The organism is Duganella sp. Dugasp56 (assembly GCF_047304105.1).
Taxonomy (GTDB): domain Bacteria; phylum Pseudomonadota; class Gammaproteobacteria; order Burkholderiales; family Burkholderiaceae_D; genus Rugamonas; species Rugamonas hordei.
Map to the genome: position 1 here is coordinate 1 of NZ_JBGLYQ010000030.1, position 56,363 is coordinate 56,363.

General features: G+C 64.8%; 52 protein-coding genes (1 of these 52 running past the window's edge). 31 read left to right on the forward strand and 21 right to left on the reverse strand.

Annotated features, from left to right (window positions below):
• The 5 genes from ACCD07_RS20595 to ACCD07_RS20615 form a co-directional block, all read right to left on the reverse strand.
• Positions 1-879, reverse strand: an 879-nt coding sequence (locus ACCD07_RS20595) for a chromate transporter (RefSeq protein ID WP_413448418.1), incomplete at its 3' end; no start/stop codon positions are given.
• Positions 869-1,900 (reverse strand): hypothetical protein, encoded by a 1,032-nt coding sequence (locus tag ACCD07_RS20600; protein ID WP_176652786.1) that lies wholly within the window; start codon positions 1,898-1,900, stop codon positions 869-871. The genes ACCD07_RS20600 and ACCD07_RS20595, both read right to left, overlap by 11 nt.
• A 4-nt stretch (positions 1,901-1,904) precedes the next feature.
• Positions 1,905-2,534 carry an adenylyl-sulfate kinase gene (gene cysC / locus ACCD07_RS20605; protein WP_176652787.1) on the reverse strand — a complete coding sequence of 210 codons (630 nt, stop codon included), beginning with the start codon at positions 2,532-2,534 and terminating at the stop codon, positions 1,905-1,907.
• Positions 2,535-2,555: 21 nt separating this feature from the next.
• The gene (locus ACCD07_RS20610; RefSeq protein WP_176652788.1) at positions 2,556-4,262 is read right to left on the reverse strand and encodes a methyl-accepting chemotaxis protein; all 1,707 of its coding nucleotides are present in this window, start codon (positions 4,260-4,262) and stop codon (positions 2,556-2,558) included.
• Positions 4,263-4,550: 288 nt separating this feature from the next.
• The gene (locus tag ACCD07_RS20615; protein ID WP_176652789.1) at positions 4,551-4,775 is read right to left on the reverse strand and encodes a TIGR04438 family Trp-rich protein; all 225 of its coding nucleotides are present in this window, start codon (positions 4,773-4,775) and stop codon (positions 4,551-4,553) included.
• Between the two features lie 163 nt (positions 4,776-4,938).
• Between ACCD07_RS20615 and ACCD07_RS20620 the strand changes: the two genes are divergently transcribed.
• A complete protein-coding gene (locus ACCD07_RS20620) occupies positions 4,939-5,259 on the forward strand; it encodes a c-type cytochrome (RefSeq protein WP_116990534.1) in 321 nt (106 codons plus the stop codon).
• A gap of 73 nt (positions 5,260-5,332) precedes the next feature.
• On the opposite strand, the gene ACCD07_RS20625 is transcribed toward ACCD07_RS20620, so the two are convergent.
• The 6 genes from ACCD07_RS20625 to folD all read right to left on the reverse strand — a co-directional run bounded on the left by ACCD07_RS20625 (position 5,333) and on the right by folD (position 11,153).
• Entirely contained in the window at positions 5,333-6,472 is a 1,140-nt protein-coding gene (locus ACCD07_RS20625) for a branched-chain amino acid ABC transporter substrate-binding protein (protein ID WP_176652790.1), read from the reverse strand.
• A gap of 167 nt (positions 6,473-6,639) precedes the next feature.
• A complete protein-coding gene (locus ACCD07_RS20630) occupies positions 6,640-7,053 on the reverse strand; it encodes a hypothetical protein (protein ID WP_176652791.1) in 414 nt (137 codons plus the stop codon).
• A complete protein-coding gene (locus ACCD07_RS20635) occupies positions 7,050-7,475 on the reverse strand; it encodes a DNA polymerase III subunit chi (protein WP_176652792.1) in 426 nt (141 codons plus the stop codon). The genes ACCD07_RS20630 and ACCD07_RS20635 overlap by 4 nt, the downstream gene beginning before the upstream one ends.
• A gap of 115 nt (positions 7,476-7,590) precedes the next feature.
• Positions 7,591-8,202 (reverse strand): glutaredoxin family protein, encoded by a 612-nt coding sequence (locus ACCD07_RS20640; RefSeq protein WP_413448419.1) that lies wholly within the window; start codon positions 8,200-8,202, stop codon positions 7,591-7,593.
• Between the two features lie 2 nt (positions 8,203-8,204).
• Complete coding sequence (locus ACCD07_RS20645) at positions 8,205-10,277, reverse strand: M3 family metallopeptidase (RefSeq protein WP_413448420.1); 2,073 nt, start codon at positions 10,275-10,277, stop codon at positions 8,205-8,207.
• 30 nt (positions 10,278-10,307) lie between these two features.
• Positions 10,308-11,153 (reverse strand): bifunctional methylenetetrahydrofolate dehydrogenase/methenyltetrahydrofolate cyclohydrolase FolD, encoded by an 846-nt coding sequence (gene folD / locus ACCD07_RS20650; RefSeq protein ID WP_413448421.1) that lies wholly within the window; start codon positions 11,151-11,153, stop codon positions 10,308-10,310.
• Positions 11,154-11,390: 237 nt separating this feature from the next.
• Here folD and aceE point away from each other — a divergent pair, with 237 nt between their 5' ends.
• The 9 genes from aceE (at position 11,391) to ACCD07_RS20695 (ending at position 23,570) form a co-directional block, all read left to right on the forward strand.
• Positions 11,391-14,081, forward strand: coding sequence for a pyruvate dehydrogenase (acetyl-transferring), homodimeric type (gene aceE, locus ACCD07_RS20655; RefSeq protein ID WP_353403305.1), 2,691 nt, complete (start codon positions 11,391-11,393; stop codon positions 14,079-14,081).
• A 32-nt stretch (positions 14,082-14,113) separates the two neighbouring features.
• Positions 14,114-15,775 (forward strand): dihydrolipoyllysine-residue acetyltransferase, encoded by a 1,662-nt coding sequence (aceF, locus tag ACCD07_RS20660; RefSeq protein WP_413448422.1) that lies wholly within the window; start codon positions 14,114-14,116, stop codon positions 15,773-15,775.
• Between the two features lie 9 nt (positions 15,776-15,784).
• Positions 15,785-17,569, forward strand: a complete 1,785-nt coding sequence (lpdA, locus tag ACCD07_RS20665; RefSeq protein WP_413448423.1) for a dihydrolipoyl dehydrogenase — start codon at positions 15,785-15,787, stop codon at positions 17,567-17,569.
• 60 nt (positions 17,570-17,629) lie between these two features.
• A complete protein-coding gene (locus tag ACCD07_RS20670; protein WP_413448424.1) occupies positions 17,630-18,016 on the forward strand; it encodes a hypothetical protein in 387 nt (128 codons plus the stop codon).
• Between the two features lie 224 nt (positions 18,017-18,240).
• A complete protein-coding gene (locus ACCD07_RS20675) occupies positions 18,241-18,702 on the forward strand; it encodes a cache domain-containing protein (protein ID WP_176652800.1) in 462 nt (153 codons plus the stop codon).
• A 113-nt stretch (positions 18,703-18,815) separates the two neighbouring features.
• Positions 18,816-19,691: a branched-chain amino acid ABC transporter permease gene (locus tag ACCD07_RS20680; protein WP_176652801.1), complete on the forward strand. Its 876-nt coding sequence runs from the start codon at positions 18,816-18,818 to the stop codon at positions 19,689-19,691.
• 3 nt (positions 19,692-19,694) lie between these two features.
• A complete protein-coding gene (locus tag ACCD07_RS20685; RefSeq protein ID WP_413448425.1) occupies positions 19,695-21,554 on the forward strand; it encodes an ABC transporter permease subunit in 1,860 nt (619 codons plus the stop codon).
• A 121-nt stretch (positions 21,555-21,675) separates the two neighbouring features.
• Entirely contained in the window at positions 21,676-22,377 is a 702-nt protein-coding gene (locus ACCD07_RS20690) for an ABC transporter ATP-binding protein (protein WP_176652906.1), read from the forward strand.
• Between the two features lie 44 nt (positions 22,378-22,421).
• Entirely contained in the window at positions 22,422-23,570 is a 1,149-nt protein-coding gene (locus ACCD07_RS20695; protein ID WP_413448426.1) for an ABC transporter substrate-binding protein, read from the forward strand.
• A 6-nt stretch (positions 23,571-23,576) separates the two neighbouring features.
• On the opposite strand, the gene ACCD07_RS20700 is transcribed toward ACCD07_RS20695, so the two are convergent.
• Both ACCD07_RS20700 and ACCD07_RS20705 read right to left on the reverse strand, forming a co-directional pair.
• Positions 23,577-24,875 carry a M20/M25/M40 family metallo-hydrolase gene (locus ACCD07_RS20700; RefSeq protein ID WP_413448427.1) on the reverse strand — a complete coding sequence of 433 codons (1,299 nt, stop codon included), beginning with the start codon at positions 24,873-24,875 and terminating at the stop codon, positions 23,577-23,579.
• Between the two features lie 21 nt (positions 24,876-24,896).
• Entirely contained in the window at positions 24,897-25,319 is a 423-nt protein-coding gene (locus tag ACCD07_RS20705; protein ID WP_353403299.1) for a PACE efflux transporter, read from the reverse strand.
• 92 nt (positions 25,320-25,411) lie between these two features.
• Here ACCD07_RS20705 and ACCD07_RS20710 point away from each other — a divergent pair, with 92 nt between their 5' ends.
• From ACCD07_RS20710 to ACCD07_RS20740, 7 genes are all read left to right on the forward strand, one after another.
• Positions 25,412-26,323, forward strand: coding sequence for a LysR family transcriptional regulator (locus ACCD07_RS20710; RefSeq protein WP_176652806.1), 912 nt, complete (start codon positions 25,412-25,414; stop codon positions 26,321-26,323).
• Positions 26,324-26,368: 45 nt separating this feature from the next.
• The gene (locus ACCD07_RS20715) at positions 26,369-27,025 is read left to right on the forward strand and encodes a thiol:disulfide interchange protein DsbA/DsbL (RefSeq protein ID WP_413448428.1); all 657 of its coding nucleotides are present in this window, start codon (positions 26,369-26,371) and stop codon (positions 27,023-27,025) included.
• Positions 27,026-27,056: 31 nt separating this feature from the next.
• Positions 27,057-27,353, forward strand: coding sequence for a TfoX/Sxy family protein (locus tag ACCD07_RS20720; RefSeq protein ID WP_176652808.1), 297 nt, complete (start codon positions 27,057-27,059; stop codon positions 27,351-27,353).
• A gap of 146 nt (positions 27,354-27,499) precedes the next feature.
• Positions 27,500-28,057 carry a transcriptional regulator gene (locus ACCD07_RS20725; protein ID WP_176652809.1) on the forward strand — a complete coding sequence of 186 codons (558 nt, stop codon included), beginning with the start codon at positions 27,500-27,502 and terminating at the stop codon, positions 28,055-28,057.
• A gap of 13 nt (positions 28,058-28,070) precedes the next feature.
• Positions 28,071-28,640 (forward strand): transcriptional regulator, encoded by a 570-nt coding sequence (locus ACCD07_RS20730; protein WP_176652810.1) that lies wholly within the window; start codon positions 28,071-28,073, stop codon positions 28,638-28,640.
• Positions 28,637-29,701, forward strand: coding sequence for a sensor histidine kinase (locus ACCD07_RS20735; protein ID WP_413448429.1), 1,065 nt, complete (start codon positions 28,637-28,639; stop codon positions 29,699-29,701). Before ACCD07_RS20730 ends, ACCD07_RS20735 begins: the two co-directional genes overlap by 4 nt.
• Before the next feature lie 4 nt (positions 29,702-29,705).
• Complete coding sequence (locus ACCD07_RS20740) at positions 29,706-30,449, forward strand: LytR/AlgR family response regulator transcription factor (RefSeq protein WP_176652812.1); 744 nt, start codon at positions 29,706-29,708, stop codon at positions 30,447-30,449.
• Between the two features lie 10 nt (positions 30,450-30,459).
• Here the strand turns inward: ACCD07_RS20740 and ACCD07_RS20745 are convergent, their stop codons facing one another.
• From ACCD07_RS20745 to ACCD07_RS20755, 3 genes are all read right to left on the reverse strand, one after another.
• Positions 30,460-31,398 (reverse strand): alpha/beta fold hydrolase, encoded by a 939-nt coding sequence (locus ACCD07_RS20745; RefSeq protein ID WP_176652813.1) that lies wholly within the window; start codon positions 31,396-31,398, stop codon positions 30,460-30,462.
• 93 nt (positions 31,399-31,491) lie between these two features.
• A complete protein-coding gene (locus ACCD07_RS20750; protein WP_176652162.1) occupies positions 31,492-31,674 on the reverse strand; it encodes a hypothetical protein in 183 nt (60 codons plus the stop codon).
• Positions 31,675-31,730: 56 nt separating this feature from the next.
• Entirely contained in the window at positions 31,731-32,447 is a 717-nt protein-coding gene (locus tag ACCD07_RS20755) for a TetR/AcrR family transcriptional regulator (protein WP_176652814.1), read from the reverse strand.
• 133 nt (positions 32,448-32,580) lie between these two features.
• Here ACCD07_RS20755 and ACCD07_RS20760 point away from each other — a divergent pair, with 133 nt between their 5' ends.
• From ACCD07_RS20760 to ACCD07_RS20770, 3 genes are read left to right on the forward strand one after another with little or no spacing between them, the layout of a single operon-like run.
• A complete protein-coding gene (locus ACCD07_RS20760; RefSeq protein WP_413448430.1) occupies positions 32,581-33,711 on the forward strand; it encodes an HlyD family secretion protein in 1,131 nt (376 codons plus the stop codon).
• 9 nt (positions 33,712-33,720) lie between these two features.
• Positions 33,721-35,334 (forward strand): DHA2 family efflux MFS transporter permease subunit, encoded by a 1,614-nt coding sequence (locus ACCD07_RS20765; protein WP_353403291.1) that lies wholly within the window; start codon positions 33,721-33,723, stop codon positions 35,332-35,334.
• Between the two features lie 40 nt (positions 35,335-35,374).
• Positions 35,375-36,856 (forward strand): efflux transporter outer membrane subunit, encoded by a 1,482-nt coding sequence (locus ACCD07_RS20770; RefSeq protein ID WP_176652817.1) that lies wholly within the window; start codon positions 35,375-35,377, stop codon positions 36,854-36,856.
• A 9-nt stretch (positions 36,857-36,865) separates the two neighbouring features.
• Here ACCD07_RS20770 and ACCD07_RS20775 read toward each other — a convergent pair whose 3' ends face one another.
• Positions 36,866-37,786: a LysR family transcriptional regulator gene (locus ACCD07_RS20775; protein WP_176652818.1), complete on the reverse strand. Its 921-nt coding sequence runs from the start codon at positions 37,784-37,786 to the stop codon at positions 36,866-36,868.
• A gap of 106 nt (positions 37,787-37,892) precedes the next feature.
• Here ACCD07_RS20775 and ACCD07_RS20780 point away from each other — a divergent pair, with 106 nt between their 5' ends.
• The 7 genes from ACCD07_RS20780 to ACCD07_RS20810 all read left to right on the forward strand — a co-directional run bounded on the left by ACCD07_RS20780 (position 37,893) and on the right by ACCD07_RS20810 (position 46,238).
• Entirely contained in the window at positions 37,893-38,504 is a 612-nt protein-coding gene (locus ACCD07_RS20780) for a short chain dehydrogenase (RefSeq protein ID WP_176652819.1), read from the forward strand.
• The gene (locus ACCD07_RS20785; RefSeq protein WP_176652820.1) at positions 38,501-39,100 is read left to right on the forward strand and encodes a short chain dehydrogenase; all 600 of its coding nucleotides are present in this window, start codon (positions 38,501-38,503) and stop codon (positions 39,098-39,100) included. The genes ACCD07_RS20780 and ACCD07_RS20785 overlap by 4 nt, the downstream gene beginning before the upstream one ends.
• Before the next feature lie 54 nt (positions 39,101-39,154).
• A complete protein-coding gene (locus tag ACCD07_RS20790; RefSeq protein ID WP_413448431.1) occupies positions 39,155-40,855 on the forward strand; it encodes a dipeptidyl-peptidase 3 family protein in 1,701 nt (566 codons plus the stop codon).
• 203 nt (positions 40,856-41,058) lie between these two features.
• Positions 41,059-41,742 (forward strand): hypothetical protein, encoded by a 684-nt coding sequence (locus ACCD07_RS20795; RefSeq protein WP_353403286.1) that lies wholly within the window; start codon positions 41,059-41,061, stop codon positions 41,740-41,742.
• Between the two features lie 106 nt (positions 41,743-41,848).
• The gene (locus ACCD07_RS20800) at positions 41,849-42,562 is read left to right on the forward strand and encodes a BON domain-containing protein (protein ID WP_176652823.1); all 714 of its coding nucleotides are present in this window, start codon (positions 41,849-41,851) and stop codon (positions 42,560-42,562) included.
• 117 nt (positions 42,563-42,679) lie between these two features.
• On the forward strand, positions 42,680-43,990 hold the full coding sequence (locus tag ACCD07_RS20805) for an MFS transporter (RefSeq protein WP_413448432.1): 1,311 nt from the start codon (positions 42,680-42,682) through the stop codon (positions 43,988-43,990).
• A gap of 91 nt (positions 43,991-44,081) precedes the next feature.
• Positions 44,082-46,238 (forward strand): metallophosphoesterase, encoded by a 2,157-nt coding sequence (locus ACCD07_RS20810; RefSeq protein WP_413448433.1) that lies wholly within the window; start codon positions 44,082-44,084, stop codon positions 46,236-46,238.
• An 89-nt stretch (positions 46,239-46,327) separates the two neighbouring features.
• Here the strand turns inward: ACCD07_RS20810 and ACCD07_RS20815 are convergent, their stop codons facing one another.
• Together ACCD07_RS20815 and ACCD07_RS20820 are read right to left on the reverse strand one after the other, a co-directional pair.
• On the reverse strand, positions 46,328-48,433 hold the full coding sequence (locus tag ACCD07_RS20815) for a S9 family peptidase (RefSeq protein ID WP_413448434.1): 2,106 nt from the start codon (positions 48,431-48,433) through the stop codon (positions 46,328-46,330).
• Between the two features lie 71 nt (positions 48,434-48,504).
• Positions 48,505-49,284, reverse strand: a complete 780-nt coding sequence (locus ACCD07_RS20820; protein ID WP_176652826.1) for a substrate-binding periplasmic protein — start codon at positions 49,282-49,284, stop codon at positions 48,505-48,507.
• Between the two features lie 59 nt (positions 49,285-49,343).
• On the opposite strand from ACCD07_RS20820, the gene ACCD07_RS20825 reads away from it, so the two are divergent.
• The 3 genes from ACCD07_RS20825 (at position 49,344) to ACCD07_RS20835 (ending at position 54,337) form a co-directional block, all read left to right on the forward strand.
• Positions 49,344-50,873, forward strand: coding sequence for a tetratricopeptide repeat protein (locus tag ACCD07_RS20825; RefSeq protein ID WP_413448435.1), 1,530 nt, complete (start codon positions 49,344-49,346; stop codon positions 50,871-50,873).
• Positions 50,874-51,034: 161 nt separating this feature from the next.
• A complete protein-coding gene (locus ACCD07_RS20830) occupies positions 51,035-53,728 on the forward strand; it encodes a hypothetical protein (RefSeq protein ID WP_413448436.1) in 2,694 nt (897 codons plus the stop codon).
• A 12-nt stretch (positions 53,729-53,740) separates the two neighbouring features.
• Positions 53,741-54,337, forward strand: a complete 597-nt coding sequence (locus tag ACCD07_RS20835; protein WP_353403278.1) for a hypothetical protein — start codon at positions 53,741-53,743, stop codon at positions 54,335-54,337.
• Here ACCD07_RS20835 and ACCD07_RS20840 read toward each other — a convergent pair.
• Complete coding sequence (locus ACCD07_RS20840) at positions 54,275-54,871, reverse strand: hypothetical protein (RefSeq protein WP_413448437.1); 597 nt, start codon at positions 54,869-54,871, stop codon at positions 54,275-54,277. The genes ACCD07_RS20835 and ACCD07_RS20840 overlap by 63 nt on opposite strands.
• Positions 54,862-55,641 carry a substrate-binding periplasmic protein gene (locus tag ACCD07_RS20845; protein ID WP_413448438.1) on the reverse strand — a complete coding sequence of 260 codons (780 nt, stop codon included), beginning with the start codon at positions 55,639-55,641 and terminating at the stop codon, positions 54,862-54,864. Before ACCD07_RS20845 ends, ACCD07_RS20840 begins: the two co-directional genes overlap by 10 nt.
• Before the next feature lie 180 nt (positions 55,642-55,821).
• Here ACCD07_RS20845 and ACCD07_RS20850 point away from each other — a divergent pair, with 180 nt between their 5' ends.
• Positions 55,822-56,363, forward strand: the beginning of a protein-coding gene (locus tag ACCD07_RS20850; protein ID WP_413448439.1) for a methyl-accepting chemotaxis protein. The gene runs 1,495 nt beyond the window's last position; 542 of the gene's 2,037 nt are visible here — the first part of the coding sequence; the start codon lies at positions 55,822-55,824; the stop codon falls past the right edge of the window.

The window sequence follows — 56,363 nt, forward strand, 5'->3', positions numbered from 1 at the left end:
CCCTGCACACGGTCGACGGCAAGCGCCGCTACGTGCTGCCGGACTGGGAGCCGGACGCCACGCCGCCGCGCGGCGGCGGGATCGCCATCGCCCGCCCCCGCCCCCAAACGCACCCCGGCCCCGGCGGGCCACCCGGGGGCCCCGCTTAACCCCCGGGCCCTTTGGCGCCCCGGGCCACGACAGCCAGGCCCGCGGCGGCAGCAGCCCCGCCAGTGCGGCGCCGATGCCGCGCGCCGACGACGCACCGCCATCGGCCGGACGCACCGCAACGGACGGCGCCGGCGCAACCGCGGCCGGACGCCAGATGTAGCCTGTCGCTGCGGCAAGCGCCATCACGGCCAGCGTGGTCGGCAGGCCGGGCACGATGGTCAGCGCCAGCGCCGCTGCTATGCCCAGCGCGGCCTGGCGGCCGTCGTGCACGGCGCCGCGCCACAGGCGGCAGCCGGCGGCCAGGATGACGGCGACGATGGCCGGTGTGATCCCTTGAAACAGCGGCCGCACGATGTCCATGCTGCCGAAGCGGAAATACAGGCTGCCCAGCGCGACGATGCAGGCGAAGGCCGGCAGCACCGCGCACAGCATGGCGACGCAGGCGCCGGCGACGCCGCGCAGCCGGTAGCCGGTGTAGGCCACGACGTTGATCGCCACCGGACCTGGCAGCACCGAGGCCATCGCCAGGCCGTCGAGCAGGTCGGCGGCGGGCAGCAGGCGGCGGCGCTCGACGATGACGTGCTGCGTCATCGACACCATCGCCATGAAGCCGCCGATGCTGGTGCAGCCGATGCGCAGGAACAGCAGCGCCAGCGTTGCCAGGCTCACTTGATGCTGGCCGGCGGCGCGCGGTTCAGCCGCTGTCAGCGGATGGCGTTCAGCATGCATGGCCGATGTCGCCGGCAGGTGCGGCCGAGAGGCCGAAGTAATGGCGGAAGCGGTCCATGAAGCGGCCCAGTTCCCCCTGCGGCAGGCTGTTGATGCCGGCGGCGGCAACGCGGCCGCCGCCGCCTTCGAATTGCTGGCACAGGCCGCAGGCGCTGTACAACGCCGGCGCGCCGGAGCGCACGCTGACCAGGTAGGAACCGTCCGTCCGTTCATTGAGCACGGCGAACGACGAACCGTCGCGGCGCGCGGCGAGGCTGTTGGCCAGCACGCCGCTGATGCGGCGCGACCAGGGCGCCGCCGGCAGCACGTAGATGGCGCCGCCCGGCTCTTCCCAGTACGGGCGCAGTTCGCGCAGCAGGCCGCAGTCTGCGCGATAACCGTCGAGCAGGCCGCGATAGGCGTCGCTGGCGGCGATGAAGTCGAACGGATCCTCGTAGCCGCTCAGCTCCCGGTACAGCGCGGCGGGCGCGATGTGCAGGTCTTCCAGGCATTCGCCATAGGCGTTGTAGTTGATGGCCTGGCCCAGCTGGGCCAGCGCCGCGGTGGCCGCGTCGTCCAGCGCCAGGCTTTGCGCCAGCTGCCGCGCCTCCGGTTCCAGGTTGTCGCCGAAGGCCGCCGTCACCGCCCAGCGCCGATAGCGGCCGCCCAGGTGGCGGTCCACCAGGATGCTGGTGCAGACGTCGGGCGCGGCGTTGCAATGCAGGCGCAGCGCGGGATGAAGGAATGCCTGGTCGGCCGAATGGTGGTCGAAGTATTCGACGCGCGCGCCGGCGTCGAGCACGCGCCGCAGCTCGCCGGCGTTGGCGTCCAGCGAGATGTCGAGCACCAGCACGCTGGCGCCGGCGCAGGCATGGCTGGGCACCTTGCGCAGCAGCTCGATGTCGCGCTTGACGCCGGTCACCAGCGCGGTGTAGGCCGGGGCGTGCAGCCGCATCTGGTGCAGCGCGCAGATGCCGTCGGCGTCGCCGTTGAAGACGTCATAAGCCACCGCCGCAACGGTGCTGGAGTGATGCTGGTCCATGGCGTCAGAGGAAGCGGTGGGACAGATGCTGGAACAGCCGGTCGCAGGCCAGCTCCAGCGACAGTTCGCCGGTGTCGAGCGACATCGCCGGCTCCAGCGGCACCTCGTACGGCGCCGAGATGCCGGTGAACTCGGGTATCAGTCCGGCCCGGGCCTTCTTGTACAAGCCCTTGGGATCGCGTTCCTCGCACACCGCGCCCGGCGTGCTGACGTAGGTCTCGACGAAGTTGTCCTCGCCGATGATGCCGCGCGCCATGGCGCGGTCGCTGCGCAGCGGCGAGATGAAGGCGCAGATGACGATCAGGCCTGCGTCGTTCATCAGCCGCGCCACCTCGGCGCTGCGGCGGATGTTTTCCTGCCGGTCGGTCGGCGAAAAACCGAGGTCGCGGTTCAGGTGGTGGCGCAGGTTGTCGCCGTCGAGCACATAGGCCATGCGGCCGTCGGCGATCAGCCGGCGTTCCAGCGCGCAGGCCAGCGTGGATTTGCCGGCGCCGCTCAAGCCGGTCAACCATACGGTGGCCGCATGCTGGCCGACATGGTGCAGGCGGGTCTCCGCCGTGACCTGGCTGGCATGCCAGAAGATGTGCGGCGTCCCGGCCTCGCTGTCAGCGCCGATTTTGTCTAACTTACCCATGATGTTGGCTCCCGCTGCGGCTTAGAACTGTTCCCATTCGGCCGCCGCCGGTGCGGTCGCCCTGGGTCGCACGGCCGGCTTGCGTGCCGCGCTGTTGGTCAGGCGCGGTGCAGGTGCGGGCGCCCTCATTGTCACCAGCGGCCGCCGCGCGCCGGCCGTGGCCATCGCGTCGGTACGGAAGATGCCGACCACTTCGTTCAGGCTGTTGACCTGTTCCTGCATCGCCTGCGCGGCGGCAGCCGCTTCCTCGACCAACGCGGCGTTTTGCTGCACCACGTCGTCCATCTGGGTCACGGCGTCGTTGATCTGCTCGATGCCGGCCGATTGCTCCTGGCTGGCCGCCATGATCTCGGACATGATGTCGGTGACGCGCTTGACGCTCGTGACCACCTCGTGCATCGTCGATCCGGCCTGCTCGACCAGGCGGTTGCCCGCTTCGACCTTGTCGACCGAATCGCCGATCAGGTCCTTGATTTCCTTGGCCGCCGCCGCCGAGCGCTGCGCCAGGTTGCGCACCTCGGTCGCCACCACGGCGAAGCCGCGACCCTGTTCGCCGGCGCGGGCCGCTTCGACCGCCGCGTTCAGCGCCAGGATGTTGGTCTGGAAGGCGATGCCGTCGATGACGGCGATGATGTCGACGATCTTGCGCGCCGAGACATTGATGGCGGCCATCGTGTCGACCACCTGGGCCACCACGGCGCCGCCCTTGGCCGCGACGTCGGACGCCGATTCGGCCAGGCCGTTGGCTTGCCGCGCGTGGTCGGTGTTGATGCGCACGGTGCTGGTCAGTTCTTCCATCGACGACGCGGTTTCCTCCAGCGTGCTGGCCTGCTGCTCGGTGCGCGACGACAGGTCCAGGTTGCCGGAGGCGATCTGCCCGGCGGCGGTGGCGATGGTCTCGGTGCTGGTGTGGACTTGCTTGACGATCTGCGCCAGGCTTTCGCGCATCGATTCCATCGCGAACAGCAGGCTGGTCTTGTCGCCTTGGCGGATGTCGATGTGCACCGCCAGGTTGCCGGCGGCGATCTGGCCGGCGATTTCCGCCGCTTCGTGGGGTTCGCAGCCGAGCTGGCGCACCACGCCGCGGGTGATCAGCAGCGCAGCGATCACGCTGGTGATCAGGGCCAGCGAGCCGATGATCAGCATCACCGTGCGGGCCTGCTGGTACGCTTCGGCCGCGGCCTCGGTACCTTCAATGTTTTGTTTTTCCTCGACGGCGATCAGCTTGCGCAGCAGCTCCCACCAGGCTTTTTGCACAGGCCGGAACTCATAGCGCAACAGCTTGTACGCCTCGTCCTGCTTTTGCTCCAGCGCCAGCGCTGCGGCGCGCTGGATGAACGGGCCCGCCACCACGGCCTGCTTGCTGATCTGTTCCAGCAGGGTTCTTTCCTCGTCCGAGGTTTCCTTTTGCGTCCGGAACATTTGTCCCAGCTGCTCTTGCGCCGCCGCATATTTCTTTTCCTGCTCGGCGATGCGTTTGATCTCGATCTGGATTTCCTTGTCTTCCTTCAGCAGGATCAGGTTGCGCATCGCCAGCGCCCGTTCGGTCACCGTCAGGTCCATGGTCTGGGCCAGCTTGGTCTCGACTCCGTTGATTTTGGTTATTTCATCCATGCGGTCCTGGATCTGCCGCATGCTGGTCAGACCCAGCGCGATAACCACCAGCAGAAACACCGCCACCAGGCCAAAACCCATGCCCAGCCGTTTTGCAATTGTCAAACCTTTCATACATCCCCCCGACGATCCGACACCAAGATTCAGATAAGCAAATGCGAAGCCCGCATAAGCAAACCTATCTTAGTGACCTGAAGCGAGCAACAAACTCGCCAAAAATCACATAGGGCGCGGATGCAACAGCCAAATTAGGGATTGACGTTGATGTGTGGAAAGTTTAATTCGCTTTTCTTCATAGTGCGGCGGCGGGAAGATGGCCTGCCGGACCGGCCGGCGGCTTGCATAGAGGTAGGCTGAAATAGATTTGTATGGAATTGTAAAAGCGCCCGCCGTGTGGCGATATCAGGGCTTTTTGTCGAAGTTTTGCTTCACCCGCGCCTTGCGGCGTTTTTCATCTTCGTCGTGGGCCTTGCGTTTGTCCAGGCCAAACATGGGTTCCAGGAATTCGAACCAGGCGAAGGCAAACACCATCAGGCCGATAATCCACCACCACGACAGCAGGGCGAACTTCCACACTTCAAAATAACGCAGTCCGCACAGGACCACGATCAACAGGATCATAGGCATGGTCATCTCCTTCAGTTACGTCATCTTACAAAGAAAATGCCTTTGCAGGGAGCAATATTCCATTATCGGTCAACGCGGATATCCCATATGGCGTTAAATGCGTAGGGGAAAAACACGGTAGAATTGTTGGCGGAATTGAGTAGGACTTACCATGGAGAAGACAATGAAACGTAATTTGATGATGGTTGGGATGGTTGTCGCGTCGGCGTTCGCGTCGCAGGCCGCAATGGCCGATGCCGGCATGGACCTGGCGAAAGCCAAGAACTGCCTGGCTTGCCACGCTGTGAGCACCAAGCTGGTCGGCCCAGCCTACAAGGATGTGGCCGCCAAATACGCCGGCCAGAAAGACGCCGAAGCCAAGCTGGTCACCAAAGTGATGAAAGGCGGTTCCGGCGCCTGGGGCGCGATCCCGATGCCGGCCAATCCGCAGGTGAGCGACGCCGAAGCCAAAACCTTGGTGAAATGGGTGCTGGCGCAGAAATAATCCACGCCGCAGCCGCAAAAAAAAACGCGCCGGGGGACTGAACCCGGCGCGTTTTTCGTTGGTGCGAGGAGGCTTACTTGATGACCGACATCCGGGTCTTGCTGCCGTTGTCGTAGTTGTACAGCGTCAGCGCGCCGTCCTTGATGTCGCCCTTGTTGTCGAACTCGATCAGGCCGGTCACGCCCTGGTACTTGATCTTCTGCAGGAACGGCAGGTACTTGGCCGGCTCGGCCGAGTTGGCGGCCTGCATCGCGGCGGCCATCGTCATCACCGAGTCGTACACGTACGGCGCGTACAGCTGGACGTCCATGTTGTACTTCTTCTTGTAGCGGGCGTGGAAGTCGTCCATATTCTTCTGCAGCTCGGGCGAGACGCCGCCCGCTTCGGCGCAGGTGACGACCTTGACCGCGCCTTCGCCGGCCAGCTTCGGCAGCGATTCGGTGCACAGGCCGTCGCCGCCCATGTACTTGGCCTGGATGCCCAGCGCCTTCATCTGGCGCAGCAGCGGGCCGCCTACCGAGTCCATGCCGCCGAAGAACACCAGGTCGGGGTTCTTGCCCTTGATGGTGGTCAGGATGGCGTTGAAGTCGGTGGCCTTGTCGGTGGTGAATTCCTTGCCGACAATTTGCACGCCGGGCAGCGCCTTCTTGGCGCCCTTGATGAACTCCTCCGCCACGCCCTGGCCGTAGGCGGTGCGGTCGTCGATGACGGCGATTTTCTTGATGCCCATCTTGCCGACGGCGTAGCTGCCCAGCGCGCTGCCCAGCTTGGCGTCGTTGGCGACCACGCGGAAGGCCGAGTTGAAGCCCTGCTGCGTGTACTTGGTCTGGGTGGTGGCCGGCGAGATTTCCGGAATGCCGGCGTCGAAGTAGATCTTCGAGGCGGGGATGGTGGTGCCCGAGTTCAGGTGGCCGATCACGCCGTTGACCTTGGCGTCGACCAGCTTCTGCGCGACCGCCGTGCCCTGTTTCGGATCGGCGCCGTCGTCTTCCAGCACCAGCACGAACTTGACCGGCTTGCCGCCGATCTTGATGCCCTTGGCATTCAACTCTTCAACCGCCATCTTGGCGCCGTTTTCATTGTCCTTGCCCAGGTGAGCGGAAGGACCGGAGACCGGAGCGACGTGGCCGATCTTGATCACTTCTTGCGCACCGGCGCTGCCAGCGAAAGCCAGGGCGATGGCGAGTGGAATGAACTTCGTCTTGAACAGCATATACATTCTCCAATGGTTGAATAACGGTGTCTCGTGAACGCCGCAGAATTTTTTCTGCAAGGCCAAAAGGTACAACAAATTATTCGCTACGCAAAGGGAGAATTGCAGGGAATTGAACTTTTGGCGGTTACCGGGGGGTAACCGCCAAGGAGGGGGAGGCGGGGAAACTACTTTTTTTGCGCCTGCAGGTGCGTCAGTTCCTGCGACACGGCGCGGGCGACGATTTTTTCGATGGTGTCGTGCAGGCCGATGCGGATCTCGTTGGTCAGGTCGTGCAGCGCGTGGCTCAGCACCTCGGCCATGCTGTCCTTGATGCGCTGCTCCAGCACGAAGTCCACGCGCGACTGCAGCTGGTGCATGATGCGCTCGGACAGGCGGTGTTCCATCATCGCCCATTCCGCCTCGCTCCAGCCGTCGATGGCTTCGGCCTCCAGCTCGGCGGCCATTTCGGAACGCTTGGACAGCGTCGAGCGTGTACCGGAAGCGGCCTCGCCTGGCAGCAGGTCTTCGCCCAGCGGCTCGGCTTTCAGGACTTCCGTCAATACAGGGATACTGGCGTCAAACGATTGGGCTTGGCTCATGATTTTCCTGTGACAAAGTGGGTAAGTGGGTAGTCTTGCTGCTTGTATGCGACGTATCGCTTGCGGCCGGCAGCCGCATCATCCTCGTCGGAGGAAATCACTTCTATCATGCGCTCGAATTGCGCGACCCCGGAAGGTGCGCGGCGCGACAAATTTACCAATAATTCTTTGTGTGGTAATTCCGCCTCATCGTTGTCGGTGAGAATGATTGGAGTATGGGGCGCGAGCGCATCGCCGGCAAGCACGTGCGGCAGGAAGTCGGTCGCGGAAAATGTCCACATCGCCGCGTTAAGTTCCGCCAGTTGCGCCTCATCTTCGGCCATCAGCACCACGCGGTTGTTGGCCGCGTATGCCTTGCGCACGAGGCGGCAGGCATAGGCGATCTTGTCCGGCACGTTGGTGTGGAAATCGATGCGTGTCATGGCTGTCTGGTCTGCTCTGTAGAGGGAAGTGCATGCGGCGTGGCGCCGCTTGATTCCAGTTTATTCGAAATTGATTGTTACCGCTGGCACCGATGTTGCTACCGTGCGCCGATTTTTAGAATTGGAAGCCCGGCGGCGCGTTGACCGGCGGCGGAGGCTTGACAGCATCGATTTCTGTGCGTGTCGGCTGCTCCGGTGGAGGCGGCGGTGGTGGCGCCGCAGGGACCGGCGCGGGGTACTGGTAATTCACCGGCAGGGTCTTCTCGGCCGGATAGCCGGCCTCGCTCAGCAGCACGTCCCAGCTGTCCTGCTCGAAGCCGGTGAGCTTGCTGCGGCCCACCAGCAACAGCGGCAACTGGCCGTTGCTGCCGGCCTTCTTCAAGGCCGCCTGGTCGTCGGCCGTGGCGACGGTTTTTTCGCGGAAGGGAATGCCGCGCGCCATCAGCATGGCGCGGCCGTTGCTGCAGCCGCCGCAGTCCGCCGTGGTGTACAGCGTGACCGGGCGATTGCGGACGGCATCGGCCAGTTCCGGCGGCAGTTCCACCGACGCGCCGCCGGTGGTAAACGATTTCACTTCGACCCTGGTCCTGGCCGGCGTGCTCGGCGGCGGCGGCTGGTCGCTGTAGTGCGTCACGCCCTTGTCGTCCTTCCACTTGAAGACCTGCGCGCCGGCCGTGCCTGAGCACAGCAGCGCAAGGGCGAGCACGGGCACGGCCGGCCGCTTCATGCTCAGGCCGCCATGCCGCTGTGACGCAGCAGCGCGTCGATGCTCGGCTCGCGGCCGCGGAAGGCGGTGAACGATTCCAGCGCGGGGCGCGAACCGCCGACCGACAGGATCTCCCGCAGGTAGCGCTTGCCGGTTTCCGAGACGGCGTCCGGACCCAGCGCCTGCGCTTCCTCGAACGCCGCGTAGGCGTCGGCCGACAGCACCTCGGCCCACTTGTAGCTGTAGTAGCCGGCCGCGTAGCCGCCGGAGAAGATGTGGCCGAAGGAATTCTGGAAGCGGTTGAACGCGGGCGGAATGACCAGCGCGAATTTGGCGCGCACCTCGTCGATGACTTGCTGCACGGTCTTGCCGGTGCTGGCGTCGTAGTCGTAGTGCAGGTGCATGTCGAGCAGCGAGAACTCGACCTGGCGCAGGGTCTGCAGGCCGGACTGGAAATTCTTCGCGGCCAGCATCTTGTCGTACAGCGCGCGCGGCAGCGGCTCGCCGGTGACGGCGTGGGCCGTCATGTGTTCCAGCACTTCCCACTCCCAGCAGAAGTTTTCCATGAACTGCGACGGCAGCTCGACCGCGTCCCACTCGACGCCGGAGATGCCGGACACGCCCAGCTCGTCGACCTGGGTCAGCATGTGGTGCAGGCCGTGGCCGAACTCGTGGAACAGCGTGGTCACTTCGTCGTGCGTGAACAGCGACGGCTGCACCTTGCCGTCGACCACGGCGGGCTCGGTGAAGTTGCAGGTCAGGTAGGCGACCGGCGTCTGCACCGCCTTGTCGTCGGCGCGGCGGCCGCGCGCGTCGTCCATCCAGGCGCCGCCGCTCTTGCCGGCGCGCGCGTACAGGTCGAGGTAGAACTGGCCGATCAGCTTGCCGTTGCGTTCGATGCGGAAGAAGCGCACGTCCTTGTGCCAGACCGGCGCGGTGTCCGGCTTGATCTCGACGGTGAACAGTTGCTGGATCAGGCGGAACAGGCCGTCGATCACTTTGTGCTCGGGGAAGTACTGCTTCACTTCCTGCGCGGAGAAGGCGTAGCGGCGCTCCTGCAGTTTCTCGGACGCGTAGGGGATGTCCCAGGCTTTCAGTTCGGCTATGCCCAGTTCGTCCTGCGCGAATTTTTTCAGTTCGGCCAGGTCCTGCTCGGCGAACGGACGGGCGCGTTTGGCCAGGTCTTCCAGGAAGGCGATGACTTCGTCGGGCGACTTGGCCATCTTCGGCACCAGCGACACTTCGGCGAAGTTTTTATAGCCCAGCAGCTTGGCTTCCTCGTCGCGCAGCTTCAGCAGCGTGACGATGTTTTGCGTGTTGTCCCAGTCTTCCTTCTTGCTGAACACCTCGCCCTGCTCGGACGCCTTGGTGGCGTTGGCGCGGTAGATGGTCTCGCGCAGCTCGCGCTTGTCGGCGAATTGCAGGATGGGGAAGTAGGACGGGAAGTGCAGCGAGAACTCGTAGCCTTGCTTGCTTTCCTTTTCCGCCGCGGCGCGGGCGGCGGCCTTGACGTCGGCGGGCAGGCCGGCCAGGTCGGCCTCGTCGGCCACCAGCAGCTTGTAGTCGTTGGTGGCGTCGAGCACGTTTTCGGAGAAGCGCGTCGACACCGACGCGTGCTCTTCCTGGATCTCGGCGAAGCGTTCCTTCTTATCCGCCGGCAGCTCGGCGCCGCCCATGCGGAAGTCGCGCACGGCGTTGTCGATGATGCGCTTGCGCGCCGGCGCCAGCGTGGCGAACTCGGACGAGGCGCGCAGCGCCTTGTATTTGGCGAACAGCGCCTCGTTCTGGCCCAGCTCGGTCCAGAACTCGGTGACCTTGGGCTGGTTCTCGTTGTAGACGGCGCGCAGCTCAGGCGTATCGACCACATTGTTCAGATGGCTGACGATGCCCCAGGCGCGGCCCAGCAGTTCGGTGGCGTTTTCCAGCGGGGTGACGAAGCCGTCCCAGGTCACTTGCTCCGACGGCGCCTGCAACTGCTCGACCACGGCGCGGCTCCTGGCCAGCAGATCGTCGATGGCAGGGGTGACGTGCTCGGGCTTGATCGCATCGAAACGCGGCAGTCCGGAAAAGTCCAGCAGGGGATTTTGGTCAGTCATCTTGAGTCCAATAGGTACGATATGGTTTATTTAAGTGCGCTCGGCCGCTTCGACGGTGTTCATCAGCAGCATGGTGATGGTCATCGGACCCACGCCACCCGGCACCGGCGTGATGTGCGAAGCCACTTCCTTGATGCCGGCGAAATCCACGTCGCCGCACAGCTTGCCCGCCTCGTCGCGGTTGATGCCGACGTCGATGACGATCGCGCCCGGCTTCACCATATCAGCGGTCAGCGTGTTGCGGCGGCCGGTTGCGGCCACAACGATGTCGGCCTGGCGGGTGTACAGGCCCAGGTCCGGCGTCGCACTGTGGCAGATGGTGACGGTGGCGTTGGCTTGCAAGAGCAGCAGCGCCATCGGCTTGCCGACGGTGTTGCTGCGGCCGATGACGACCGCGTGCTTGCCGCGCAGGCTGACGCCGGTGCTTTCGATCAGCTTCATGCAGCCGTACGGCGTGCACGGGCGGAAGCCGTCCAGGCCGGCCATCAGCTCGCCGGCGCTCAGCACCGAGTAGCCATCCACGTCCTTCTTGGTGGAGATGGCCTCGATGACCTTGTGCGGGTCGATATGCTTGGGCAGCGGCATCTGCACCAGGATGCCGTGGATGGCCGGATCGGCGTTCAGCGCGGCGATGCGCTCCAACAGGGCGGCCTCGGTCATGTCGGCAGGGTATTGTTCCTTCAACGAATAGAAACCGGCGTCCTCGCAGGCCTTGACCTTGTTGCGCACATACACATGGCTGGCCGGGTCGTCGCCGACGATGATCACGGCCAGGCCGGGCTGCTTGCCCTTGGCGGTGAGGGCGGCAGCACGTGCAGCAATTTCCGTGCGCAGTTTTTGGGAGAGGGCGATTCCGTCGATCAGTTGTGCAGGCATGATTTAACCAGGTTGGAGAGGAAAGCAGGATTATAAAGCCGCAGCGCGCGCTGCGCCTCGTTTCCCACGGTTTAGTGATGTTGCGCCGCACAAGATTCTCATAGGGAAATTTCATAATACGAAATGGCGTATCGTAATTTGAAAAATAAGAAAACTGCTGTTAGAATCGCACACGGCATTGAAGTATTGGTAAATAATCAGCGTTACGTCAGCACTCAAACTCAGGAGACTTAATACATGTCAGCTCAACTTGACCAGGTTACGGCAAACACCGACCCTGATTCGCAGGAAACCAAAGAATGGTTGGACGCACTGGCTGCAGTGCTGGAACAAGAGGGCCCTGAACGTGCTCACTACCTGATGGAGCGCCTGATCGACCTGGCCCGCCAAAGCGGCTCGGATATCCCGTTCTCCGCCAATACCGCCTACGTCAACACCATTCCCGCCCACCTCGAAACCCACTGCCCCGGCAACCTGGAATACGAAGAGAAGCTGCGCTCGTGGATGCGCTGGAACGCCATGGCGATGGTCGTCAAGGCCAACCGCGTCGACGGCGACCTCGGTGGCCACCTGTCCTCGTTCGCCTCGCTGGCCAACATGCTGGGCATCGGCTTCAACCACTTCTGGAAAGCGCCTAGCGACAGCCATGGCGGCGACCTGCTGTACATCCAGGGCCACTCGTCGCCAGGCGTCTACGCCCGCGCGTTCCTGGAAGGCCGTTTGAGCGAAGAGCAGCTGACCCATTTCCGTCGCGAAGTCGGCGGCAAGGGCCTGTCCTCGTATCCGCACCCGAAACTGATGCCGAACTTCTGGCAGTTCCCGACCGTGTCGATGGGCCTGGGCCCGCTGATGGCGATCTACCAGGCCCGCTTCCTGAAGTACCTGCACGCGCGCTCGATCGCCGACACCACCGACCGCAAGGTCTGGGCATTCTGCGGCGACGGCGAGATGGACGAGCCGGAATCGCTGGGCGCGATCGGCATGGCCGCGCGTGAAAAGCTGGACAACCTGGTCATCGTCGTCAACTGCAACCTGCAGCGCCTGGACGGCCCTGTGCGCGGCAACGGCAAGATCATTCAAGAGCTGGAAGCGGACTTCCGCGGCGCCGGCTGGAACGTCGTCAAGGTCATCTGGGGCCCGGGCTGGGACGCCCTGCTGAAGCAGGACAAGGACGGCATCCTGCGCAAGGTGATGATGGACACCATCGACGGCGAATACCAGAACTACAAGGCCAAGGACGGCGCCTACGTGCGCAAGCACTTCTTCGGCAAGCATCCGAAGCTGCTGGAAATGGTCGCCAACATGACCGACGACGACATCTGGCGCCTGACCCGCGGCGGCCACGATCCGCACAAGATCTACGCCGCCTTCAAGGTCGCGCAGGAACACAAAGGCCAACCGACCGTGCTGCTGGTGAAGACCATCAAGGGCTTCGGCATGGGCAAGCACGGCGAAGCACGCAACACCGCGCACAACACCAAGAAACTGACCGACGAAGCGATCCGTGAAATGCGCGACCGCTACTCGATCCCTATCCCGGACGACCAGCTGGCAGACATCCCGTTCTACAAGCCTGCCGACGACGCGCCGGAAATCAAGTACCTGCACGAGCGCCGCGCCGCGCTGGGCGGCTACCTGCCGGCCCGCCGCATGAAGGCCGACGAGAAGCTGACCGTACCGCCGCTGACCGCGTTCCAGAACGTGCTGGACCCGACCGCCGAAGGCCGTGAAGTGTCGAGCACCCAGACCTACGTGCGTATCCTGACCACGCTGCTGAAAGACCCTAGCGTCGGTCCGCGTATCGTGCCGGTGCTGGTCGACGAGTCGCGCACCTTCGGTATGGAAGGCCTGTTCCGCCAGGTCGGCATCTTCAACCAGCAAGGCCAGTTGTACGAGCCGGTCGATAAAGACCAGGTGATGTACTACCGCGAAGACAAGGCCGGCCAGATCCTGCAAGAGGGTATCAACGAAGCCGGCGGCATGAGCTCGTGGATCGCAGCGGCGACTTCGTACTCGACCAACAACCGCGTGATGATCCCGTTCTACACGTACTACTCGATGTTCGGCATGCAGCGTATCGGCGACCTGGTCTGGGCCGCCGCCGACATGCGCGCCCGCGGCTTCCTGATGGGCGGCACCGCCGGCCGCACCACGCTGAACGGCGAAGGCCTGCAGCACGAAGACGGCCATAGCCACCTGTTCGCAGCGGCTGTACCGAACTGCATGCCTTACGATCCGACCTTCGGCCATGAAGTGGCAGTGATCATCCAGGACGGTATGCGCCGCATGGTGGAAGATCAGGAAGACGTGTTCTACTACATCACCATCATGAACGAGAACTACCCGCACCCAGGCATCAAGCCGGGCCAGGAAGAGGGCATCCTGAAGGGTATGTACCTGCTGCAGGAAGGCGACAAGAAAGCCAAGCAGCGCGTGCAGCTGATCGGCTCCGGCACCATCCTGCGCGAATCGATCTTCGCCGCCGAACTGCTGCAGAAGGACTGGAACATCGCCGCCGACGTGTGGTCCGCTCCGTCGCTGACGCTGGTGGCGCGCGAAGGCCAGGACGCCGAGCGCTGGAACCTGGTCAATCCGACCAAGCCGCAACGCGTGCCTTACGTGGCGCAGCTGATGAAGGATACCTCCGGCCCTATCGTTGCGACGACCGACTACATGCGCGCGTTTGCTGAACAGATCCGCGCCTTCATTCCGAAAGACCGCACCTACCGCGTGCTGGGCACCGACGGTTTCGGCCGTTCGGACACCCGCGCCGCACTGCGTGAGTTCTTCGAAGTGAACCGTTACTACATCACGGTCGCGGCGCTGAAATCGCTGGCGGAAGAAGGCAAGATCGACGCCAAGGTGGTTGAACAGGCAGTCGTCAAGTACGGCCTCAATGCCGACAAACCAAATCCGGTGACCCAATAATCCGCTAAGAAAAAAGAAACGGAGCAAACGCTATGAGCATTGTGGAAGTTAAAGTCCCGGATATCGGTGATTTCAAGGAAGTTGAAATCATCGAGTTGATGATCAAGGTCGGCGACACCATCAAGGTGGACCAGTCGCTGATTACCGTTGAATCGGATAAGGCCAGCATGGAGATTCCTTCGTCCGCCGCTGGCGTGGTCAAGGAAATCAAGGTCAAGGTCGGCGACAAGGTGGCCGAAGGTTCGCTGCTGCTGTTGCTGGAAGCTGATGGTGCCGCCGCTGCTCCTGCCGCCGCCGCTCCGGCCGCCGCGGCTCCCGCACCGGCGCCTGCCGCCGCTGCCCCAGCGCCCGCGCCGGCTGCCGCCGCTTCGTCCGGCCCGGTCGAAGTCAAGGTGCCGGACATCGGCGACTTCAAGGAAGTGGAAGTCATCGAAGTGATGGTCAAGGTTGGCGACACGATCAAGGTCGACCAGTCGCTGCTGACCGTTGAATCGGACAAGGCCAGCATGGAAATCCCTTCGTCGCACGCTGGTGTGGTGAAGGAAGTGAAGATCAAGGTTGGCGACAAGGTTGCCATGGGTACGGTCGTGCTGGTGGTGGAAGCTACGGGCGGCGCTGCCGCACCTGCAGCTGTCCCTGCCGCAGCCGCCGCGCCTGCAGCTGCAGCCGCTCCGGCCGCAGCCGCTCCATCGCCGGCACCAGCCGCTGCCGCCGCTGCGCCAAGCGCATCGCAAGGCTCGGTCCAAACCGGCAAGCTGGCGCACGCATCGCCGTCGATCCGCAAGTTCGCCCGCGAACTGGGCGTGGACCTGGGCAAAGTGCCAGGTTCCGGTCCTAAAGGCCGCATCACCCAGCTGGACGTGCAGAACTACGTCAAGGGCGTGATGGCCGGCACCACATCGGCGCCTGCCGGCGCAGCCGCGGGTTCGGGCGTTGGTGGCGGCGGCAACTTCAGCGTACTGCCATGGCCGTCGCTGGACTTCAGCAAATTCGGTCCGACCGAACTGCTGCCGCTGTCGCGCATCAAGAAAATCTCCGGTCCCAACCTGCACCGCAACTGGGTCCAGATTCCGCACGTCACGCAGTTCGACGATGCCGACATCACCGACCTGGAAGCGTTCCGCGTCGAGACCAACAACGCCAATGCCAAGAACAAGGACGCAGCCAAGCTGACCATGCTGGCCTTCGTCATCAAGGCATCGGTCGCCGCGCTGAAGAAATTCCCGTCGTTTAACGCGTCGCTGGATGAGAAGGGTGAAAACCTGATCCTCAAGCAGTACTACAACATCGGCTTCGCCGCCGACACGCCGAACGGCCTGGTTGTGCCGGTGATCAAAAACGCCGACCAGAAATCGGTCTCGCAGATCGCCAAGGAAATGACCGACCTGTCGCTGCAAGCGCGCGAAGGCAAGCTGAAACCGACCGACATGCAAGGCGCCAGCTTCACCATCTCGTCGCTGGGCGGCATCGGCGGCACGCACTTCACGCCTATCGTCAACGCGCCGGAAGTGGCGATCCTGGGCCTGTCCAAGGCCTCGATCAAGCCGGTCTGGGACGGCAAGGCATTCCAGCCTCGCCTGATGATGGGTACCTCGCTGTCCTACGACCACCGCGTGGTCGATGGCGCGATGGGTGCTCGCTTCTCCGTGTACCTGAGCGAAGTGCTCGGCGACATGCGCAAAATTCTGCTGTAAGGAGCGACTATGAGCACAGAAGTGAAAGTGCCGAACATCGGCGACTTCGCAGAAGTTGAAGTGATCGAAGTGATGGTCAAGGTTGGCGACACGATCAAGGTCGATCAGTCGCTGATCACCGTGGAATCGGACAAGGCCAGCATGGAGGTTCCGTCCTCGCACGCCGGCGTGGTCAAGGAAGTCAAGGTCAAGGTCGGCGACAAGGTCAAGGAAGGTTCGCTGATGCTGGTGGTGGAAGCTTCCGCCGGCGCGGCCGCCGCTCCGGCAGCCGCAGCCCCTGCACCGGCTGCCGGCGCATCGGCTCCGGCCCCTGCGCCGGCACCGGCCGCACCGATCGCCGCGCCAGCCGGTAGCAGCTACGCCGGCAAGGTCGACATCGACTGCGACATGATGGTGCTGGGCGGCGGTCCTGGCGGTTACTCCGCCGCGTTCCGCGCCGCGGACCTGGGCCTGAACACCGTGATCGTCGAGCGTTACGAAACGCTGGGTGGCGTGTGTCTGAACGTGGGCTGCATCCCGTCGAAAGCGCTGCTGCACGTGGCATCGGTGATCGACGAAACCTCGCACATGTCCAACACCGGCGTCACCTTCGCCAAACCGACGATCGACATCGACCAGGTACGCAAGTACAAGGAAGGCGTCATCAAGAACATGACCGGCGGTCTGGCCGGCATGGCCAAGGCACGCAAGACGCAGGTCGTCACCGGCGTCGGCCAGTTCCTGAGCGCGAACCACATCGAAGTCACCGCCGGCGACGGCACGAAGAAAGTGGTGCAGTTCAAGCAGGCCATCATCGCTGCCGGTTCGGCCGTGGTGAAGCTGCCGTTCGTGCCTGAAGATCCGCGCATCGTCGACTCGACCGGCGCGCTGGAATTGCGTCAGATCCCGAAACGCATGCTGGTCATCGGCGGCGGCATCATCGGCCTGGAAATGGCCACCGTGTACTCGACCTTCGGCGCGCGCATCGACGTGGTCGAAATGATGGACGGCCTGATGCAAGGCGCCGACCGCGACGCGGTCAAGGTCTGGCAGAAGTTCAACGAGAAGCGCTTCGACAACATCATGACCAAGACCAAGACCGTCGGCGTTGAAGCGCTGCCGGAAGGGATCAAGGTCACCTTCGAAGCGGCGGAAGCCGGCGCCACCGCGCCTGCGCCGCAGGTGTACGATCTGGTGCTGGTCGCAGTGGGCCGCAGCCCGAACGGCAAGAAGATCGCCGCCGACAAGGCCGGCGTCGTGGTGACCGATCGCGGCTTCATCCCTGTGGACAGCCAGATGCGCACCAACGTGCCGAACATCTTCGCCATCGGCGACCTGGTGGGCCAGCCTATGCTGGCGCATAAGGCGGTGCACGAAGGCCACGTGGCGGCGGAAGCCGCAGCGGGCCAGAAGTCGCACTTCGACGTGAAGGTGATTCCATCGGTGGCCTACACCGATCCGGAAGTGGCATGGGCCGGCATCACCGAGGACGAAGCGAAAGCCAAGGGCATCAAGGTCGAGAAGGGCCACTTCCCTTGGGCGGCGAGCGGCCGCGCCGTGGCCAATGGCCGCGCCGAAGGCTTCACCAAGCTGCTGTTCGACGCTGAAACGCATCGCATCATCGGCGGCACCATCGTCGGCACGCACGCCGGCGACATGATCGGCGAGATCGCGCTGGCGATCGAGATGGGTTGCGACGGCACCGACATCGGCAAGACGATCCACCCGCACCCGACCTTGGGCGAGTCGATCGGCATGGCCGCCGAAGTGTACGAAGGCGTCTGCACCGACCTGCCTCCACCACGCAAGCGCTAAGCGTAGTGTCATCACAAAACCGGGACTTGTTCCCGGTTTTTTTATAGCCGGGGTTTCAAGATGTCTTCCATACTGTCGTTTATCCCCTTGCTGCTGTCGATCGCGCTGTACACCAGCATCGTCAAGTTCGCCGCCTTCCTGTACAGGCGCGCGCTGCTGAGCTGGCGCGACGCCTGCATCTTCAGCTTGATCTTGTTGATGGTGCTGGGCGCCGGCACGCTGCTGAACCGCTTGTCGGGCAACGCGATACCGCTGGCCGTGTCGATCGCGGCCGGCATGGTGATCCAGGTCGGCATCGGCGCCTGGTACCTGGCGCCCCGCGCGCGCACGGCCGGCGGCGAGCCGCTGGACGCCAAGGGCGCTGCCATGCTGGCGCTGGTCGCCTATGTGCTGATCGCAGGGTTGGGCGTGCTGGCCGCGCTGGCGATGAGCGCGCTGCGCGGTTAGGCGCGCTGGCGCATACCCGCCGCGTCGCGTTCGCACAACAACTTGTGCGCACGGCCGCAGAAAAAAACGCTGTCCCGTCATAGGCGGCGGGGGGGCGTCTGCGTAGTCCTTGCGCCAATACTGCGTATTGCTACTGACGACAAGGCGGCAACGTCGTCCGATACTGGACTCGGGATGCCAAAGAGCACCCATAAAAATAACGAGTCCAATAACGGAGACAATGTATGAAAACCCTGTTCAGCTGCGCCGTGCTCGGCGCGTCGCTGTGTGTGCTGGCACCCGCCGGCGCTGCGGATAAGGGCACGGCCGCCGAGGCCGTCGCCATGACGCAGAAAGCGATTGCCTACATCAAGGAAAACGGCAAGGAGAAAGCCTTCGCCGAATTCGCCAATCCCGCCAACGCCACCTTTCACGACCGCGACCTGTACGTCTACGTGTACGACATGAAGGGCGTCGCCGTCGCCCACGGCGTCAATCCCAAGATGGTCGGGCGCGACCTGCTGGAGCTGCGCGACGGCGATGGCCAGTACATCGTCAAGCGCTTCATCGAGACCGCCAGCGGACCGGCGGGCAAGGGCTGGGTCGAATACAAATGGCCCAATCCGGTGAGCAAATCGGTCGATCTTAAAGCCGGCTATGTCGAGCGCAGCGGCGACCTGATCGTCGGCTCCGGCATCTACAAGTAAGCCAGGCGGCGGCTGGTCCCGCCGGTTTCCACTCCACCTGACGCTCCCTCCGGGACGCGGCCGGCAGCCTGCCGCCCGCGCGGGGACCGGTGCGTCTCTGCAAAGGGGTTTCGATGAGTAATTTTCTACAAGTTGTGTTTTCCGGCATGGTGCTGGGACTGATCTACAGCGTCATCGCGCTGGGCTACCAGTCCACCTACAGCACTTCCAAGACCCTCAATTTCGGCCAGGGCGAAGCGGTGGCCCTGGGCGGCTTGCTGGCTTTTACGTTGGCGCCGCTGGTCAGCTACTGGGGCGCGATTCCGCTGGTGGCGCTGGCCGGCGCCGGCCTGGGCTTGCTGACCTACCACGCGGCGGTGGCGCCGGCGCTCAAGCGCGGCTCCGAATCGGGCTGGATACTCGGCACCATCGCGCTCGGCCCGCTGGTGTTGAAGAACGTGTTTGAAGCGGTGTGGGGCAAGGATGACCTGGCCGTGGCCGCGCCGTTTTCGCCCGCTCCCTTCGTGCTGTTCGATATCCGCATCCTGCCGATGGAAGTGCTGACCATGGGCGCGGTCGGCGCGGCGGTGCTGGGGCTGGGCTGGTTCATGGCCCGGACACGCTACGGCAAGGCCGTGACGGCGGTGGCGATCGACCGTTCGACCGCCGAACTGATGGGCATCCGCTCATCGTTGGTGGTGTCGGGTTCCTATGCGCTGTCGGGCGCGCTGGCTGCCATCGCCGGCCTGCTGATCGCGCCGCTGACCACCACCAGCGCCTCGATGGGCGTGGTACTGGGCCTGAAGGCGTTCCAGGTGGCGGTACTGGGCGGGCTGACCTCGGCGCGCGGCGTGCTGGTGGGCGGCCTGTTCATCGGCGTGCTGGACGCGGTCACCGCCTACTCGGTGTCCTCGCTGTACAAGGAGATTCCCGGCCTGGTGCTGTTGCTGTTGATGCTGTCCTTCCGCCCGACCGGCCTGTTCGGTTCGGCCGTCATCAAGAAAGTCTGAGCGATGAACCTGAAAAATTTCCCTTACGATATCAGCATCACGATCGTGGTGCTGGCGCTGGCCGCCGTCGCGCTGCCGCTGCTGCACCCGTCCGGCTATGTGGTCACGGTGCTGTCGCTGATCGGCATGTATGCGATCGCGCTCAAAGGCCTGGACTTCGTCACCGGCTATACCGGCGAAGTCAGCGTCGGCCATGCGGCGCTGTTCGGCCTGGGCGCCTACGCGGCAGGCTGGATGAACCTGCATGCGGGCTTGCCGCTGGCGCTGGCGTTCCCGCTGTCGCTGGGCGCCGGCGCGCTGTCGGCCTGGCTGATCTCCTTTCCGCTGCTGCGCGTGAACGGACCGTTCCTGGTGCTGACCACCTTTGCCTTCGGCCGCATCGTGTACGTGTTCCTGTCGCAGACCACCGAGGTGACGGGCGGCCAGAGCGGCATGCAGCTGGAGCCGCAGACGCTGTTCGGCGTCAGCCTGGGCGCGTGGCATTTCTATTACCTGATCCTGGCATGCCTGGCGCTGGCGTTGTGGACCGCGCAACGCATCGTGCAGTCGCGCACCGGCCGCGCCTTCGAGGCGCTGCGCGACTCGCCGATCGCCACCGACTGCATGGGCATCGGCACCTCCCGCCACAAGCAGCTGGCCTTCGTGCTGTCGGGCGCCTTCGGCGGCCTGGCCGGCCTGCTGTACGTGTACAGCCAGGGCGTGCTGTTCCCCGACACCTTCGGCTTCGAGACCAGCCTGATGTTCCTGATGGCGGCCCTGTTCGGCGGCAAGAAATCCAGCGCCGGCTGTCTGCTGGGCGCGGCCTTCGTGGTGGTGTTCCCCGACGTGCTGGGCAGCCATTTCGCGTTCCGCATCTTTGCCATCGGCACGCTGGCGGTGCTGGCCGCGGTTGGCGCGGCACGCCTGCGCAGCCGCGGCGCGGCCGGCCTGAAGGCGATGGCCGTGCCGCTGGCGTTCGCGCTGGGCCTGGTGGCGCTGGCTTACGGCGTCGAGGACCTGAATGAATACCGGCTGGCGATCTATGGCGCCATCGTACTGATGGTGGTGTCCTATCTCGGCAACGGCATCATGGGACTGCTGCCTGCCTACGTGCCGGCGCACAAATCGGTGGCGCCGGAAAAAGGCAGCGGCATCCGGCGCGCCACGCCGGTCAAGCAGGAGCCGCTGCTCGAAGTGCGCGGCGTGACGATGGCCTTCGGCGGCTTCCAGGCCATGTCCGACGTGTCGTTCTCGGTGCCGTCCGGCACGGTGATGGGATTGATCGGACCGAACGGCGCCGGCAAGTCGACCACGATGAATGTGCTGACCGCGCTGTATCAGCCCACCGCCGGCAGCGTGCTGTTCGACGGCGAGCCGCTGGCCGACGCCGGCACCACCCGCATCGCCACGCTGGGCATCTCGCGCACCTTCCAGAACCTGCAGGTGTTCGGCGACCTGTCGGTGCTCGACAACGTGCTGGCCGGCATGCACCACACCATCGATGCCGGGTCCAGCGCGCGCGCCATGGCGCTGCTGGGTACGGTCGGGCTGGCCGGGCAGGCGCATGCGCTGGCCAGGAACCTGTCCTACGGCCAGCAGCGCTTCCTGGAAATCGCCAGGGCCCTGGCCACCAATCCCCGGCTGCTGCTGCTGGACGAACCGGCGGCCGGGCTGCGCGGCGCCGACCTGACGGCGCTGAAGCAATTGATCGGCGAGATCCGCCGGCAGGGCATCGCCATTGTGCTGATCGAGCACCACATGGATGTGGTGATGGAACTGTCCGACCACATCACCGTGCTCAATTTCGGCCAGGTGCTGGCGCAAGGCGATGCGCAGCACATCCAGTCCAACCGGGCGGTGCAGGAAGCCTATCTGGGTGCCTGAACGGCGCCCGACCCAACCAGCCGCTGCGACAGCGGCGCAACCGAGGCAAACCATGAACCAAGCGCTACATATTGAAGCGGTGCAGGCAGTGCCGCATATCCAGCCGGCGGCGCGGGCCGACGTGCTGACACTGGCCGGCGTCAACGCCAGCTACGACGACAACCACGTGCTGCACGATGTCTCCCTGTCGGTACCGCAGGGCAGCATCGTGGCGCTGCTGGGTGCCAACGGCGCCGGCAAGTCGTCGACGCTGCGTGCCATTTCCGGTCAAATTCGTAAAGTCGGCGGCTCCATCATGCTGGACGGGCGGCAGCTGGCCGGCCTCGCCGCCAGCGAGGTGGCCGCCGCAGGCGTCGCGCACTGCCCCGAGGGGCGCCAGGTGTTCGGCCCGATGACGGTACGCGAAAATATTCTGATCGGCGCCTTCACGCGGCGCGACGCGCCTGCCGTGGAGGCCGACGTGGAACGCATGTTCACCTTGTTCCCGCGCCTGCGCGAACGGGCCGGCCAGCTGGCCGGCACCCTGTCCGGCGGCGAGCAGCAGATGCTGGCGATCGCCCGCGCGCTGATGCTGCGTCCGCGGGTGCTGTTGCTCGACGAGCCGTCGATGGGACTGGCGCCCAACATCGTCAACGACGTGTTCACCATCATCGAACGCCTGAAAGATGAAGGCTTGACCATCGTGCTGGTCGAGCAGTTCGCCCGGCGCGCGCTGGCGATCGCCGATATCGGCTACGTGCTGGCGCGCGGCGCGGTGGTGATGTCCGGAACCTCGGCCGAACTGGCTTCCGACGCCGGCCTGGTGGCGTCGTATTTGTCCTAGCAGTGCTGTCCTATCCCATCCATATACCTACAAAGGAGACATCCATGAAACAAACCCAAATCTTCCTCGCCGCCGCCCTCTGCCTGGCCGGCGCCGCCCATGCCGCCGACACCATCAAGATCGGCGCGCTGCTGCCGCTGAGCGGCGGTTCCGCCAACATGGGCGTATCGGTACGCGATGGCCAGCGGCTGGCGATCAAGGCGATCAACGCCGGTGGTGGCCTGCTGGGCCGGCAGCTGGAACTGGTGGAACTCGATGACGAGGCCAAGCCGGAAAAAGCTTCGCAAAACATGCAAAGCCTGCTCGCCAAGGGCATCGTCGCCTGCGCCTGCGGCGTCAACACCGGCGTGGTGGCGTCCTATCAAAAGGACCTGCAGGCGGCCAAGGTGCCGAACGTGATCCCGGCATCGGCCGGCACCAAGCTGACCCGGACCTACGCTGCGGCGGCCGAAGGCAACTACACGTTCCGGGTCCAGGCCTCGGACACGCTGCAGGCGCAGATGATGGTCAATTACGCCATCGGCAAGGGCTACAAGAAGATCGCGCTGCTGTCCGATTCGACGCCGTACGGCGTGGGCGGTCACGGCGACATGGTGGCGCAGCTGGCCAGCCATGGCATGAAGGCGGTGTCCGACGCCACCTTCAACCTGAAGGATACCGACATGACGGCCCAGCTGTTAAAGGCCAAGGAAGCCGGCGCCCAGGTCTTGCTGGTGTACGGCATCGGACCGGAGCAGGGCCAGATCGCGACCGGCAGCGTCAAGCTGGGCATGGGCTTGCCGCTGATCGGCTCGTGGCCGAATGCGATGGATTCCTTCCTCTCGATCGCCGGCCCGGCGGCCAACGGCGCCGTGTCGCCGCAGACCTTCGTGGAGGGCGCGGCGTCGGCCGCTGGACGCGAATTCGAGACCGCTTACCGGAAAGAGTACAAGCGCGCGCACATCGTCAATCCGACCGCCGCCGCCGGCGGCCACGATGCGATCCTGCTGATCGCGGCGGCCATCAAGCAGGCCAACAGCACTGACGGTGCCAAGATCAAGGAGGCGCTGGAAAACCTGGCGTCGCCGGTGGGCGGTGCGGTGGCCACCTATACCAAGCCATACGCCAGGGACGACCACGAAGCGATCAAGTCCGGCATGGCGACGATGGCGATGTGGAAGGGCGGCGCCATCGTGCTGGCGCCGGCAAACTAGCAAGCCTCAGCGCGTCAGGCGGTAGAGCAGGATCGCGGTGCGGATCGTCGCGCGTTCGATGGAGGCGATTTCCAGGTCTTCATCCGGCGAGTGGGCGCCGTTGCCGGTGGCGCCCAGGCCGTCGAGGCTGTCGACCAGCGGCGCCACGAACTGCACGTCGCCGGCGCCGCGCTGGCCCGGCGGCAGGGCGGGGATCTCGCCCAGGCCGGCGTCACTGCTGGCTTGCGAATAGGTTTTCAATACCGCCAGGTTGCCCGGCGTCGGCGACATCGGCGGATACGATTCGTGGAACACGATGCTGGCGCTGGTGCCCGGCAGGTTCTGCGCGACGATGGCTTTCATCTTGGCGTGCGCGCGATCGCGCTGCTCGTAGCTGAGGTAACGCAGGTCGCCTTTGACGGTGGCTGTCTTGGCGATCACATTGCCCTTGCCGGAAGCCTGGCCGTTGGTGCCGGTGGCGTCGACGCTGATGTCGGTGCCCCCCATGATCAGGCCGGGGCTGAAGGTCAGGTCAGGCTCGATCACCTGCTGGCGGAAGCCGTCCAGTATCCGCGCCGCTTCGTACACCGCGCCATAGCCGGCGCCTTCGGTGAAGATGCCGCTGGAGTGGCCTTGCTTGCCCTTGACCTCCAGTTCCCACGACGACGAGGCGCGGCGGCCGATGGTGCCGGTGTCCTTGCCGTTCTTGTCGCGCACCGTGGCCTCGAAGGCGAGGGCGATGTCGCTGCGTTTGGCGGCGGCGATCATGTCGCCGCGAGAAATCTCGATCGGGTGTCCGGCGCTTTCCTCGTCGCCGCTGAACATCACCGTGATATTGGTATTATCCAGCGCGCCCACGCGCTGCAAGGCGCGCAGGGCTTCGACGATGATGACGTCGCCGCCTTTCATGTCGTTGACGCCCTGGCCGCGCACGCGTGCGCCGTCGCGCTTCCACAGTTGTACCTTGCTGTCTTTTTCAAACACGGTGTCCAGATGGCCGATCAGCAGCAGGCGCTTGCCTTGCTTGCCTTCACGCGTGGCGACCAGATGGCCGGCGCGTTGCAGCGCCGGCGGCATGTCGATCCAGCGCGTGGCGAATCCCAATTGATCGAACTGCTCGCGGAACAGCTTTCCAACTTCGCGTACGCCTTCGTGGTTCATGGTGCCGCTGTTGATATTCACTGAGCGCTCCAGCAACTGCAAGCCCTGCTCGGAATGCGCCTTCACTTCGGCGACAATCTTCTGCTCAACCGGCGAAAGCTCGGCGGCATGCGCCACGCTCAACGTCATCATCAGTGCTGCGAACGCGTACGGTTTCAATACCATGTGGACTCCTGAAGTTGAATCTCAAGCTTGCGCCGACGCGGGCAGACCGAAGATGCGGTCGAAAGCGAGGCTGAAGAGAAAGGTATAAATCATAAAGAATACCACCAGCCCCACGTCCAGCACAAAGGCTTCCCACAGCGAGACATCCAGCCACCAGGCGAACAGCGGCACCAGGATGATCACCAGGCCGCCTTCGAAACCCAGCGCGTGCGCGATGCGGCGCAGCCAGCTGCGGCCACGCTTGGCCTGGCGCGCTTCCCATGCTTCGAACATGCCGTTGTAGAGGAAATTCCACACCACCGCGACCAGCGACGAGGCCACGGCGGCGATGCCGGCATGTCCGGCGTCGTGCCCGGCCAGGAACACCAGCGCGCTGCTGGTGAGGCCGATGGCGATCAGTTCAAACAATGAGATATAGACGACCTTGCGTTTCAGTCCTTGCATAATGTTTCCTCCGTAATACGATGCAGCCATGGTAATCGACTATTTCTGATCGAAAAAGTCGACAGCTATCAGTTTTTCTGACAGCATGGGGCATGGCCTTCTCCAGCGATAACATCGCCATCTTTCTCGCCGTGCTAGATCACGGCTCGTTTTCCGCAGCGGCGCGGGCGCTGGGGCGGGTGCCGTCCGCCGTCAGCATGGCGATTGCGAACCTGGAGGCGGAGCTGGACCTGCAGCTGTTCGAGCGCAGCTCGCGCGAAGTGAGGCCGACCGCATCGGCGCGCGCATTGGAGGCCGAGGCGCGGCAGATGGCCGGCCAGTTGCGCCGCCTGCAGGCGCATGCGCTGTCGCTGCACCAGGGGCTGGAGCGGCGGCTGACGCTGGCCATCGCGCCCGAGCTGTTGTCGGCGCCGTGGAGCGATCCGCTGGCGCGGCTGGCGCAGGAGTTCCCGTCGCTGGAGGTGGACGTGCTGTCGGCGCCGCAGAACGACGCGCTGCGCATGCTGCACGACGGCTCGGCGCAGTTGGCGCTGATCTACGAGCGTCCGCAGACCGACCAGCGCGAAAGCTTCCAGGAGCTGGGCAGCGAGGTGCTGGTGGCGGTGATCTCGCCGCGGCATCCGCAGGCGCGCGAGCGCAACGGCCAGTTCCGGCTGGAAGACCTGGTCGATATCCGTCAGATCGCCATCGTCAGCCGCGACGCGCGGATGGAGGACGAACGGGTGCTCATCTCGCGCAAGCTGTGGCGCACCGACAGCCATCTGGCCACGCTGCGGCTGGTGCAGGCGGGCGTCGGATGGGCCTACCTGCCGCGCAGGCTGGCGGCGCCGATGCTGGACTCGGGCGAACTGCTGGGCATCGGCTTCTCGCACATGAGCAACCAGGTGCAGTTGTGGGTGGACGTGGTGTGGCTCAACGACCAGCCGCTGGGCCTCGGCGCGCGGCGCCTGATCGCGCTGATGAAGGACATCGCCGGGCTGGAGGCGCGTCCGGCGCAGCAGTAGCGAAGCTGGTATATTCGCAGTGCCGATTTTTGATAAAGGACATCCATGCTACGCTTGAAACTCGCAGTCGCCGCTGTCGCCTTGCTGGCCGGCGCCGCCTTCGCATCGCCCACCGCGCCGCGCAACGGCGCCGAATACACCACCTTGAAAACGCCACAGCCGGTGCAGGCGCAGGGCAAGAAGGTCGAGGTGATCGAGTTCTTCATGTATCACTGCCCGGCGTGCTACGCGCTGGAGCCGGCGATGCTGGAGTGGGTCAAGAAGCAGGGCGACAACATCGTCTTCCGCCGCATCCACCTGCCGCTGACCGGCGAGAACGATCCGGAGGCGCACCTGTTCCTGACGCTGGAAGCGATGAAGCTGGAAGAGTCGCTGCACGCCAAGATACTGAGCACCTGGCACGTCGAGCGCCGCCGCCTGAAAAGCGACGCGGACAATCTCGATTGGGCGGTGAAGAACGGCATCGACAAGGACAAGTTCCTGGCGGTGTACAACTCGTTCTCGATCGTCACCAAGCTGAAAAACTCCGGCCGCGTGGCGGGCACGTATGAGGTCACGAGTACGCCGACCTTGATCGTCGGCGGCCGCTACTCGACCAATCCGTCGATGGTCGACGCCAGCAATCCCGGCATCCCGCGCCAGAAGCTGGACCAGGCGACCTTGCAGGTGCTGGACGCGCTGGTCGCGCAGGCGCGCAAATAAGGTGGCGGCGAACAAGGAGTTCGTGAGCTGGATGCGCGAGCAGTTCGCGCCGCTGGGCGGCGCGGTGTCGGATGCGGTCTTTTTCGGCGGACGCGCGTTCAGTTATCACGGCAAGCAGTTCGCGTGGGTGATGGGCAGCACGCTCTACCTGCGCGTCGGCGACGCCACCCGTGCCGGGTTCGAGGCCGAAGGCGCTCAGCCGTTTTCCTACGAGACGAAGAAGGGCACGGTGCAGGTCCGCAAATTCTACACGGCGCCCGAGTTCCTGCTGGACGATCCCGAGCAGATGCTGGTGTGGGCGCGCAAGGCGATCGATTCGGCGGAATAGACTTCCAGGTCGGATGCGGTTTGCGTTTATCCGCGAAGGGTGGCGTTCGTCGGCGCCTGGCTGCGTTTGTCGCAAGCCTGCCCCGGCGCTCGTTTCAGGATGCATAGTGATGCCATGACAATCCGTCATGACCACGGAGAATTGATATGAAATGCAAAATCCTGATTGTGATACTGCTGGCGTCCATCGGCATCGCGGCATCTGCGGCGACGGCAGGCAACTGGTTCTTGACCGGCGGGAAGCCAAAATCGTATGAAATCGGCGAGGACAGCAATGTGACGGTCAGCGGCAAGGGCGCGCGGTACATACGCTATGTCGACGGTGATGCCAACGCATTCGGCACGCTGATGCAGCAGATCTCCGCCAAGAATTATCAGGGCAAGCGCGTTCGTTTCCAGGCGATGATCAAGACCCGCGACGTCAGCAACTGGGCTGGTCTGTGGATGCGTATAGACAGCCCGGGCCCCCGCAACGCAGCGTTTTATAACAGCCAGGATAAGCCCATCGCCGGCAGTACCGACTGGCAGTTGCGCAGTGTGACCCTGGATGTCCCGGAAGACGCGGCGGCATTGAGTTTTGGCGTTATCGATGCCGGCAAGGGACAGGTTTGGATAGACCAGCTTTCACTGGAGGTGGTCGGTCCGGAGATTCCCGTGGACGTGTACCCCGGACATGGTCCATTGGCAGCGGAACCCGTACTGTAAGGTTGAACGCCATATGAAACCCCTGCACGTGATCGCCACTGTGCTGACCGCGACCTCCCTGTGGGTCGTGGCGGCGGAATCGGTCGGAAAGCTGCCCTCCCCATGGTTTGTGTCGGGCGACCGCATCAGCTCTTACCAGGCTGGCATAGACAATGTGGAAACGGCCAGCGGCAGGGGGGCCAAGTTCTTGCGCTATACCCAGGGCGACGGCAAGGGTTTCGCAGCGCTGACCCAGGTCATCTCGGCCCAGCGCTATGTCGGCCAACGGGTACGCTTCCGCGCGAAAATCAAGACCCGTGGTGTGAGTAACTGGGCCGGCTTGTGGATGCAGGTACAGGCAAAACAGCGTCCCAACGCCGCCTTCTATAACAGCAGCGATCAGCCCATCAAAGGCGACGCCGATTGGCAGCTGCGCAGCGTCACGCTGGATGTGCCGGAAGATGGCGTCAGCATCGCCTTCGGCGTGATCAATTCCGGCAGCGGCCAGGTGTGGATAGATGAGCTGTCCTTTGAGGTGGTGAGCAGCGCCGTGCCGGCGGATGTGATGCCTCCCACCCATCTGCCGGAGCAGCCCACGCTATGACCGGCCTGCGTGCGTGGATGGGCGCCGACCCTGGCGGCGCCGCGCAGGCGGTGCGGCAGCATGCCGGGTGCTCGCCGCGCCAGCTGGGACTGAGCGTGGTGTTGGTCGGATTGACGTCGGCCCTGGCTTTCCAGCTGCGGGCCTACACTTGGCTGGCCCTGTTCGCGGCTTTGCTTGTGCCGCTGGGAGGCACTGCCGGGCTGTTGCTGCTGATGCAAAGCAGCTGGCCGGCGACACGGACATGGGGTGCAGTTTGGGCCGGCCTGATGGTGTTCGTGCCTGTCAGTGCGGTGTCGGCCGGCTGGATCTACGCGGCTTGCCTGTCGCAGATCGGAATCGATGTCCTCAACGAACGCCAGGTGATGGCGGCGGAAGCGGCGCTGATCATGCTGCTGCTTTTGCTGCCGCTCTGGATGTCGCAACATCATGCGCGCGCGTTGCGCCTGGCCCAATTGTCGCAGGCTGCCCTGGCTTCAGACCTGAAGGCGCTGCAGGCGCAGATTGAGCCTCACTTCCTGTACAACACGCTCGCCAATACGCGCTACCTGGTACGTCATCAGCCGGAACGGGCGGTCGAGATGCTCGACCACCTGATCGCCTATCTGCGCAGTGTCTTGCCTGATCTGCGCAGTCCTATGTCCACCCTGGGCCGCGAGTGCGAACTGGCTGGGCATTACCTCGAATTGATGGCGATACGCTATGGCGAGCGCCTGAGTGTTCAAGTCCATTGCGACAATGATGTGCAAGGCTTGACGTTGCCGCCGCTGATGCTGATGCCTCTGGTGGAAAACGCCGTCCAGCACGGCGTGGAGCCGCATGCGGGGCCGGTGACGGTTGCGGTGTCCGCGCAGCGCACCCAGGACCGCGTGCAGGTTATGGTTCGGGACAACGGTGCAGGCGTCGGCAACGCCGTGCTGGGAAGCGGCGTGGGCCTGCGCAATGTCAGGCAACGCCTGGACGCGTTGTATGGGCCCGCCGCCAATCTGCGCCTGAGCATGGGGGCGGATGGTTGGACCACCGCGGAGTTGACACTGCCGTTTTCATTAACCAGTTCCAGTTAAAAACATGACTATCGTCTCCCCGCGCATCCTGATTGCTGACGACGAGCCGCTGTTGCACGCTGAATTGCGGGCCGCCCTGGCCTCCTTATGGCCAGAGGCGGTATTGGTAGGCGTAGCCACCGACGGCGCGCAGGCGTTGCGGCTGGCCCGCGAGCTGGAGCCCGATGTCGCCTTCCTGGACATTCGCATGCCGGGATTGAGCGGCCTCGAAGTGGCCCGCGCATTTGGTTCGCGCACGCATGTGGTTTTTGTGACGGCGTACCAGGAGCATGCGCTTGCCGCATTCGACGAGGGCGCGGTGGACTATGTGCTGAAGCCCATTGATCCGGTGCGCCTGACACGGGCGATCGAGCGCTTGCGTGCCCGGCTGGGAACGCCGCCGCCTGACCTGGCGCGCCTGGTTCAGCAACTGGCGCCGAAGAAGCCTCCGGCCTGGCTTCAGGCCAGCGTTGGCAACACGATCCACTTCATCGATCTGAACGACGTGATCTATTTTGAATCCGAGTTCAAATACACCCGGCTGGTCAGCGACCAGATGGAAGCTCACATCCGCACGCCGCTCAAGGAGTTGGCGGAGCAACTGGAGGAGGCGGGGTTCTGGCAGATACATCGCGGCTATCTGGTCGCGGTCAAGCGCATCGAGGCGGTGAACCGGGATGCCGACGGGGCGCTGTGGCTAAGCCTGCGCGGTCATGCATCCCGCCTGCCCGTGAGTCAGCGATTCCAGCATCGCTTCAAGGGGATGTAGGAGCGGATCCTCAAGGATGCGCGGCGAGGAAGGCCAGCATGCGCTGGTTGAAGATCGCCGTCTGTTCCATCTGCGGCAGGTGGCCGGACTGGTCGATCTCGACGTATTCGGCGGCGGGAATCGTGCGCCGGATGTGGGCCGATTGCGCCACCGGTATCGTCGGATCCTGCTTGCCCCAGATTAGCTGCACCGGCAGGCCTGCCTTGGCGATGGTGGCGTACATGGCGTCGAAATCGACCTGCGCCAGCTGCATCCGCGACCGGTACAGCGCGCGGCCGAAGCCGCGGAACGCCATCTGCGGCCGATAGCGGTCGGCCCAGCCGGGGAACTGCTCCGGGTGCAGGAAGTCGGTGGCCTGGTTGTCGGCCATGGTCGGCACGGCGGCGACCTGGAACAGATAGGGGCCGAGCAGCGGCACTTGCAGCTGCCACGGGATGGTCGGCCGCGCGTTCGATGGATCGACCAGGGTCAGCGTGCGGATCCGCTGCGGATGCGTGGACGCGTAGTGCGCCGTGACGAAGCCGCCGAACGACAGGCCGAACAGGTCCACCTGCCCGCTCACTTGCAGCGCCTTGAGCAGGTCGTCGATCTGCTGGTCGTAGAAGGCGCCGTCGTAGGCGGCGTCGGGACGGTCGGACAGGCCGCGCCCATACAGGTCGTAGCGGATCACGCGGTAGCCCGCCTCGTTGAGCGCCTTGAAGGTCGGGTCCCAGATGTAGGAAGGCACCGAGAAGCCGTGCACCAGCAGCGCGACGCGGCCGTTGGCGGGACCGGCGGCTTCGTAGTGCGTGACGCCGCCGCTCAGCGCGACGAAGGCGCCGCGCGCGCCCGCGCTGTTGCGGGCCTGGTCGTCAAGCGTGAGTGTTTCGGGATTTTTGTAGCGGTAATAACCGGCGGCGCCGCCACCGGCAAGCACGATCACGATCAACAGCCAGCGTAGCAGTTTCATAGCAGTCCGACATCAAGTTGGCAGACCGCCATCGTCTCATATTTCCGCACTACGGATCAGCTCGTGTCCAAATGTCGGCACTGACCCCGGGGCTTAGTTGACGGTGAAGAGGGTGGGGATTTCGATGCCGCCACTGCGCGCGGCTTCGGCGTAGGCTTGCAGCTGCTGGATTACCGCGTCCAGCTGTTCCTGGCCCGGGTTGGCCTGAAAGTTCTTGATGCGCTCGTTCATCAGCGTTATCTGCTTGCTCCAGTCCAGTCGATTCGTTTTGCTCATGTGCGCTCCGTGTTCGAAAAATCCAGTATAGAGCAAATGGCAAACTTGCACAGCATCTAACGAAGCACGCCGCGCAGGAACAGGTCCAGCCCTTCCTTCGCCTGCGCCCGCAACTCTTCGCTCGACCGCGTTTGCTCGGTCGGGAACAGCAGCCGCGTGATGATGTCGCCCATGATGCAGTTGATCAGGAATATCGGCAGCGTGTCGACCGGCAGGTCGCTGCGCAACTGGGCGCGGATGTCGGGGCGGGCGAAGAAGCGGCCCAGCTCCTCGCGCGTGCGCTGCGGGCCGGCCTTGAAGAAGGTCTCGGCCAGCTCCGGCGTGGTGCGCGCCTCGGCCACCACCATGCGGTGCAGGCTGCAGAAGGCCGGCATCGAGATCAGCTCGAGGAAGCGCAGCGAGAAGTCGCTGAGGATGTCCTGCAGCGGCCGGGTGTCGGTTTCCATGTTGTCCATGCCGGCGAAGAAGTGCTCGCGGCCGTTGGTGATGACGGCGTTCAGCAAACCGGACTTGCCGCCGAACTTGACGTAGATCGTGCGCACCGCCACGTGCGCCTCGCGGGCGATCATCTCCAGACTGACCTTGCTGTAGCCCTTTTCCAGGAACAGCGTGGCGGCCGTGTGCAGCAATGCCTGCCGGCGGGCTTCCTTGTCGGCCGCGCGCGGGCGGCCGGCGGCCTTGCCGTAGCAGGGCGAGTCGGGGGAGTCGTTGGCGGCGCCTTCAGGACAGTCTTGCTCCTGCAGGGCCTCGGCGTTGGCGGCGGTGATCTTCATGGTTGCTTATGGTAATGGATGCCGACATCGTAGTCCAAAATAAAATGAAATGCAATCGTTTCATTTCTTGACTTTGCCGAAAAACCGGCCAATAATGCACTTCTTCCATTTCATTTCTCTTTTGGAGCCGCACATGTCCACCCAGCACAACCAAGAACAGAAAGTGCTCAGCGCCGTTCCCGCCGCCCAAACCGCTCCGGTGGCGCCGGCCGCCCCGGCAGCGCCGGCCAAGTCCAACCGCCGCGTGCTGGTGATCGCCGCGATCGTCGCGCTGGCCGCACTAGCCGCCGGTGGCCGCATGTGGTATCGCAGCCATTATTTCGTCGAGACCGAGAACGCCTATGTTGCCGGCCACGTGCATCCGGTGTCGGCGCGCATCTCCGGCGTGGTCACCAAGGTGCTGATCGACGATAACCAGATCGTCAAGGAAGGCGATGTCATCGCCGAACTGGATCCATTCGACCAGCACGTCAAGGTGGAGCAGATCCAGGCGCAGATCGCCAGCGCCGAGCAGCAGGTGCTGCAGTCGGACGCGCAGATCGCCCAGGTGCAGGCCCAGGCCAGCGGCGCCGCCGCCCAGGTGGCGCAGTCGGAAGCCCAGCTGGTGCGCGCCAAACAGGACGCCGAACGTTACGGCCAGCTGTATAACAGCCAGATGAAAGCCGTGTCGAAAGCGGAACTGGACGCCGCCGTCGCCGGCCGCGCCAGCGCCGTGGCCGATCTGGCCGCGCGCAAGGACAGCGCCACCGCCGCCAAGGCCCAGATCAACGCCGCCCGTTCGGCGCGCGACGTGCTCAAGGCGCAGGTGAGCGTGCTGCGCGTGCAGCTGAAGGACGCCGAGCAGCAGCTGGCCTACAACAAGATCCTGGCACCGGTCGGCGGCCGTATCGGCAAGCGCACCATCGAAGTGGGCCAGCGCGTGACGGCTGGCCAGCAGCTGACCGCCATCGTGCAGGAAAACGTCTGGCTGACCGCCAACTTCAAGGAAACCCAGCTGGCCGGCCTGAAGCCGGGCCAGGAAGTCAAAGTCACCATCGACGCGATTCCGGGCCGTGAACTGATCGGCAAGGTGGACAGCTTCGCCCCGGCCTCGGGCGCCCAGTTCGCGCTGCTGCCGGCCGATAACGCCACCGGCAACTTCACCAAGATCGTCCAGCGCGTGCCGGTCAAGATCACCTTCAAGCCGGAAGACGTGAAAGCGTTGAGCGGCCGCCTGGTACCGGGCATGTCGGCGATCGCCGAAGTGGCCATCAACCAGCACTAAGGACGCGCCATGGCTAGCACCACAATCGATACGCCGGCCGCCGGGAAGCCTTTCGTGCCCGCCGTGCCGGGCGAGAAGGTCTCCGGCCGCACCTGGATGGCGGTGGCCGCCGGCATGCTGGGCGCCTTCATGGCGGTGCTCGACATCCAGATCACCAACTCGTCGCTGAAGGACATCCTCGGCACCCTGTCGGCCACGCAGGAAGAGGGCTCGTGGATCGCCACCGCCTACCTGGTGGCCGAGATCATCGTCATTCCGATGACCGGCCTGCTGTCGCGCGTGTTCGGCGTCCGCGCCTACATGATGGGCACCACCGCGCTGTTCCTCGGCTTCTCGACCCTGTGCGGCTTCGCCTGGAACCTGCCGAGCATGATCGCCTTCCGCATGCTGCAGGGCTTTACCGGCGGCGCGCTGATTCCGATGGCGATGACCCTGGTGATGACCCAGCTGCCGCCGTCCAAGCGCGCGGCCGGCATGGCCATCTTCGGCCTGACGGCGACGCTGGCGCCGTCGATGGGCCCGACCTTCGGCGGCTATCTGAGCGAGCTGTATGGCTGGCCGTCGATCTTCTACATCAACTGGGTGCCCGGCCTGCTGCTGATCGGCGGCATCGCCGTCGGCCTGGACAAGGAAAAGCGTCAGCTCAACCTGCTGCTCAACGCCGACTGGCTGGGCATCGCCTTCATGGCCGTGGGCCTGGGCAGCCTGACGGTGTTCCTCGAAGAGGGCAACAGCAAGGACTGGTTCGACTCGTCGTTCATCATCACCTTCGCGGCGCTGGCCATCGTCGGCCTGCTGGGCTGGGTGGTCACCAGCGCCATGCGCGCCCAGCCCTTCGTCAACCTGGGACTGTACGGCCGCCGCAACTTCTTCGCGGCCACCGCGCTGTCGATGGCGATGGGCATGGGCCTGTACGGCTCGGCTTTCCTGCTGCCGCTGTACCTGGGCCAGATCGCCGGCTACTCGCCGATGCAGATCGGCGAAGTGATCATGTGGGCCGGCCTGCCGCAGCTGTTCATCATGCCGTTCGTGGCCAAGCTGTCGTCGAAGATCGACAACCGCATCCTGTGCACCTTCGGCCTGCTGCTGTTCGGCGGCTCCTGCCTGATGAACGCCTACATGGACGCTTCCACCGGCTATGACCAGTTGCTGCTGTCGCAGGTGGTGCGCGCGCTGGGCCAGCCGTTCGTCATGCTGACCTTGTCGAACTTCGCGATGAACGGCATCGAGCCCAAGGACATGCCGTCGGCATCGAGCCTGATCAACATGACCCGCAACCTGGGCGGTTCGATCGGCATCGCGCTGCTGGCCACCGCGCTGACTTCGCGCGAGCACTTCCACTCGCAGCGCATCGGCGAATCGGTGACCGGCTTCGCGGCGGCCACGCAGGAACGCCTGGCGGCGCTGACGCAGTCCTTCATGAGCAAGGGCTTCGATGCGACCAGCGCGTCCGACATGGCGCTGAAGGCGGTCGACGGCATCGTGCGGCGCGAGGCGTATGTGATGGCTTACAACGACGGCTTCTTCCTGGTCGCGGCGGTGCTGTTCGGCTGCATCGGGGTGCTGTGGTTCTCGGACAAAGTTAAAGCCCCTTCGTCGGGCGGTGGCGGCGGCGCGCACTAAGCGCCGGCCTTCAATCTAAAATATTAAGTGAGGTAACACCATGTTGAATTCAGCTTTGAAGCGCCTGACGCTCGCTGTCTCCGTTACGCTGGCCATCAGCGGCTGCGCCACCGTCGGCAGCGATTTCTCTGCGCCGAAAAACGTCGCCGATGCGTCGTTCCGCCACCTGCCGCAAGCCGGCGCCAGCGAGGCGCACCTGCCCGCCCAGTGGTGGACCGTGTTCAACGACGATACGCTGAACCGTCTCGAACAGACCGCGCTGCGCGACAACCCGAGCGTGAAGGCGGCGGCGCAGCGGCTGGTGCAGGCGCTGGAGCAGGCCGGCGTGTCGCGTGCCAACCAGCAGCCGTCGCTGAGCGTCAACACCTCGGTGTCGAACTCGCGCACCTCGGCCGAAACGTCGCAAGGCCTGGCGCTGGGCGGGCGTTCGATCAAGGGTAATAACTACGCGGTCGGCGCCTCGATGTCGTACGAACTCGATCTGCTGGGCCGCGTGCGCCGCCTGGTCGAAGCGTCGGACGCTCAGGCGCTGGTGGCGGAAGCGGACCGCGACGGTGTGCTGTTGCTGCTGTCGTCGCAGCTGGCGACCACCTACTGGCAGCTGCGCGGCCTGGACGCCGAGATGGCGATCCTGAACGGCGCGCTCGACACCCGCCGCGAAACCGAGGAGCTGGTGACGGCGCGTTTCAACGCCGGCCTGTCGAATGAACTGGACGTGTCGCGCGCGCGCATCGAGCGCGCCAACGCGCAAGCCGACCTGCATGAAGTGCAGCGTCAGCGCTACCTGCTCGAGCACAGCCTGGCGACCCTGGTCGGCGCTTCGCCGTCGGCGATGCTGACGGCGGCCAAGGCCGATCCGGCCGTGCTGCCGCTGCCGCCGGCGATTCCTGTCGGCCTGCCGGCCAGCCTGCTGGCGCAACGCCCGGACCTGGCGGGCAGCGTGGCCAACCTGCGCGCGGCCAATGCGCAGATCGGCGTGGCCGAAGGCGCGTTCTATCCGTCGCTGACGCTGACCTCCAACTTCGGCTATGCGTCGGAGAGCCTGCGCGAGCTGGGCAAGGGCGGTTCGCGCCAGTTCAGCGTCGGCCCGTTGGCGCTGTCGCTGCCGATCTTCGACGGCGGCCGCAACAAGGCCAACCTGGCGATCTCGAAGGCGCGCTATGAAGAGGCGATCGCCAACCACGAGACCAAGCTGCTGACGGCGCTGCGCGAAGTGGAAGACGCGCTGTCGGACGTGCAGGAACGCCAGCTGCAGGGCGAGGCGCAGCAAGCCTCGCAAGTGGCGGCGGCGCGCGGCTACCTGGTGGCGCGTGCGCGCTACGAGCGCGGCGTGTCGACTTATCTCGACGTGACCGATGCGCAACGCAGCGCGCTGGCGGCCGACCGCGCGGCGGTGCAGATCAACACCCAGCGCCTGCTGGCGGCGGTGTCGGTGGCGCGCGCGCTGGGCGCTGGCTGGCAGCCGTCGGCGCAGCTGGCGACGGTGGCGCAGAACGGCGCCATCAAGCCGCTGTCCAACTGACGTTACCCTTTACGCGGATGAGGCCAGCGGCAACCCTGCCGCTGGCCCGAAGCGTTCCACCACGAAGTCGATGAAGGTGGTCAGCTTGGGCGTGGCCCGCCGGTCGCGCGGGTAGACCAGGTTCATCGGACGCGCCGGTGGCAGGTGGCCGCACAGGATGGGCACCAGCCGTCCGGCGGCAATGTCCTGCGCCAGCAGCACTTCGGCCTGCATCACAATGCCAAAATCCTTGAGCGCGGCCATGCGCAAAGCCTGTCCGCTGTTGGTGCGGAAGCGGCTGGCCGGCAGCTCGCGCTTGCCGCGCACGTCATGCACCGACTGCAGGCGCCAGCGCACGCCCACCGCGCCCACCATGAAATCCAGGCATTCGTGTCCGGCCAGGTCGTCCGGCGTTTGCGGCGTGCCACGCCGCGCCAGATACGCCGGCGAGGCGCAGATCGCCATCGCGTAGTTGAACAGCGGACGCGCGATCATGCCGGAGTCGTCCAGCGCGCCGATGCGCACGGCGGCGTCGTAGCCTTCCTCCACCATGTCGACCATGCGGTCGTTGAGACTGAGATCCACGCTCACTTCCGGGTGCAGGCGCAGGTAGTCGGTGATCGCCGGCGCCAGCCACTCGCTGCCGAAGGAGAAGGGCGCGGTGATGCGTATCCGTCCGCGCGGCACGCTGCGCATCGCCTCGGCGCCGGTTTCGGCGGCGGCGATCTGCGCCAGGATGGCGCGGCATTGTTCGACGTACTGGGCGCCGATCTCGGTCAGGCTCTGGCGGCGCGTGGTGCGCGTCAGCAGGCGCGCGCCCAGCGTGGCCTCCAGGTGGGCGATGTGCTTGCCGATCATCACCGGCGACAGCTGGAAGGCGCTGGCGGCGGCCGTGAAATTGCCGGCGTCGACGACGGCGACGAAGATCTCCATGCTGCGCAGCTTGTCCATGTTATTGCTAAGTATGAGTTAGTAATGATCTTCATGTTAGCTCATTTATTCCTTTGGTGTTGAGGTGGATACTGACGTTCATCCCATCACTCACAAGGAGAACATCATGAAAGTAGTCGTTATTGGCGCAGCGGGCACGGTTGGCAAGGCGGTTGTGGAGCAACTGGGGCAGCGGCATGAGATCGTCACCGTCGGCTCCAGCAGTGGGCAGTATCAGGCCGACATCGCGGATATCGCGCAAGTACGGGCCTTGTTTGCGCAGATCGGCCGCGTCGACGCGGTGGTGGTGGCCGCGGGCGCTCTGCATTTCGCGCCATTGGTCGGCTTCACGCCGGAGCAGTTTTATGTGGGCCTGAACAGCAAGTTGATGGGGCAGGTCAATGTGGCGCTGGTGGCACAGGAATACCTTAACGACGGCGGCTCGATCACGCTGACCAGCGGCATCGTGGCCGATGAGCCTATCCGCAACGGCGTCAGCGCCACCATGGTCAATTCTGCGATCGAAGGCTTTGCGCGCGGCGCGGCGATCGAGCTGCCGCGCGGCTTGCGCATCAATGTAGTCAGCCCGACGGTGCTGGAAGAATCGATGGGCAGCTATGGTCCGTTCTTCATCGGCTTCGAGCCGGTGCCGGCGCGCCGCGCGGCGCTGTCTTATGCGCGCAGCGTTGACGGTGCGCAGACGGGCCAGGTGTATCGCGCGTGGGGAGCCTCGGCGTGAAGGTGGTCGTTGTCGGCGGGAGCGGGACCATCGGCCGGGCCGTTGTCGAGCAGCTGGGGCAGCGGCATGAGGTGGTGACGGTCGGTGCGCGCGGCGGACAGTATCAGGTCGATATCGAGGACATCGCGCAGGTACGGGCGTTGTTTGAAAAGGTCGGCCGCGTCGACGCGGTGGTGGTGGCGGCAGGGGCTTTGCATGTGGGGCCGCTTGCCGGGCTGACGCCGGCGCATTTTCACGTCGGTCTGAACGGCAAGCTGATGGGGCAGGTCAACGTGGTGCTGGTCGCGCAGGAGTTTCTCAGCGATGGTGGCTCGATCACGCTGACCAGCGGTGTCGATACCGAGCATCCGATACGGGGCGCGGTGGCGGCTTCCACCGCCAATGCGGCGGTGCAGGGATTCGTGCGGGCGGCCGCGATCGAGCTGCCGCGCGGCTTGCGCATCAATGCCGTCAGCCCGACGGTGCTGCAGGAGTCGGTGCATCTGTTCGGCGACCTGTTCACCGGCTTCGAGCCGATCGAGGGCAGCCGCGCCGCCTTGTCCTACGCCCGCAGCGTCGATGGCGCGGAAACGGGGCGGATATACAGGGCCTGGTGAGGCATGCGGGAGCGGTGATCGTATAATGTGGGCCTCACTCTACCCGAGGATCCAATGAAAAAAATACTGCTCCCTCTGGCCCTGGCAGCCGCCTGCGCCTCCGCTTTCGCCGCGCCTGCGAGCCTCGCCGATCTGGACAAGATGACCAAGCGGTTCGCGCCGATCGCGCTGACCGCCGACACCAGCAAACTCTCTGCTGGCGACAAGAAGGCCATCGCCAAGCTGATCGAAGCGGCCAAGATCATCGACGTGCTGCAGCTGCGCCAGCGCTGGTCCGGCAACGAGGCCCTGTGGGCCGCGCTGCAAAAAGACCAGACCCCGCTGGGCAAGGCGCGCCTGAACTACTTCTGGCTCAACAAGGGCCCGTGGTCGATCCTGGACGACCATCAAAGCTTCCTGCCCGCCGAAGTGTCGGGCATCGCCGTGCCGGCCAAGAAGCCCGAAGCCGGCAATTTCTATCCTGAAGGCGTCAGCAAGCAGGCGCTGGAAACCTGGATGAACGCCTTGCCGGCGATCGACAAAGAGCAGGCGCAATGGTTCTTCACCACCATCCGCAAAAACGCCGACGGCCAGTTCAAGACCGTCAAATACTCTGACGAATACAAGCCGGAACTGGAAAAGGCCGCCGCGCTGCTGAAGCAGGCCGCCGCCGAAACCGACAACGCCTCGCTGAAGAAATTCCTGGAACTGCGCGCCGATGCCTTCCTGAGCAACGACTACCTGGCCTCCGACTTCGCCTGGATGGACCTGGACGCGCCGGTCGACATCACCATCGGCCCATACGAAACCTACAACGACGAGCTGTTCGGCTACAAGGCCGCGTTTGAAGCCTACGTCAACATCCGCGACCAGAAGGAAACGCAGAAGCTGGACTTCTTCGCCAAGCACATGCAGGAGCTGGAAGACAACCTGCCGCTGGACGCGCAGTACCGCAATCCGAAAGTCGGCGCGCTGGCGCCGATGGTGGTGGTCAACCAGGTGTATGGCGCCGGCGACGGCAACATGGGCGTGCAGACGGCCGCCTACAACCTGCCGAACGACGAGCGCATCATCAGCCAGCGCGGCTCCAAGCGCGTGATGCTGAAGAATGTGCAGCAGGCCAAATTCAAGTCCACGCTGACGCCGATCTCCAAACTGGTGCTGAAGCCGGCCGACCAGAAGGACGTCGATTTCGATTCCTTCTTCACCCACATCCTGGCGCACGAAATCACCCATGGCCTGGGTCCGCACATCACCAAAAACAACGGCGCCGAATCGACGCCGCGCCAGGACCTGAAGGAAGCCTATTCGACCATCGAGGAAGCCAAGGCCGACATCACCGGCCTGTACGCCCTGGGCTACATGATGGACAAGGGGCAGTTGGCCGGCACGCTGGGGCAGGGCGCCGCCGCCGAGCGCAAGCTGTACACCACGTTCCTGGCATCGGCCTTCCGCACCTTGCACTTCGGCCTGACCGATTCGCACGCGCGCGGGATGGCGATCCAGATGAACTACATCCTCGACAAGGGAGGTTTCATCTCGCACGGCGACGGCACCTTCGCGGTGGATTTCAAGAAGATCAAGCAGGCCGTGATCGACCTGGACCGCGAGTTCCTGACCATCGAAGCCACCGGCGACTACGCCCGGGCCAAGGACATGATGGCCAAGTATGTGGTGATCCGTCCGGACGTGCAAAAAGCGCTGGATAAAATGAAAGCAGTTCCGAACGACATCCGTCCGGAATTCAAGACCGCCAATACGCTGCTGGGTAAATAAAAAATCCGGGGTCAGATCCGACATTTGGACACAAGCTCTGCCGTAGCAGTCGCTACGGCAGAGCTTGTGTCCAAATGTCGGATCTGACCCCGGATTGCTTTCAAAACCTCAACGATTCAACTTTTTCTACGTATTAATTTAGTGTTGTAGAACCTTCCATAAGGCAATTTTTATTGCCGTCAGCATGCTACAGTTTGATCACCATGATCAAGCGCACCTTATTCCTCCTGCTGCTCCTGTCATCCAGCCTCGCGTCGGCCGCCCAGCTGACCGAGATGGAAACCCGCTGGCTCAGCGCCGGTTCCGCCGTGCTGGCCTACGCCAAGCAGGAACTCAAGCTGCCGATCGATATCACCGTGCAACCGCAGGCGCGTGCCAACGACGTGCCGCTGGCGCTGGGCTTCCAGGACGGCCGCTGCAAGCTGGTGCTGTCGATGCGCGGCAATCCGAATGCGGAAGACATCCTGTCCTCGGTACCGGCCGCGCAGCAGCCGCTGATGATCGAGGCGATGGTCGCCCACGAGATCGGCCATTGCTGGCGTTACGCGCAAGGCATCTGGCACGTGCTGCCGGCCGGTTTCGAGGAAAGCGCTCCCGCGGCGCCGGACGCGACGCAGGAGCAGTTGCAGGCGCTGCGCGTAACCCGCCGCGAGGAGGGCTTCGCCGACCTGGTCGCGCTGGCCTGGATCCAGCAGCGCCACCCGGCGCAGTACGGCGACGTCGCCGCGTGGATGGCCAAGGTGCGCCAGCCGTCGCCGGCCACCCGCTCGCACAGCACGCTGGCCTGGCTGCAGCTGGCGCCCACCGGCGCCGCGTTTGCCGGCGACCTGCCCCTGTTCGAACAAGCCGGCAAACTGTGGCGCCAGGGCCTGCTGCGCGACGAATAAACCACACCGCAGGCAATTGCCGAACAGTGTACGTTTGCGCACAGAGTATCCGCGCCGCCCGGCGTTTAATGTGTTCCTAGCCAACCACCACAAAAAGGGACACATCATGAACAAGTTACTCTTCTTCGTCATGGCCACCGCGGCCAGCGCCAGCTTCGCCGCCACCACCCCGAATAACGACACGGTGGCGTACAAGGCCGCGACCAAACAGGCTGAAATCGACTATAAATCCGCCAAGGCCGCTTGCGATGGACAATCGGGCAACGCCAAGGATATCTGCGTCGAACAGGCCAAGGTGACCCGCGCCAACGCCGAGGCGACCGCCGCGATGCAGTACAAGAACGATAAGAAATCCATCCAGAAAGCCCAGACCGAAGTGGCCGACGCCAACTACAGCCTGGCCAAGGCCAAGTGCTCGCCGCTGACCGGCGCCGACAAGGATAGCTGCCAGAGCACCGCCAAGTCGATGCACGTGGCCGCCATCAACGACGCCAAGGCCGGCAAGCAAATGGCCGACGTCGCCCAGACCGGCATCGATTGCAGCACGCTGACCGGCACCGACAAGGCTTCCTGCGAAACCAAGCAGAAAAGCGCCATGGCCAAGGACACCGTCGCCGATTCCGTGATCACCACCAAGGTCAAGACCGAACTGCTGGCCGAGCCGGCGCTGAAGTCGCTGGACGTGCATGTGGAAACCACCAACGGCACCGTGATGCTGAGCGGCTTCGTGCCGTCGCAGGCTGAAGTGGACAAGGCGGTCGATGTGGCCCGCAACGTCAAGGGCGTGAACAAGGTGCAAAGCTCGCTGCGCATCAAGTAAGCCGTCTTTCCGGGCCGCCTCCCAGCGGCCCATTATTTTCCTTGTATTCATGATGATCATCATGTAAAGTGGCGACATAGCGTGCCTTTCCGCACGCATCGCCATCGTGAGGACATCATGTTAGCCCTGAGCTTATCCAACTGGCTGCACAAGCGCGGCCTGCACTTTTCGTGGGTGATCGTCGCCATCACCTTCCTGACCGCCTTGACCTCGTCGGCCGCGCTGGGCCTGCCAGGCGCGCTGCTGCAACCGTTGTCGAAAGAATTCGGCTGGGACGTAGAGCAGATCTCGTCTGCGCTGGCCGTGCGCTTCGTGCTGTTCGGCCTGATGGGGCCGTTTGCGGCCATCCTGATGGAGCGCTTCGGCCTGCGCAACGTCGTCGTCACCGCGCTGACCCTGGTGGCGGCCGGCCTGGCGCTGGCCACGCAAATGACCCAGTTCTGGCACCTGGTGCTGTTCTGGGGCATCATGCTGGGCATCGGTTCCGGCATGACGGCGCTGGTGCTCAGCGCCGTCGTCTCCACCCGCTGGTTCGACACTCACCGCGGCCTGGTGGTCGGCGTGCTGACGGCCAGCTCGGCCACCGGCCAGCTGATCTTCCTGCCGGTCGGCGCCTGGCTGATCGAGCACTTCGGCTGGCGCATGGCGGTGATCCCCGTGTTCGCCGCCTGCGCCATCGTCGCCGTGCTGGTGTTCCTGCTGATGCGCAACCGTCCGAACGAGGTCGGCCTGGCGCCGTATGGCGCCGCGCCCGGCACTCCGGTAGCCCCGATCGCGCCGCCGATGAAAGTGACTTTCGCCACGCCGTTCAAGGTGCTGGCCGGCGTCGCCAACAACCGTGTGTTCTGGATACTGTTCGGCACCTTCTTCATCTGCGGCCTCAGCACCAACGGCCTGATCCAGACCCACTTCATCTCGCTGTGCGGCGACGCGGGCCTGTCCGCCGTGCCGGCCGCTTCGGTGCTGGCGATGATGGGCGCGTTCGACCTGGTCGGCACCATCGCCTCGGGCTGGCTGTCGGACCGCTACGACAACCGCAAGCTGCTGTTCATGTACTACGGCTTGCGCGGCTTGTCGCTGTTCTGGCTGCCGTATTCGGAATTCACCTTGTACGGCCTGTCGCTGTTCGCCATGTTCTACGGGCTGGACTGGATCGCCACCGTGCCGCCGACGGTGCGCCTGGCGGGCGCCACCTTCGGCAAGGAGAAGGCCGGCATGGTGTTTGGCTGGGTGTTCGCCGGCCACCAGCTGGGCGCCGCCGTGGCCGCGTACGGCGCCGGCCGCGTACGCACCCTGATGCTGACCTACAACCCGGCGCTGTTTGCCGCCGGCGCCGCCTGCCTGGTGGCCGCCGGCATCATCCTGCTGATACGCAAGCCGGCGGTCGCTGTGGCGACAAGCACCGCCGCCCCGGCCAAGGCGGCATAAAAGGAAACTGGAAGCGCTACCAAAATGTAATCAGGCTGTCACGTGTCGGTGCAACAATGCGCTCGACCTTAACAGCCTGATGGAGTTTTGTATGCGTTTAGCCTTCCCCGGCGGCCCGCTGATCGCGGCCGCCGCCATGACCTCGCTGCTGGCCGCCTGCGGCAGCGACGGCGTGCCGATCACCGAGACCAATCCCGGCAACGGCTACAACTCGACCGCCGTCGCCTTCATGAGCGACGTCCACTTCGAGAACATCTACGGCGACCTGAAGAACCCCAACTTCGCCGGCATCCCGACCAAGGACGGGAAGAACGCCACCATCCGCACCATGTATGCCGAGCTGACCTCGACCCGGCTGTTCAACGAAAACTACTTCGCCTTCCGCGCCGCGCTGGACGACGCCTTCAGCAAGAACATCCGTCTGGTCGCGCTGCCGGGCGACATTTCCGACGACGCCCAGCCGATCAACATCGACGGCATCGCCGACATCCTGCACGAATACCAGGGCAAGGGCATGCGCTTCTTCATCGCCCCCGGCAACCACGATCCGAACGAGCCGTTCGACGACGACGAGGCCGGCAAGAACGACTTCCTGACCCGGGACGGCAAGGAGCAGAAAATCTATGCCACCGGCGCCGCCGCCTGCAAGGCCAAGGACCCGGCCGTGATCTGCACCAACCAGCTGATGGAGCAGGGCTACGAAAAGCTGCTGACCAAGCTGGGCGACTTCGGCTACACGCCGAACCAGAACGACATCTACTGGGAAACCCCGTTCACCAAATACGCCGACGGCAAGTACAGCTACAGCGCCGCCGTCGCCGCCGCCGACCTGGGCAAGCGCCAATTCGAGATCTGCGCCGAAGGCGAGGGCGGCAGCTACAAGGCCGCCGGCGAAGCCAAGCTGGGCAAGGCCTACACCCGCTGCGGCAACATCATCGACGCCAGCTACCTGGTCGAGCCGGTCAAGGGCATCTGGCTGCTGGCGCTGGACGCCAACGTCCACATTCCGAACGCCAAGTTCGATCCGGCCAATCCGACGTCCTTCAAGGGCTATGACGGCGCCGGCGACGCGGGCTGGAACAAGGTGCTGACGCACAAGATCCACCAGATGGAATGGATCAAGTCGGTGACCGAGCGCGCCAAGGCGCAGGGCAAGCAGCTGATGGCCTTCTCGCACTATCCGACGATGGACTTCTACGCCAACCAGACCAGCGCCATGAAGGCCGTCTTCAAGTCCGGCGCGTTCCAGATCACGCGCATGCCGGACGCCCCCACCACCGCCGCGCTGGCCGCCACCGGCCTGCCGCTGCACATGGGCGGCCACATGCACTTTAACGGCACCAACGACTACAAGGACGCCGCCGGCAACTACCTGGTCAACGTGCAGTCGCCCTCGCTGGCCGTGTTCGGCGCCGCCTACAAGATCGTCAGCTACCAGAGCAAGGACCAGATCGACGTGCAGACCGTGGCGTTGAACAGCGTCCCGCGCTACAACGAGCTGTTCCCGCTGTACCAGACCGAGTACGACTACCTGCAGGGCAGCGTGCTGGCAAGCGATGTCGCCAAGCGCTGGAACCGCGGCATCCTCGACACCAGGTCATATGGCGAGTTCACCCGCACCTACTTCGGCGAACTGTCGCGCCTGCGCTTCATGGGCGACTACTGGCCGTGCGAAATGAAGGAAGCGGCGATGTCGCTGGACGCGCGCCAGATGCTGATACTGTCGCAGCTGCAGACCAGGGTCACGCTGGCGCAGCTGAAGGACAATCCCGGCGTGCTGCCGATCACGGCCGCCTGCGCCGCCAAGGGCACGGTCGCCGACGGCGGTGTCGCCGCCAGCCAGCTGACCGCCGACTGGGCCGCGGCCACCGCCAAGGCCGAGCAGCTGGCCGCCGCCGCCAACCTCAAGCTGGCCGACTTCGCCAAGATCAGCGCCTACGAGTTTTACGGCGACTTCCACCGCACGGTGTACGCCGGCGAGCTGGCGCTGCGCGACATGGGCGCCGAGCGCGTGGCGCAGTACAAGGTGTTGATGGCGGCGTTCCCTGCGTCGCCTGCCGCCATCGCCAGGATCGGCGATCAGCCGTCGGACCAGAACCCGGTGCACGTGCCGTTCCAGAACCAGTTCAAGCAGGTGTTCGCAATCCTGAAGGGCCTGGGTTCGGGCAAGCCGAGCGACCACTTCACGATCGACCTGAAAGCTAAGACGCTGAGCAACGCCAGCAGCAGCGGGCTCAGCTTCAACTAAGGGGAGGGGGCGTCAGCTCATCGCCATCAGCGCGATGCTGACGCCCACGCCGGCCAGCACCAGTTTGCGATCGTCATACAGTCTCCCTTTTATTTTAAATATTTCGCCAGCCAGCCGTGCACTTCGCTGTAGAAGTAGCGGCTGTTGTCGCCCTTCAAAATCCAGTGGTTCTCGTCCGGGAACACCAGCAGCTTGGCCGGCACGTTCAGGCGGTGCTGGGTCGCGTAATTCATCAGCGCATTGTTGGCCGGCACGCGGTAGTCCAGCTCGCCGACCGAGATCAGGATGGGTGTGGTGAAGCCCGTGCCTTTGTCGTGATTCCCCGCCTGCATCACCGGGCTTTGTTCGCGCCACACGGCCTGGTCGCCCCATACCGGGCCACCGCTGTTGACTTCGCGGCCGTGGATGCTGTCGCTGCTGCCCCATTGCATCACCAGGTCCATCTCGCCCGCGTGCGACACGATGGCCTTGTAGCGCGTGGTGGTGGCCTGCAGCCAGTTGGCCAGGTGGCCGCCGTAGCTGGCGCCGCCTGCCGCCAGCCTGCCGCCGTCGACGTAGTTGTACTTCCTGACCGCTTCGTCGACCGCCTCGTTGACCTCGTCGCCCGGCCCCTTCAGCGGATCGCCCTGGATCGCGCGGGCGAATTCCTCGCCGTAGCCGGTCGAGCCCTTGTAGTCGGTCAGCAGCACCACGTAGCCAGGCTGCGCCAGCAGGTGGTAGTTCCAGCGGATGACGAACTGGTCGCGCCACATATTGGCCGCGCCGCCGTGGATCACTGCGAACAGCGGATATTTTTTCGCCGGGTCGAAGCCGGCCGGCTTGACGATCATGTTGTGGATCATGCGGCCGTCCCTGGCCTTGAACCAGAAGTGCTCCGGCGCCTGCCAGTCGATGGCTGCCGCGCGCTCTGTGTTGAACGAGGTCAGCCGCTTGGGCGCGCCGTTGCCGAAGGCGTACACCTCCGGCGGATTGATCGACGACTCCCACACGCCGACCATGGCCTTGCCGCCGGACGCCAGCGAACCGATGCTGCCGGTCGGCGGCGAAGCCTCGTCGCGCAGTTCGCCGCCGGCGTAGTTGATCGAATGCAGCTGCTCCAGGCCGGCGTGCTCGAAGCTGAACACGACCCGGCCGGTGCCGTTCGGCAGCACGTAGCGCGAGATCGAGCGGTCCAGCGCGGCCGTCAATATCTTCGGCGCCGGGTTGGCCAGCGGCCAGGCAAAGCTGGCCAGGCGCGTCACGTCGTAGACCTTGCCTTCTTCTTCCGCCTCGGTCAGGCTGAACAAGGTCTTGCCGTCGGCGCTGAAGCGCAGGCTGTGATAGCTGTGCTTGTCCCGGGTGAGCTGTTGCGGCTCGCCGCCGGCCGTGGCCACGCTGAAGATCTGCGTGTAGCCGGATGCGCGCGCCGCCTCGTCGCGGTTGGTCGAGGCCGAGAACAGCAGCGACTTGCCGTCCGGCGCCCACAGCGCTTCCAGCGACTGCCCCTCGTCGCCCTGGCCGCCGCCGAAGCCCGGCATCGCCGCCAGTTGGCTGCCGGCCAGCAGGTCGCGCGGCTTGGCGCCGGCGTCAGCATCCATGACGAACAGCCGCACCTTCTTGTCGTCCAGCCACTTGTCGAAGAAGCGGGGCGGGAAGGTTTCGTAGGCGCGGGCCGTGTACTTGCGGTCCTTGCGCTCCTTGGCGGTTTTCTTGACGTCTTCCTCGCTCGTGTTGCCGGGGAAGATATCGCTGACGAACAGCAGCTGCTTGCCGTCCGGGCTGAAGCGCGGCGAACGCGCGCCCAGGGTCAGCGTGGTCAGGCGCTGGGCCTCGCCGCCGGCCGCCACGTCGATGCGGTAGATCTGGCCGGCATCGTCGCCATCGCGCTTGGCCACGAACACCAGTTGCCGGCTGTCCGGCGACCAGTTGGCGGCGCTTTCGCCGCCCTTGCTGAAGGTCAGGCGGCGCGGCGGGGTATCGTCGGTCAGCGACTTGATCCACAGGTCCGACCACTGCTCCTTGCTGTCGTAGGCCGGCTCGGTGACGGAGAACACCGCCCACTTGCCGTCCGGGCTGGGCAGCGGCGCGCCGACGCGCTTGGCCAGCCACACGTCTTCGTGGGTGATCGCATGTTTGGCTGGCGGAGCGTCGGCAGCGGCGGCGCCGAGGCTGGCCGACATCAGCAGGGCAAGTAGGGAGAGGCGTGGCATGGTCATGGCGAGTGTGCTTGAAAATCGGTGAAGCAACGATAGTGGCCAAAACCGACGTTGCTGTCAATCAAGCTTATTCAGTCGCCGTTGCCGTTCCACTTCTTCAGCAGCCGCGCCAGTTCGCCGGTTTTTTCCATCTGCTCCAGCGCCCGCTGCACGCGCGCCGCCACCGCCGGATCGACATGCGTCCCCATCGCCATGTAGACGTTGGTGGTGTACATCACATGCGGCAGTATCCTGACCTGGCCGGCCATGCCGGCCCGCGCCAGAAAGCCTTGCAGGTCGGGGCCGCGGTGCAGGAAGAAGCGGCCCCGTCCGGCGATCAGCTTCTGCAGGTTCATGGCCGGGTTGGTCGCGCTGGAATTGATGCGCAAGCCGCCGAACTGCTCCAGCATCTCGGCGGTGGAATAGCCGCGGTTGACCAGCACCACGCCCTGCGCGCCCAGCTTACGCACGTCGTCCCAGCCGTTGATCACCACCTTGTCGTTGATCCGCGCCAGCAACATGTACTGCAGGGGAAACAGCGGCAGGTCCAGGTACAGGTATTGGCGCTCGCGTTCGGCGGTGCGCTGTACCGCGCACAGCGCGTCGTGCTGGTGGTTGGCCAGCTCCGAATGCGCGCGCACCAATGGCAGCCATTGCTGGTCGCCGACGAAGATCAGCCCGGGGTCGATGCGTTCTATGGTGCGGAACAAATCCACGCAGTAGCCGACGATGCGATCCTTGCCGGCGGCGATGAACTTGGGCTCGGTGCCTTCCTGCGCGGCCACGCGCAAGGTCACCTGCGTCGCGTGCGCAGGCGAGCCCAGCAGCGTACAAGCCAGCATGACCAGCCAGAACGGCCTCAGCGATTTCATTTCACCCCTTGCGTGTTGGTTGCCTATATACTTGTATTTTTATCATGGAAAGTATATCAGTGCGCAAACTACTCACCGTTATTCTATGTTGCGTGGCGGGCCTGAGCCAGGCGGCGTCCAATTTCAGCTTTGATGTCGCCCCGGGGCAACACGGCGTCGGCTTGCGCGTGGTGGAGCAATATGATTATGCCCGCTCCTACCTCGGCAAATACGATGTCGTCACCGGCAAGCCGGTCAGCGGCGAGACCGCGCGCCCCATGCAGACGGTGATCTGGTATCCGGCCGCCAAGTCCGGCAAGCCGGTCAGCTACGGCGAGTACTTCCGCCTGGCCGCCAGCGAGGAACGCTTCGGCCGCAGCGACGCCGTCATCAACGCCGAACTGGCCACCAGGCTGAACGGCACGCCCGGCGGCAAGGAACACGCCGGCGAGGAAATGGCGCGCCGCATGTGGGCCGTGCGCGACGCCAAGCCGGCGTCCGGCAAGTTTCCGGTGGTGATCTATGCGCCCAGCTTCGGCGCCCATTCCTATGAGAACGCCGACCTGTGCGAATACCTGGCCAGCCACGGCTATGTCGTCATCGCCAGCCCCAGCATGGGCGCGCATGGCCGCTCCATGACCGACGACGTCGAAGGCATCGAAGCGCAGGCGGCCGACATCGCCTTCCTGATCGGCTATGCGCATACGCTGCCGCAGGCGGACACCGGCAATATCGCGGTGGCCGGCTACAGCTGGGGCGGTATCTCGAACGTGTTCGTGGCCGCGCGCGACAACCGCGTCAAGGCGCTGGTCAATCTCGACGGCTCGGTGCGCTACTGGCCCGAGCGGATCCAGGAGGCCAAGTACGTGCAGCCGTCGCGCCTGACAGTGCCGATGCTGTTCCTGGCCGCGCGCCCGCGTTCGCTGGAAGACCTGGCCAAGCGCGGCAAGCCGGTCACCAGCTTCCTCAACGAGATGAAGTATTCCGACGTGCGCATCGTCACGCTGCCGGCGATGGAGCACTTTGCTTTCTCCTCGGACGCGCTGCGCTTCATGCCGTCCAGCGCCTACAGCGAGTACAGCGCGGCAGAGGTGAGCCAGTCGCACAGCTGGATGGCGCGCTACGTGCTGCAATACCTGGACGCCTATTTGAAGCAGCAGCCATCGGCCAAGACCTTCCTCGACAACGAGCCGAAGAAGAACGGGGTGCCGGACCATTTGCTGACGGTGAGCAAAACGCTGTCGACCGGAGCGCCGCCGACGATGGAAATGCTGGCGCATGAATCGGCGAAGAGCGGCTTTGCCGACGTCCAGCAGGTCTATGAAGGCCTGCGCAAGGCCGACCCCAAATTCGAGCTGTCCGAATCGGACATGAACAACTGGGGCTACGGGCTGATGCGCGCCGGCGACACGCAGGGCGCGATCGCCGTCCTGAAGCTCGTGACGGTGCTGCATCCGGACAGCGGCAACGCCTACGACAGCCTGGCCGAAGCCTACGAGACGGCGCAGGACAAGGCGCAGGCGATCGAGCACTACCGGCGCTCGCTGAAGCTCGATCCGAAGAACGCCAATGCGGTACAGCATCTGAAGTTGCTGGGCGCGCCGCTGTAGCACTGTCGGCGAACTTGACAGTTATCCGCGCGCCGTCCTTCCGGCGCGCGCTAATCATCTGATTTCAAAGGAAAGGCAGAGCACGGCACGATAAATGCGTTACACCGCCGGTGCCCGCCATTGCGCGGGCTGGTGTATCCACGCATGGGAAAGGAAATCGTATGCGCATTGCTCCCTCGTTGTTGCTGGCGTCGCTGTTGCTGGTCGCCAGTATTCCCGGCAAGGCCTTCTGTCCCAAGAACGGCTTTGTCTGTTTCATCACTTCCAAGTCTGCCGGCAGCCTGACCCACCAGGACATTACCCAGCGCGGCATCGAGGCGCTCGACAAGCGCTACTTCGCCGTGCCCAAGCTGACCGCGTCGATGCAGAAGGCGCTGGACCAGATCATTGAAGCGGACGCCAAGGTCGACGAAGACCAGACCAGCTCGGCCAAGCACTTCGACGGCGAGAACGCGGCCGGCGCCCAGCTGCGCCTGGCCACGCTCAAGCAGAACGTGCTGGACGCGCTGCGCAGCGATCCGATCAACGCCACCGGCGCGCGCGACAACCTCGGCAGCGCGCTGCACACCATCCAGGACTTCTATTCGCACAGCAACTGGGTGGAGCAGGGCAACAGCGCCGCCCATCCCGGCGTCGGCCGTCCCGGCGCGCTGCCGTTCGCCGGCCCCGCCACGCCGACCTGCTCGGGCTTCACCGACACCGGCCTGACCTGCGCCAACTCGTCCAACATCATCGGCTCGCTCTTGACCAGCGGCTATTACGGCGGCGAGGACCGCGTCAAGCCGGGCGCCTTCAAGTGCAGCCACGGCGGCCCGCTGGACAAGAGCTCGCCGTCCAGCGACCCGGTCGGCTACTTCCGCGAAGGCATCAACAAGGACACGCTGTATTGCGACATCTCGCCGCACAGCAGCTACCACGGCACGGCCGCGGCCGCCGCCATCGCCGGCACCCAGCAGTTCATCGAAGACATCAAGGCCGAGATCACGCCGGCCCAGCTGAAAGCGCTGCTGGGCGCAGGCCCGACCTTGGCCTTCGCCATCGACACCACCGGCAGCATGGGCGGCATCATCGCCGGCGTGCGCGCCTCGGCCACCAGCATCGTCGACGCCCGCCTGGGCACCGACGAGGAACCGCTGCAATATGTGCTGGCGCCGTTCAACGACCCGTCCACCGGCCCCACCGTCGCCACCAACGACGCGGCGCTGTTCAAGAGCTTCATCGGCGGACTCGGCGCCTCGGGCGGCGGCGACTGTCCGGAACTGGCGATGACCGGCATGTACAACGGCCTGTCGCTGGCCGATCCCGGCGGCGACCTGTTCATGTACACCGACGCCACCGCCAAGGACGCGGGGCTGGCTGGCGCCGTCATCAGCCTGGCCAAGAGCAAGGACATCAAGATCTATCCGATGCTGTTCGGCAGCTGCTCGCCGTTGACGCCGGGCTACCTGCAGGCCGCCGCCGAAACCGGCGGGCAAGTGTTCTTCCTGTTCGGCAGCGAAGCCGGCACCGTCACCCAGCTGGCCGACCTGGTCGGCCGCAACAACGTGGTGCAGCTGCTGTCGACGGTCGATACCTACGCCAGCACCAAGAGCTACACGGTGCCGGTCGACAGCAGCATGACGCGGCTGACCGTGTCGGTGAGCGGCACGCTGCAGGGCCTGCAGCCGACGGTGACTCTGACCCGGCCGGACGGCGTCGTGGTCACCCTCGCCAATGCCACCAAATACCTGAGCCTGTCGAGCGGCGTCATCATCTCGATCGACAACCCGCCGCGCGGCGCCTGGACCCTGGCCGTCGGCAATTCGTCCGACCAGACCTATGTCAACGTCAACGGCATCGCCGACCTCGCGTTCAGCTCGTTCAAGCTGGCCCGCTTCGGCGCGATGCCGCCGCACCAGGGCTTGCTGGCGATCGATGGCGAGCCGGGGCCGGGCCAGGCGCTGTATGCGATCGCGGCGCTGACCGGCATTTCCAGCGCGCCGCAGTTCCAGCTGCGCCGCAAGAACTTCGAGCTGCTGTCGCCGCTGGCGCTGGAACAGGACCAGACCGACAACGGCAAGTTCTTCGGCGCGCTGACCGTGCCCAATGAAGCCTTCGTCGCCTACGCCACCGGCACCGACAGTTCCGGCTTCCCGTATCAGCGCCTGGTCAGTGTGCTGGTGCAACCGCAAACGGTGTCGGTCACGCCGCCGTCGCGGCAGGACCTGCGTCCCGGCGTCACCACCACGCTGACGTACCAGATCCGTAACGATGGCCCCGCCGGCACCTTCGGCATCAGCGCCACCGACGACCAGCATTACATCACCTCGGTCTCGCCCACCACGCTGACGCTGGCCAGCGGCGCCACCGCCAACGTCACCGTCACGCTGGCGCCGCCGGCCGGCGCGCGCATCGGCAGCTCCGACAGCATCACGGTGACGGCGCAAAGCAGCAGCGTCATCACCGTCCACAACAGCGCATCGCTGACGGTGTTCGTCACCGGCGCCGTGCAGCTGCCGGGGCGGCCGGACTTCGTCGCCCAGATCGTCGGCCAGGAAAATGTGGCGCCTGGCGTGGTCGGTGTCGATGTGCGCCTCACCAATACCGGCGTCGGCACCGCGCGCGACATGACCTTGTCCTCGCTGTCCATGCATACCTTGTCCGGCAGCGGCGCTGTCACGCTGAACGCAGCCCTGTCGCCGGCGCTGCCGTTCGTCACGCCGAATGTCGACGTGGGCAGTTTCTATACCGTGCGCCTGACCTTCAACGTGCCGTCCACCGTGAAGCGCTTCAGCGTCAGCGAAAACGGCAGTGTGAGCGACCTCGACGGCGTGATCTACGCCTACTCGCAGGCGCAATCCATCATTCCAAAATAAGGAGCAGCCGCCATGAAACTCAGACATTTGTACGCCGTGTTCGCGTTGCTGTTTGCCGTGCTGTGCTGGTCGCCGGCCGTGCAGGCCCTGCCGTTCACGTTCACGTTTGCCGCCCAGCCGGCCGGCGGGTCGATCAGCGGCTTGCCGGGGGAGACGGTAGGCTGGGGTTACGAGCTGGTCAACACCGACACGCTGAACTGGTTCGTGCCGACCCAGCTGAGCGCATCGTCGTTCAGCATCGGCTCGCCCGACGCCAGCTACTTCGACTTCCCCATCCTGGTGCCGGGCGCCGCCGCGACCGTCGCGTTCGATGCGGCTCTGCACACCGGCCTGTATGGCGTGCAGATCTTCCCGTTCGCGCTGCCGGGGCAGATCGACAGCGGCAGCTTCAGCCTGTCCGGCGAATGGTGGAGCGGCGACCCGCTGTCCGGCGGCACCTTTCTGCAGGCGGCCGACGTGGTGGTGTCGCCGTTCTCGCTGGACGTGGCCGGCATCACCGCCGTGCCGTTGCCGGGCAGCTTGCCGCTGCTGGTGCTGGGCCTGGTGCTATTGTGGGTGTGCCAGCGCCGCCGCAAGGAAGGCGCGCAGTTCGGCCTCGGTCTGCGCTGACGGCGCGGCGGGGCGCAAGTCCATGTAACGGCCGGGGCCGGTGCGGCCCAGCAGGTCGAAGTGCTTGCCGGCATACTCGGTGGGCCGCACCTGCAGCAGCGCCAGTTGCGAACCGGCGCCACCCCGGGCCTGGACGTGGATGATGAACTGGCAGCTGTACTGGCGGCCCTCGGCGTTCCAGTAGTAGTCGACGTCGGGAGTGATCAGGACGTCGTACCGGCGCTGCGCGGCGGGCAGGGCAAGCCAGGCGGCAAGTGCCGGCGCGGTGGTTGATGCGGCGGTTGACGGCGCGGCGAAATCGGCGTCGGGCGGGAACAACGGCGCGCCGAAGGGCAGGGCCATGCGGTAGCGCCGGTGCTCCTCGCGCTGGGCTGCAAGCTGCCGCACCGCCTGCAGTATCGTCCGCTGCGCCTGCTGCGGCGGCATCGTCACCACCAGTGCCGCCTGCATGTCGGCGGCGCCGCCCGCGCCCGATGCCGCCGCCAGCAGCAAGGCGGCGAGGGCGCGCGCCAGCTGCTTCAAGTTCAATCCCATTTGCGCATCATGCGTTCCAGTTCGCCGTTTTTCTCCAGCGCGTACAAGGCCTGCTCCAGCCGCGCGTTGATATCGCCGGTCAGCTTGTTACTGGTGGCGAAGTACAGCTTGGCGCTGTACATCACCTGTGGCAGGATGCGGACCTTGTCGGCGGTGCCGGTGCGCTCCAGCAGTTTATTCAAGCCGGGGCCGCGATGGAAAAACAGGCGTCCGCGCCCGGCGATCAGTTTTTGCAGATTGTGCTGCGGGCTGGTGGAGTTGGCGTCGACGACGATGCCGCCCATCGCCGCCACGATGTTGCCGGCAGCGAAGCCGCGGTTGACCAGCACGACGTTGTCCGGCGCCAGGCGGCGCACGTCGTCCCAGCTATGGATCGCCACATTGTCCTGCATGCGCGCCAGGAAGTGATACTCGATGGTGTACAGCGCCGGCCCGAGGAAATGAAAACGCGGCTCGCGGTCCGGCGTGCGCTGGACCGCGCATTGCACGTCCTGCTGGCCGCTCTCCAGTTCGGAGTAGGCGCGTATCAGAGGCTTCCAGCGCTGGTCGCCGATGAACTGCAGTTTGGGATCGAGCTGCTCGATGGCGCGCATGATATCGATGCACAGGCCGACGATGCGGTCCGGTCCGTCGGCGATGAACTTCGGCTCGGTGCCCTCCTGGGCGGCGGTGCGCAGCGTGACCGCCCGCGCAGGCAAGGCAGCGGCCAGCAGCGTGCCGCAGCATGCCGCACACAACAGCCGTTGCCATCCGACCTGCCTTCCTGCCATCTGCTATCCTCAGCCATGCGCTGTGCGCTCTTGACGCTAGCTTACACCAGTAGCCGTTCCGAGGCAGAGTGTGGCGAAAACTCACCAAATATTGCAAATGCATTGGAAATTCTATACGGCAACGCTTCGATAAGTCTATGATGAAATAGCCTGCACAGGCACGACAACGAGGGGACTGGCATGGATACCTATTCAGCGCGTTCGCCCATGAAGTTATGGCACAAGTTTTTGATCCTGAGCTTGATCGCGGTGGTCATCGCTGTCATCCCAACCTATCTGTACATGCGCGAGGCGGCCAAAGGGCTTGATGCCTATCTCGATGAGCAGCAGGGCCTGCCGGCCGTGCTGACGGGCCTGAGAGTAGTCCAACTGACGCAGCAGCACCGCGGCCTGGCGGCGCTGGTGCTCGGCGGCGTCAGCGCCGCGCAGGACAAGCGCGAAGCCAAGCAGAAGGAGGCCGACGCGGCGTACGCCGAGGTCGAGGCCATCGTCAAGAACCTGCACAACAAGGATCTTGACGCCGCGTGGGAAACAGCCCGGCGCGATTGGGAGACGTTGCGAGGTAACGTCAGCGGCCAACGCATATCCGTGCCGCAAAGCTATGCCGCGCACACCGCGCTGGTACCGAAGCTGCTCAAGGTAAATGACCTGCTCGGCGACTACTACGGCCTGAGCCTCGACCCCGACCGGGATACGTACCAGCTGATCCAGGCGATGTTCTA

What these genes read in the sequence shown, in the direction of transcription:
- aceE (WP_353403305.1), top strand. Translation starts at nt 11,391, where the DNA reads ATGTCAGCTCAACTTGACCAGGTTACGGCAAACACCGACCCTGATTCG.
- ACCD07_RS20745 (WP_176652813.1), bottom strand. Translation starts at nt 31,398, where the DNA reads ATGAAACTGCTACGCTGGCTGTTGATCGTGATCGTGCTTGCCGGTGGC.
- ACCD07_RS20615 (WP_176652789.1), bottom strand. Translation starts at nt 4,775, where the DNA reads ATGCCTATGATCCTGTTGATCGTGGTCCTGTGCGGACTGCGTTATTTT.
- ACCD07_RS20630 (WP_176652791.1), bottom strand. Translation starts at nt 7,053, where the DNA reads ATGAGCCAAGCCCAATCGTTTGACGCCAGTATCCCTGTATTGACGGAA.
- ACCD07_RS20780 (WP_176652819.1), top strand. Translation starts at nt 37,893, where the DNA reads ATGAAAGTAGTCGTTATTGGCGCAGCGGGCACGGTTGGCAAGGCGGTT.
- ACCD07_RS20720 (WP_176652808.1), top strand. Translation starts at nt 27,057, where the DNA reads ATGCGCGAGCAGTTCGCGCCGCTGGGCGGCGCGGTGTCGGATGCGGTC.
- ACCD07_RS20705 (WP_353403299.1), bottom strand. Translation starts at nt 25,319, where the DNA reads ATGCAAGGACTGAAACGCAAGGTCGTCTATATCTCATTGTTTGAACTG.
- ACCD07_RS20755 (WP_176652814.1), bottom strand. Translation starts at nt 32,447, where the DNA reads ATGAAGATCACCGCCGCCAACGCCGAGGCCCTGCAGGAGCAAGACTGT.
- ACCD07_RS20695 (WP_413448426.1), top strand. Translation starts at nt 22,422, where the DNA reads ATGAAACAAACCCAAATCTTCCTCGCCGCCGCCCTCTGCCTGGCCGGC.
- folD (WP_413448421.1), bottom strand. Translation starts at nt 11,153, where the DNA reads ATGCCTGCACAACTGATCGACGGAATCGCCCTCTCCCAAAAACTGCGC.
- ACCD07_RS20740 (WP_176652812.1), top strand. Translation starts at nt 29,706, where the DNA reads ATGACTATCGTCTCCCCGCGCATCCTGATTGCTGACGACGAGCCGCTG.
- ACCD07_RS20840 (WP_413448437.1), bottom strand. Translation starts at nt 54,871, where the DNA reads ATGGGATTGAACTTGAAGCAGCTGGCGCGCGCCCTCGCCGCCTTGCTG.
- ACCD07_RS20620 (WP_116990534.1), top strand. Translation starts at nt 4,939, where the DNA reads ATGAAACGTAATTTGATGATGGTTGGGATGGTTGTCGCGTCGGCGTTC.
- ACCD07_RS20670 (WP_413448424.1), top strand. Translation starts at nt 17,630, where the DNA reads ATGTCTTCCATACTGTCGTTTATCCCCTTGCTGCTGTCGATCGCGCTG.
- ACCD07_RS20730 (WP_176652810.1), top strand. Translation starts at nt 28,071, where the DNA reads ATGAAACCCCTGCACGTGATCGCCACTGTGCTGACCGCGACCTCCCTG.
- ACCD07_RS20805 (WP_413448432.1), top strand. Translation starts at nt 42,680, where the DNA reads ATGTTAGCCCTGAGCTTATCCAACTGGCTGCACAAGCGCGGCCTGCAC.
- ACCD07_RS20645 (WP_413448420.1), bottom strand. Translation starts at nt 10,277, where the DNA reads ATGACTGACCAAAATCCCCTGCTGGACTTTTCCGGACTGCCGCGTTTC.
- ACCD07_RS20845 (WP_413448438.1), bottom strand. Translation starts at nt 55,641, where the DNA reads ATGGCAGGAAGGCAGGTCGGATGGCAACGGCTGTTGTGTGCGGCATGC.
- ACCD07_RS20610 (WP_176652788.1), bottom strand. Translation starts at nt 4,262, where the DNA reads ATGAAAGGTTTGACAATTGCAAAACGGCTGGGCATGGGTTTTGGCCTG.
- aceF (WP_413448422.1), top strand. Translation starts at nt 14,114, where the DNA reads ATGAGCATTGTGGAAGTTAAAGTCCCGGATATCGGTGATTTCAAGGAA.
- ACCD07_RS20790 (WP_413448431.1), top strand. Translation starts at nt 39,155, where the DNA reads ATGAAAAAAATACTGCTCCCTCTGGCCCTGGCAGCCGCCTGCGCCTCC.
- ACCD07_RS20815 (WP_413448434.1), bottom strand. Translation starts at nt 48,433, where the DNA reads ATGACCATGCCACGCCTCTCCCTACTTGCCCTGCTGATGTCGGCCAGC.
- ACCD07_RS20600 (WP_176652786.1), bottom strand. Translation starts at nt 1,900, where the DNA reads ATGGACCAGCATCACTCCAGCACCGTTGCGGCGGTGGCTTATGACGTC.
- ACCD07_RS20800 (WP_176652823.1), top strand. Translation starts at nt 41,849, where the DNA reads ATGAACAAGTTACTCTTCTTCGTCATGGCCACCGCGGCCAGCGCCAGC.
- ACCD07_RS20810 (WP_413448433.1), top strand. Translation starts at nt 44,082, where the DNA reads ATGCGTTTAGCCTTCCCCGGCGGCCCGCTGATCGCGGCCGCCGCCATG.
- ACCD07_RS20715 (WP_413448428.1), top strand. Translation starts at nt 26,369, where the DNA reads ATGCTACGCTTGAAACTCGCAGTCGCCGCTGTCGCCTTGCTGGCCGGC.
- lpdA (WP_413448423.1), top strand. Translation starts at nt 15,785, where the DNA reads ATGAGCACAGAAGTGAAAGTGCCGAACATCGGCGACTTCGCAGAAGTT.
- ACCD07_RS20760 (WP_413448430.1), top strand. Translation starts at nt 32,581, where the DNA reads ATGTCCACCCAGCACAACCAAGAACAGAAAGTGCTCAGCGCCGTTCCC.
- ACCD07_RS20830 (WP_413448436.1), top strand. Translation starts at nt 51,035, where the DNA reads ATGCGCATTGCTCCCTCGTTGTTGCTGGCGTCGCTGTTGCTGGTCGCC.
- ACCD07_RS20725 (WP_176652809.1), top strand. Translation starts at nt 27,500, where the DNA reads ATGAAATGCAAAATCCTGATTGTGATACTGCTGGCGTCCATCGGCATC.
- ACCD07_RS20685 (WP_413448425.1), top strand. Translation starts at nt 19,695, where the DNA reads ATGAACCTGAAAAATTTCCCTTACGATATCAGCATCACGATCGTGGTG.
- ACCD07_RS20765 (WP_353403291.1), top strand. Translation starts at nt 33,721, where the DNA reads ATGGCTAGCACCACAATCGATACGCCGGCCGCCGGGAAGCCTTTCGTG.
- ACCD07_RS20710 (WP_176652806.1), top strand. Translation starts at nt 25,412, where the DNA reads ATGGCCTTCTCCAGCGATAACATCGCCATCTTTCTCGCCGTGCTAGAT.
- ACCD07_RS20680 (WP_176652801.1), top strand. Translation starts at nt 18,816, where the DNA reads ATGAGTAATTTTCTACAAGTTGTGTTTTCCGGCATGGTGCTGGGACTG.
- cysC (WP_176652787.1), bottom strand. Translation starts at nt 2,534, where the DNA reads ATGGGTAAGTTAGACAAAATCGGCGCTGACAGCGAGGCCGGGACGCCG.
- ACCD07_RS20675 (WP_176652800.1), top strand. Translation starts at nt 18,241, where the DNA reads ATGAAAACCCTGTTCAGCTGCGCCGTGCTCGGCGCGTCGCTGTGTGTG.
- ACCD07_RS20795 (WP_353403286.1), top strand. Translation starts at nt 41,059, where the DNA reads ATGATCAAGCGCACCTTATTCCTCCTGCTGCTCCTGTCATCCAGCCTC.
- ACCD07_RS20625 (WP_176652790.1), bottom strand. Translation starts at nt 6,472, where the DNA reads ATGCTGTTCAAGACGAAGTTCATTCCACTCGCCATCGCCCTGGCTTTC.
- ACCD07_RS20635 (WP_176652792.1), bottom strand. Translation starts at nt 7,475, where the DNA reads ATGACACGCATCGATTTCCACACCAACGTGCCGGACAAGATCGCCTAT.
- ACCD07_RS20820 (WP_176652826.1), bottom strand. Translation starts at nt 49,284, where the DNA reads ATGAAATCGCTGAGGCCGTTCTGGCTGGTCATGCTGGCTTGTACGCTG.
- ACCD07_RS20640 (WP_413448419.1), bottom strand. Translation starts at nt 8,202, where the DNA reads ATGAAGCGGCCGGCCGTGCCCGTGCTCGCCCTTGCGCTGCTGTGCTCA.
- ACCD07_RS20700 (WP_413448427.1), bottom strand. Translation starts at nt 24,875, where the DNA reads ATGGTATTGAAACCGTACGCGTTCGCAGCACTGATGATGACGTTGAGC.
- ACCD07_RS20770 (WP_176652817.1), top strand. Translation starts at nt 35,375, where the DNA reads ATGTTGAATTCAGCTTTGAAGCGCCTGACGCTCGCTGTCTCCGTTACG.
- ACCD07_RS20750 (WP_176652162.1), bottom strand. Translation starts at nt 31,674, where the DNA reads ATGAGCAAAACGAATCGACTGGACTGGAGCAAGCAGATAACGCTGATG.
- ACCD07_RS20775 (WP_176652818.1), bottom strand. Translation starts at nt 37,786, where the DNA reads ATGGACAAGCTGCGCAGCATGGAGATCTTCGTCGCCGTCGTCGACGCC.
- ACCD07_RS20835 (WP_353403278.1), top strand. Translation starts at nt 53,741, where the DNA reads ATGAAACTCAGACATTTGTACGCCGTGTTCGCGTTGCTGTTTGCCGTG.
- ACCD07_RS20735 (WP_413448429.1), top strand. Translation starts at nt 28,637, where the DNA reads ATGACCGGCCTGCGTGCGTGGATGGGCGCCGACCCTGGCGGCGCCGCG.